The organism is Fulvimarina manganoxydans (genome assembly GCF_900176465.1).
GTDB classification, from domain to species: Bacteria; Pseudomonadota; Alphaproteobacteria; order Rhizobiales; family Rhizobiaceae; genus Fulvimarina; species Fulvimarina manganoxydans.
In genome coordinates this window covers 1-42982 of sequence record NZ_FWXR01000030.1, presented here as the reverse complement: position 1 = coordinate 42982, position 42982 = coordinate 1, and the positions used below count along the sequence as shown (strand labels likewise).

Genomic DNA, 42982 nt, shown 5'->3' with positions numbered 1-42982 from the left:
AGCATGGCCGCGTCTATGGGTCTTGAGCGGATGCGATGGCATCGTCTGCTTATTTGTATTCCCGTCTGAAAGCAGACCGACCGCTAACCACCCATGCGAGCCATTTCAACGCCCGGTTCCGACGCCCATTTTTCCGATCACGCGTCAATCTTTCACTTCCCGGTGATCCTTATCGGACCAGGCAAACCCCTTATCTCCATCGGACTTGTGACGGCAGTATCGCGACGAGAAGGCTGACCTCACCAGCCTCCTCTACTCGAAACCCGTATCAATTGGACGGCCCGTCGATCCGGCTCGGGGCGATCGGGTCGGAGGCTGGGAAGGTCTCTTCCAGGGCTTCGTCCAGTTCCTCTTCCGGCACATCGTCGCTTTCGCGGCGTTTGTCGTCCGTATCAGGCTTGCCGGCTTTCGGATCGCGTGGGTCTGGGTTCATGGCATCGTCGAAGGCATCATCGTCGGAGATAGGCATGGGGATCGTCTCATCGTTGCAGATTGTGAGATGGGCCAAAGGCGGCGGGCGAGTCGCTCGGGCGATGGGCGTTGACGGCCCCATTCGCCGCTCGCTCCGCCGCATTGTCGGCTGTCGGAAGAAAAATCCCGCGATGGGTCGTAAGTTCCGCTTGGCATCGCTTAGGCGGCAAACGCAGGCCGGGCCCGGCCGCCGTCCCCTGGCCGGTACCTTGCTTATCGGGGCTTTGGTTGTCGGAAGCCGTCGGCTCGGCTAGAGCGGTCGCCATCCAAGCCCGGCTTTTGCGAACCGAACGAGACCCCGATGCCCTCTTGTCCGACGCGTGCCGTCATGGCGGCACTTGCCACTCTTGTCCTCGTTGGCTTTGCGCCGATCACGGCCAAAGCCCAGACACCGATGTCGGGCACCTTTATCGCCGAGGCGCGCTGTCCCGCCCTTCAATCAATCCGCAGGAAGAGCAATCCCGGCACGGTGACGACGGAGCCTGGGGCGAGCTACGAGATCGTCGGGCGCAACACCGATCCGGCCACCCATTACTATCTCGTCTTTCCGGGCGCCGAGCCGGAAAGGCGCTGGATCGCCGTCGGTTGCGGACGGATCGCGACACCGGCAGACCTTTCCGCCGAAGCCAAGTCGCAAGAGCCGGCCTCGAACGATCCTCGAGGCAGCACGGCTCTCGGCGCAGCCCTGGCCAGAGCGACGGCAAGGACCGGCCGAGATCCCGCACAAACCGGGCAGGCGAGCGATTCCGGCCGTTCGCCCCAAGGGCGCTACGTGCTCGCGGCCAGCTGGCATGCGGCCTTCTGCGAAGGCCAACCGAGGCGCCGCGAATGCCGCTCGGGCGGGAAAGACGAAGCCTTCACCCTGCATGGCCTTTGGGTCGAGCCGAGAGACCGGGCCTATTGCGGCGTCGCGCCCGAAATCCAGCGGGCGGACGAGGCCGGCCGCTGGTCGGACCTGCCCGCCCCCGATCTGACGCCGGACACCGCACGGGCGCTCGATGCCGCCATGCCCGGCCGCATGGCCGCCCTCGACCGACATGAATGGGTCAAACATGGCAGCTGCTATGGCGCGGATGCCGAGGAGTATTTTCGCGAGTCGCTCGCCCTGTTGAGCGCACTCAACGCCTCTCCGGTTCGCGACCTTTTTCGGGATCGGCGCGGGAAGGAACTCGCCTCGGCGCAGATTCGCCGCGCCTTCGACGAGGCTTTTGGTCGCGGTTCGGGCGCGCGCGTTCTCACCGACTGCAAGGACGATGACGGGCGCCGGATCATCGCCGAATTGCGGATCCATCTTGAAGGAACGATCGCGCCGGACAGCGATCTCGGAGCGCTGATGCGCCAAGCCCCCAAGGCTGCGCCCGGATGCCGAGGCGGCATTGTCGATCCGAGCGGCGATCAATAGGCGATGGATCAGGCCTCGCCCACCTATCGCCGGATTAACCACTTGGCCTGACAGTGCCTTGTTTCGCTCTTCAACTTGGCGATATTGCTACTTAGAGAGTTGAAATCGTTAAATAAGGCTGAACGAATGTTGGAAAGACGAAATGCCTCACGACGCCGCGTCTGCCTTCATGGCGTGGCCAGCGCCGGCCTCAGCGGGACGCCCGTGCCGATTCGCGTTCGCTCGATTTCCGATGGCGGCGCCGAAGTCGTCGCGGATCGGGGCTGCCTGCCCGACAAGACGATCGGCCTGTCGATCGGCCGGGAAGACGGGCGCTTTCGCCTGGCCGAGGTCTGTTGGCGACGCGGAAACCGCTTCGGGGTGAAATTCGGCGAAACCGACCGTCCGTCGAATGATACGCTCCCTGGCTGGTTGAGCGAACTTCTCTCGGCCTGAGAGAGCGTGAACCAAGGCTGAGTTCCATCGGTCGGCGCAGGATCGGCGGGCAGGCCGCGACAGATCGATGACGAGGCGGACGGGAGCCTCTCTCATCCGCCTTCTTGCATTCGGCGCGGCGCCATGATGCAAGGCAGCCAATTCGACCTGCCTTCGACGAGCGCCACGCCCATGCCCGACCTTCTTCTCGAACTTCGATCCGAAGAGATACCAGCCCGCATGCAGCGGAAAGCGGCGGGCGACCTGAAAGCGCGGGTGACCAACGCCCTGGTCGAGGCGGGCCTGACCTATGAGGGCGCCAAGGAATATTGGACGCCGCGCCGGCTGACGCTCGACATTCGCGGCGTCGATGCCCGCTCGAAGGACGTGACCGAGGAGCGCAAGGGTCCGCGCACCGATGCGCCCGACAAGGCGATCCAGGGCTTCCTGCGAGGTGCGGGTCTTTCCTCGATCGAGGAGGCGAGCGTCCAGTCCGACCCCAAGAAGGGCGATTTCTACGTCGCGACGATTAAGAAGCCCGGCAGGCCGGCCGAAGATATCGTCGCCGAGGCGATGCCCGCGATCATTCGCGACTTTCCCTGGCCGAAATCCATGCGCTGGGGCCCGGCATCCGCCAAGCCCGGCAGCCTGCGCTGGGTGCGCCCGCTGCAATCGATCCTCTGCACCTTCGGACCCGAAACGGAAGAGCCGATCGTCGTCGACTTCGAGGTGGACGGCATCCGCGCCGGCAACATCACCGCCGGCCATCGCTTCCATGCGCCCGAGCCCTTCACGGTGCGCCGCTTCGACGATTACGCGCAGAAGCTGGAAGCCGCCTTCGTGGTTCTGGATCCAGAGCGGCGCAAGGAGATCATCCGCCACGACGCGGAGAATCTCGCTTTCGCCAAGGGGCTGGAAGTCGTGCCCGATGACGGCCTTCTGGAAGAGGTTTCGGGCCTCGTCGAATGGCCCGTCGCGCTAATGGGAACGTTCGAGGAGTCTTTCCTCCAGATCCCCCCGGAAGTCATCCAGCTGACCATCAAGGTCAATCAGAAATGCTTCGTCACCCGGCCGCAAGGCTCCGGCGAAAGCAAACTCTCCAACAACTTCATCCTCGTCTCCAATATCGAGGCGAGCGACGGCGGCGCCGAGATCGCGCGGGGCAACGGCAAGGTCGTCCGCGCCCGGCTCTCCGACGCGCTCTATTTCTGGGAGACCGATCAGGCCGACCTGCCCGATCTGGAGCCGCTCAAGGCCTCGGCGAAGAAATTCGGCCTCGACCTGTCAAAACCCCTCGACCAGCGCATGGCGAAGCTCGATGCGTTGGGCGTGACGTTCCAGGCGGCCCTCGGCACCCAGGGCGACCGGGTCGCCGACATTGCCGCGCTTGCAGAAAAGATCGCTGGCGAGATCGCGGCCCAAGTCTCGGCGGATGGCGAGAATGCCAGCCAATCGGACTTTGCGCGGGAGGAATTGACGCGCGTCGTCCGCCGCGCGGCCATGCTCTCCAAGGCCGATCTCCCGACCGAGGCAGTGGGCGAATTTCCCGAGCTTCAGGGACTCATGGGCCGTTACTATGCCGGATTGCAGGGCGAGCACCCATCCGTCCAGACGGCGATCGAAGAGCATTATAAGCCGCTTGGGCCGACAGATGCCGTTCCGCGCGATCCAGTCGCGATCTGCGTCGCGCTCGCCGACAAGCTCGACATGCTGGTAAGCTTCTGGGCGATCAACGAGAAACCAACGGGATCGAAAGACCCCTATGCGTTGCGGCGTGCGGCGCTCGGCTTCATCCGCATTATTTCCGACGATCAGCTGATCCTGCCGATCCAGCCGCTGATCGAGTGGCACGAGACGAACGTCCGAAGACGAATTACGAAGACGGAGCAAAGCAAGGCTGCGAAAGAGCCGGGCGCCAGCATGAGCGCAGACGCGCATGTCCAAGGCGCTCTCGCGGCAGACCTCCTCACCTTCTTCCACGACCGCCTGAAAGTGCAGCTGCGCGATGCCGGCGCTCGCCATGATCTGGTCGACGCGGTTCTATCGGGTCAGGCTGCGCGCAATGACGATCTGCTTGACGTCACCCGACGGGTCGAGGCGCTGGGTGCCTTTCTCGGAACGGAAGATGGCCAAAACCTCCTCGCCGGCTATCGCCGCGCCGCCAATATTCTCGCGGCCGAAGAGAAGAAGGGCACGCGGATCGGCGAACATGTCGATCTCGATCTCATCGCTGCCTCTGGCGAGCCGGAGGAAAAGCATCTGGCCGGCGCGATCGACCGGGCGGAGATCGAGGTGAGCGAGGCGGTGACCCGCCGCGACTATGGGGCGGCGATGGCCGGTCTCGCCAAGCTGCGCGCGCCTGTCGACGCCTTTTTCGACAAGGTGCTGGTCAATGCCGAGGACGAGGCCGTGCGCGCCAATCGCCTGGCGCTTCTCGACCGCGTTCGCGCGGCCTGTCTGACGGTCGCCGATTTCTCAAAGATCGCCGGCTGAGGACGGCAAGACGGCTCGACCAGCTTGTCTGCGCCAAGCTCTCGGCGCTAAATTTAAGAGGGGCCATCATCTGGCCCTTCTGGATGGATGCGAGCAAGCCCGATGCGACTGCCGAATCCGAAACCGATGACCCTTGAAGAGTTCTTCGTCTGGCAGGAGCGGCAGCCGGATCGCTACGAATTCGTCGAGGGCTGGCCGATCAAGATGATGACCGGAGCCCGCCAGGGCCACAATGTCGTTGTCAGCAATATCGTCATGACCCTCGGGCCTGAAGCAAAGACCCTCGGTTGCCGCACCACGTCGAGCGATACCGCGGTCAGAACCCAGAAAGGCATCCGCTATCCGGATGTGGTGATCGACTGCGCCCCGCCGGCGCCCGCCGCCTTCGAAGCAGGGTCGCCGCGTATGGTCGTCGAAGTCTCCTCGCCCGGCACCCTCGCGACGGATCTGACCGACAAGCTCGACGAATATCTCGCCCATGATGACCTGCGTATCATTATGCTGGTCGAGCCCGATGTCGTCTCCGTCAAACTCTACCGGCGCGATGCGGCCGATCGCTGGCAGGTCGAGCGCTATGATCGACTGGAAGAGACCATCGATCTACCGGAATTGTCGACCGCCCTCCCCTTGAGCGCGATCTATGACACGCTCCGTCCTGATACGCGGCCCTTTCCAAGAGCTGTCGACTGAACTGATCGGCAGGTTGAAGGGCATTCGCAGGCGCTGAAGCTGACCCAAAGCTGGACAGCCAATGAAAATCGGCTCCTTTGTAACATTTCGTGATCGCGACTGCCCGGAACCTGCCTGATTCAATGGGCAAAGAGGTCATCGAGCCACAGTGCTCGGGTCCACGCCGGGCATCATTGAGGATCAGGCGAGAGGGGGACCCGTTCACGATGCATATTCCGGGTTGGACCCGGCGGGAATTCGAGGGGAAACCACCGAATGACGACAACGCGCGCCGCTTTCGCGACGACCGTTCAACACGCCCTGTTTCTGGCTGTCGGTCTGATCGGCTTGAGTCTGCAGCCGGCCAGCGCCGCCTGGGAAGCCCCCTGGAAAGACGAAAGTCGGGCTCTCGTCATCGACGCCTATGAGTTCAATCCGATCGACTGGGAAACGCTCACGGACGACGAGCGCATCGCCGGTTTCATCAACAAAGCCTCGGATGGCATGCCGCCGGACTATCGCTGCGGCTCCAAGCGCGACGATGCCTGGAAGCTTTGCAAGAACCGCTGGTGGAAATACTCGGTCACCAAGGAACTCTTCATGACGCGTCGGCAGATGGCGAAGATGAAGGGCCTTCTCTGGGGCGCCTATCATCTGGCCCGCCCCGGCAATCCGCGTGCCCAAGCCGACCATTTCATCGATTTCGCCGAGCCGAGCGAGGACGATCTGATCGCTCTCGACATCGAGGATATCGGCCCGGAATGGATGAGCCTCGAAGACGCCGAGATCTTCGCCGATCAGGTCAAGATCCGCACCGGCCGCTATCCGGTCCTCTATACGAACGGCAATACGGCCAAGTTCATCGCCGACAATCGTGCCGATTATCCGCTACTGTCGCGCCTGCCGCTCTGGTATGCCCGCTATACCAAGGACATTAGCGGGAAATTCCCTGTCGAGACCTGGCCGCGCTATGCGCTCTGGCAGTTCTCGTCCATGCACAATTGCAATGCACGCTCCTGCCCTTATCGTGTCTCGGGCGCCAAGACCGATATCGACGTCAATGTCTCGACCTTCGACATTGCGGGGCTGAAAGAGGCCTGGCCCTTCGACGAGCTTGGCGACGAGCCGGTGGCGCCATCCGATCCCGCTCTGCTTGTGGCCGAGGCTGCCAAATCGATGGGTTCGCAAATCGCAGACGCCATGCCGCGCGCCAAGGATCACTTGGGAGAGGATGCGGAGACCACGACGCCGCTTCTGGCGGCCTATGGCCCGTCGAACCGAGCCCCGCGAAAGATCGATCCGCTCGCCATGCTCGAAGACGTTGCCGAAGGGCGTCCGCACGCCGCCGAGCGCGCCGAGATCCAGGGCGAGCGCGCCGAAGGAATTCCAATCCCCCGTTCCAATCCGCGCCGTGTCGCCGAAGCCGAAGCGACGCCGATCGAGCAAACGCCCGTCGCCGATAGGCCATCTGCCGGACCGCTGGCGATCGCCGAAGCCGCAAAGCCTGCCGTTGTGACCGAGGCCATGGCGAACGAACTCGCCGCCCATGTGGCCAATCTGCGCGTCCTCGTCGCTCAGTCCGTCGAGAACCTCCATCGCACCCTTCGCCCCTATGCGTTTGGCGAGCCGGACACCGCGCCGGCGATGGGTGAGACCTTGATGAAGGACGAGCGCCGAAGCGCGATCGATGGCCCGGCACGAGCGCTGGAATCGCGTCCCGAGCGCTCCATGGTTCTGCGCGCCATCGAAACCGCAATCGCCGCCCGCGACGGCCAGGCCATGACCATGCCGGCGCTCGCCTTGAGCCAGCATGCCCCCTCCCCGAAGGACGAGGCGTCGCTCCGCGAGGCCCGCGTCTTGAAAACGTCGGAAATGGCAGCGCTCGTCGATGCCGACAATCGCATCATCAACGCCTTCTCCCTGACGCAGTAATCCTGCCGCCCAGCTCGCCTTCGAAGGCTGTTGCTCTCGCCTCCCCCATGGGCCACATCGGAAGGGTGAGGAAGGCAGATGTCCAGGCGGAGGCGAGACGAGAATGCGTGTGATCCCCGCAGGGGCGCCGGAGAGCTTTGCGGAAGCCCTCGGACTTCTTCAGCGAGGCGAGGCGATCGCCGTCCCGACGGAGACGGTTTACGGCCTTGCCGCCGATGCCACCCATGGCGAGGCCATCGCCAAGATCTTCGCGGCCAAGGGCCGGCCGAGCTTCAACCCGCTGATCTGCCATGTGCCGGATCTGGCCATGGCCGAGCGGCTGGCCGTTCTCTCGCCGCTTGCTCGCCATCTTGCGGACGCCTTCTGGCCTGGGCCTCTGACGATCGTCTGCCCGCTGATCGAAGGGAGCCCGATCCATCCTTTGGCCACCGCAGGACTCGACACGGTCGGCCTGCGCGCCCCGCGCGGCGTTCTCGCAAAGCTTGCTACTGCGCTCGGCCAGCCGATCGCGGCCCCCAGCGCCAATGCCTCCGGGCGCGTTAGCCCGACCAATGCCGCCCGCGTCGCGACCGACCTTGGGGATCGGATTCCGCTGATCCTCGATGGCGGAGACGCGCCGGTGGGCGTCGAATCGACCATCATTCGCCCCTTCGAGGATCATATTCTCCTCCTGCGGCCGGGTGGAATCGCGCGCGAGGCGATCGAGAGCGTGAGCGGCCTGCCCGTCCGCTCGGTCGCGTCCGGGAGCGCGATCTCGGCGCCCGGGCAGCTCTCCTCCCATTATGCGCCGGCCGGGCGCGTGCGCCTCGATGCGCGCCATGTGGAGCCGGGCGAATGTCTGATCGCCTTCGGCAGCGCCCTGCCTGCGGGAGCCGATCGGGCCAAAGCCATTCGAACGCTCAGCGCATCCTGCGATCTTGAAGAGGCGGCGGCCAATCTCTTCGCCGCCCTGGCCGCCTTCGACCGGCCGGATATCGATCGCATCGCCGTCATGCCGATCCCCGAGGATGGCCTTGGCGAGGCGATCAATGACCGACTTCGGCGAGCTGCCGCTCCGCGCGGATAATCGGTCCACGCCATGCTGCGTCGACACAGCGCGTTTGGGGCAATATATCGGCTCCATGACCATGCCGACCGCCCCCCTCGACGCCGCCCTGATCGACCGTTTCACCGCGATCGTCGGACAATCCAATGCGCTTTCGCAAGACGAGGCCGGCGCGACCTATCTGACCGAGCCCCGCGATCTCTTTCCCGGCAAGTCAGCGCTGGTTCTTCGGCCCGGAAGCGTCGACGAAGTTTCGGCGATCGTCCGGCTCGCCTCCGAGACCCGCACGCCGATCGTGCCGCAAGGCGGCAATACCGGCCTTGTCGGCGGCCAGCAGCCGCGTTCCGAGGGCGAAGTCCTCGTCAATCTCTCGCGCCTCGATCAGATCCGCGAGATCGACCCTGTGGGGCGGACCATCACCGTCGATGCCGGCTGCGTCCTCCAGCGTGTGCAGGAAGCGGCGGACGAGGCCGGACTGTTCTTCCCCCTTTCGTTGGGGGCGCAAGGCTCCTGCCAGATCGGCGGCAATCTCTCCTCCAATGCCGGCGGCACGGGCGTTCTCGCCTATGGCAACAGCCGCGATTTGTGCCTTGGCATCGAAGCGGTGCTGCCGAGCGGCGAAATTATCCATGGGCTGCGCCGGCTGAAGAAAGACAATCGCGGCTACGACCTGCGCAATCTCCTGATTGGCGCGGAAGGCACGCTCGGCATCATCACCGGCGCCGTGCTCAAGCTCTTCCCCAAGCCTAAGGGCAAGGAGATCGCATTCGTCGGCCTCTCTTCGGTCGAGAACGCGCTGAAGCTCCTGTCGATTGCCGAGGGCCATGCGGGCGCCTCGCTCACCGCCTTCGAGTTTCTGCCGCTGATCGGCATGCGCTTCACGCTGAAACATACCGAAGGCGCACGCGATCCGATGGACGCCGAGTATCCTTGGTACGTCCTCGTCGAAATCTCTTCACAGCGCTCGGCGGAGGAAGCCGGCGCGACCCTCGAAGCGCTCCTGACCGAAGCCTTCGAAGCCGGTCTCGTCGAAGATGCGGCAATCGCCCAGTCCGAGGCGCAAGCGGCGAATTTCTGGCGGATGCGCGAAGAGATGAGCTGGGCGCAAAAACCCGAAGGTGGCTCGATCAAGCACGACGTTTCGGTGCCGGTCGCGAGCGTTCCCGAATTTCTGCGCCGGGCCGACGAGGCGGTTCTCGCAGCAATTCCCGACGCCCGCATCGTCGCCTTCGGCCATCTCGGCGATGGCAATGTCCATTACAACATTTCCCAGCCGGTCGGCGCCGACAAGGCCGCCTTCCTGGCGCGCTGGCACGAGATCGGCGCGATCGTCCATGGCATCGTCGCCGAAATGGAGGGAAGCTTTTCGGCTGAACACGGCATCGGCGTCCTGAAGGCCGAGGAGTTGCGGCGCAGCAAGGCCGGGCCGGAATATGAGGCGATGCGCGCCATCAAGACGAGCCTTGATCCTTTCGGAATTCTCAATCCCGGCAAGCTGATTCAGATTTGATTCAAGTTTTCCTTCTGCTAACCCTTTGCAAGGTCAGGAAGACTTAACTCCGTTTCTTAGCCCGCCTCTAACATCCGCCCCCTAATTTGGCTTCATCGAAAGGCCGGGAGACACCGGCCACGAAGGAGAAGCCGAAAAGGCTCTCAGGAGAGGCAGAGGCGTCATGAATACGATGGTTGCTCATCAGACCCAGGTTCCCGCGAAGCCCGATTGGGCCTCGGAGCCGGTCCGCCTGGATCCGGCCCTGACGGCCGGCCAGTCGATCGAGATCGTCGGAGCCGACGGCGAAGCGGTTCGTTACCAGATCCACCGGCGCGGCGCCGTTATCCGCCGCAAGCTCGACCGGTCGGGCCTTCCGATCTCCGTCGCCGTCGCGGCCCGCTGCTTTGCCGGCGTCGCGGCCAGGGCGATGGAAGATGCCGAGGGCAATGTCACGGTCACCCTGGAACTCTATCACCCCGATCCGGCGCTCTGCGTGCCGCTGCTCGTCGCCCGCGATCTCTATGACGTCGCCGCCGACTGGCGCTCCTGGTCGGACCTCTTCGGTCTGCCCATGATGATGATCGAGGCCGACGGCTCGGTCGTTCCGCTGGAAGACACGCTGACCGCCATGCGCTCGGACCTGTCGGCCATGCCGCGCCGCCGCTCGCCCAACCGGACCCGGCGCCCGCGCTTCCTGGCGCGTCGCAAGCCAGGTGGTCTCGGCATGCGCATGGTCGTCGAGGGCGAGGAAATCATCGCTCGGACCTGACGGCGGGATCGTCCCTTCTCAAGCCGATAATATTCGAAACATCGGGGGTGCGCATCCGAAAGGAAGCCCGCCCCCGGTTTCGTTTTACCGACCACGTCTGCCCGCCGGTTTTGCCGACCGTTCAGCCCGTTTCGGCCAACCGCGATCGGGCCAGATCCAGGAGGTTTAGCGTATCCACATCGAAGCTTGCGGCCTCGCCCATCTCCACCTCGACGAGCCGCTCGGGTTCGGCGGCAATGATCGGCGCAGCGCCGATATCGCCCTCGAGCGCGATGATGGCCGGCAACAGTTCTGTCGACAGAATGACCGGATTGCGCCTTCGGCCGCGATCGCAGGCGGCGACGATCGAGCCTTTGCCCTCGCTCACGAAGGCACCGATCAACAGATCGAGATGATCGGGCTGTAAAAAGGGCTGGTCGGCCAGCATGACGAGGACGCCATCGGCATCTTCGGAGGCCCGCACACCCGCCTTCAGCGAGGTGGACAGCCCTTCCGCGAAGTCCGGATTGTGGATCGTCTCGACCTTCAGGCCTTCCAGCGCGGTCTCGACGGCCTCGTGCATATGGCCGGTCACGACCCGCACGGCCCCCCTACGCTTTGCTCCCAGCGCCGTCTCGACGCTGCGTCTGACGAGCGGCATGCCGCCGAAATCGGCGAGAAGCTTGTTGCCGCCCTCCATCCGGCTCGACCGTCCCGCCGCCAGCACGACGATGTCGACGACCGCCTCACCGCCTGAACTCTCGCTTTCGCGCGGGCTCGGACGCGAGCCGATCTCTTCCAGAAGGCCACCGACACCCATTCCTCTGATCGTCTCCGGCCCGACAGGAAGTCCGGCGAGCAAGCGGTTGAGAACGAAGTCGAAGCCGTTCTCCTTGGGGCTGCGCGCACAACCCGGCGCCCCCAGGACGGGGCGGCCGTCGAGGGTCCCTAAGAGAAGGAGATTGCCTGGATCGACCGGCATGCCGAAGGACTCGATCCTGCCGCCGGCGCGCCGGATCGCATCGGGGATGACGTCGCCTTCGTCGATGACGGCCGAGGCCCCGAAGACGAGGATAAGATCGGCGTCGCCGGCCTCCCGCAATGCCGCCTCCAGCGCCTCGGCCGTATGAGGCGCACGACGCTCGCCGATGATCGTGGAATGGGAGGCTTCGAGCCGCGCCTCGCTGACCCGCCGCGTCTTGTTAAGCACCTTCTCCTTGACCGTCGGCAGCATGGTCTGGATGAGGCGCACGCGATGGGGCCGAAATGGCGCAAGCTTCAGAGCCTGTGACCGGCTTAAGATACTCAGCGCCTCGGCAAGCTTATTCCCATCGACGCTCAGCGGGATGATCTTGACGGTCGCGATCATCTGGCCCGCGCGCACGGGCGCAAATTCCGAAAGGGTCGCGAGCGTCATCGACGGATCGACGGCGTTCAGCCGATCGATCACGGCGCGGTCGGGGCAAAAGAGCCCGGCGGTCTTGGCAAAGAGATTGACGCGCCCGGTCGCCGCCGGTCCGACCCCCACATGCGGCGCATCGAGCGCGGCGCCGAGCCGGCCGGCCGCCTCGTCCTCGACCACGTCACCCGGCAGGAGCCGGGCCGCAACGACGCTTTCGACGCCGCTCTCGCGAAGCGCTTCGAGATCCTCTTGTGCGAGCCGCGTTCCTTTTTTCAGGCGCCGCTCTCCCGCATGGATCGCATGGGCGAGAACCGCACCTTCCGCATCGGCGAGCGGGGTCCTGCCGAAGATCATGCGGCGGCCTCTTCGCCGCGCCGTTCGGCGAACATCTTGCGCTTGCGGAAGGCTTCGATGACCGAGGCCATGATGGCAACGGCGATCTCGCCAGGGGTCGCCGCCCCGATATCGGCACCGATCGGAGCGTCGATCCTCTCGATGGCCGATTGCGCGATGCCGGCTTCGCGCAGCCGCTCCACGCGCCGCCCATGGGTCTTCCGGCTGCCAAGCGCACCGATATAGAAGCAACCGGTCCGCAAGGCTTCGATCAACGGACCATCATCGATCTTCGGGTCATGGGTGATGACGGCGAGCGCCGTATAGGGATCGAGCGGACGGGCTTTCAGGACGACGTCCGGCCATTCGGCGTGGAGGGCGACGCCCGGAAAGCGCTCCGGCGTCGCAAAGGCGGTGCGCGGATCGATGATCTGGATATCGTAGCCGGCGGCGCGGGCGATCGGAACAAGGGCCTGGCTGATATGGACGGCGCCGATCACAAGAAGCTTTGCGGGCGGCAGATAGACATTGATGAAGGCCTCGCCCTCGCCACTTTCGGCCATTCCCGACTTGCCGGAGCGGATCGCCTTTTCGATCGCCTCGGCCAGCGGATCGAGACCGATCTCGGCCTCGCGGACGAGACGCTGCTCGCCGGATTTGAGTTCGGTGACGGTGACGACGGCCCGGCGCGCCTTGCGCTCGGCGTTCAGACCCTTGAGCAGTTCGAGACGCATCAACCGAGCCTTTCCACATAGACGCGGATACGCCCGCCGCAGGACAAGCCCACCCGCCAGGCGGTCTCGTCGGCAACACCGAATTCCAGCAGCTTGGGCTCCCCCGCTTCGATGACGTCGATCGCTTCGGCGATCACCGCGCCTTCGACGCAACCGCCGGAGACCGAGCCCTCGAAATTCCCCTCCTCGTCGATGACGAGATGGCTGCCCGTCGGGCGCGGGGCCGAGCCCCAGGTTTCGACGACGGTGGCGAGGGCGAGCTTTCGTCCCGAGGCGGCCCAATCGGCGGCGGTCCCCAACACATCGAGCGCGGCCGCTTCGCCGGCGGCGTGCCGGGTCGTTTCAATCTCGCTCATGGGTGATCTCCCTTGAAAGCCGGCCGAAGACCGGCATCGATCAAGATAGGCATCGCGCGGGCGAAACGAAACGGCGGCCCCGAAGGCCGCCGCTTGGACTTTCGCTCAAGAAGACAGCAACGGGCCGCGCCGGGCTCAGCGCGGGACCCGGTACTGGCGCTCCATCAATTCGATCCGGTCTTCGAGATTTTCCTCCCGCACCATGCCGGGGATGAGGAAGAGGTCGATCAACTGACCGATGCCGAGGAGACCGAAGGTCAGGAGCCACAACAGCCCCGTCCAAGGCCGCCCGAGATAGAAGCGGTGTAGTCCGCATATCCCGCCGAGGCAGAGAAGCCAGAGGATATAGGAGGCAAGGGTCGACTTGTTGTTCATCTCTTCGTCTCGTCCTTCGGTTGGGGCCGCGAAACTCTCGGTCCTTCGCACCGGTCGCAGCGTACTCTCTTGCCCCTGAGATAGGGATCGGACGCGGCAATTTGGATGGGTCGGCTGCGAAATTGCATCGAGACCCGCCTTTCGCACGGGCGCGCGGAAGAGAAAGGGCTTGCGAATCAGATAAGTGTTCGCTTATATATTCCCATGACCTATGACGAGGTGTTCAAGGCGCTAGCCGACCCGACGCGACGCGCGATCTTCGAGAAGCTGGCCGTTCATGGCCGCAACGCAAAGCAGCTGCGCGAAGGGCTCGGCGTCAGCCAGCCCGCGGTCTCGCAGCATCTTGCGGCACTGCGCTCGGCCGGGCTCGTGCGCGAGCGAAAGGAAGGGCGCTTCGTCCATTACGAAGTGGACCCGGACGGCATCGGCTTTCTCGGCGCATGGCTTCAGAAATATCGTGCCTATTGGCCGGCCCGCATGGACGATCTCAACGCGCTTCTGAAGGATATGGATCAATGACCAAGGCGAACGAGACGATCGTTCAGGAATACGAGGTGGATGCCCCGCCGGACAAGCTCTGGCGGGCCGTCTCGATCACCGAGTATCGCGAGCAATGGCTCCCAAGCGGCGATCTCGATGGCGCCGAGCCGCTCTCCTTGGACGAAGGGCGCTCCGTCCGCTACGCCATGCAAGAGCCCGAGCCCCCGTTCCGCCGCAGCGAAGTCACCTTCGAGATCGAGCCGATCGGAGCCGGGCGAAGCCTCTTCCGCATTACCCATCGCCTGACCGCTGGCATCGAAATGCGAGCGGCCAATTCCAACACCCGGCCCGGCATCCGCATGGCGGCCTGACACCCTCCGCCGCCCCCCGCAAGACATTCAAAAATCTGGAGGTCGTCCGATGGGCGAAACGATGCAACTCGTCCCTATGGTGGTCGAACAGTCCAATCGCGGCGAGCGATCCTTCGACATCTTCTCACGGCTTCTGCGCGAGCGGATCATCTTCGTGAATGGCGAAGTGAACGACCAGATGGCCTCGCTGGTCTGCGCCCAGCTTCTCTTCCTGGAATCGGAAAGCCCGAAGAAGCCGATCCATCTTTATATCAACTCCTATGGCGGCGTGGTGACCGCCGGTCTTGCCATGTATGATACGATGCAATTCGTCGAATGCCCGGTCCATACGCTGTGCATGGGCACGGCCCGGTCGATGGGCTCGTTCCTTCTGATGGCGGGCGAGCCCGGCCACCGCGCGGCCCTCGCCAATGCCAGCCTCCACGTCCACCAGCCTCTCGGCGGCTATCAGGGCCAGGCCTCGGACATCATGATCCATGCCGAAGAGACCCAGAAGGTTAAGCATCGCATGACCCGGCTTTATGCCGAACATTGCGGGCGAAGCTATGAGGAGGTCGAACGCGCCCTCGACCGCGACAAGTTCTTGAATGCCGAAGAGGCGCGCGAATGGGGCCTTATCGACATCGTGACGACCAAACGCGCCGCTGCGGCGTGAATGGTCGCCAAAGTCTCTCTCAGCGCCCGCGCTTCAAGCTTCCCAAGATGCCGCGCACCACGGCGCGGGTGATGGTGGAGGCGGCGGTACGCCCGACCTGTTTTAGAATGGTCTCGGTCACCGACTGGCGCTGATAGCCCGAGGACCGGGCGCGGCGACGCGGCTTTCGGGTCGAGCGGGCATCCTCATCGGCATAGTCGGCCGCATCGTCGCGGCCGTCGCCGCCCAGGCCGAAATCGGGGAGTTGGAAGCCGGTGCGGGTGCGCCGGCCCTTTTTCTCCGCGGCGCGCTCTTCGGCTGCATCCTCTTCAGCCCTTCGACGGGCGGCCTCGGCCCGGCGCTCGGCCTCTTCGCGCTGACGCGCTTTGGCCTCCTCCGCCTCGCGCGCCCGCTCCTCCTCCTCGCGCTTCAGCTCGGCCTCGGCTCGGCCGATCAGAAGCTCATAGGCCGATTCCCGGTCGATGGCGTGGTCATATTGGCCGGCAACGGGGCTGCGACGCATGACGTCCGCCCGCTCGCCATCGTCGATAGGCCCGAGCTGGGCTGCGGGCGGGCGGATCAGCGTGCGTTCGACGATCGAGGGAACGCCCTTCGCGCCCAGCGTCGAGACAAGCGCCTCGCCGACGCCGAGGGTGGTGATCGTTTCATAGGCGTCGAATTCGGGATTGGGCCGAAAGGTGTCGGCGGCCGTCTTCACCGCCTTCTGTTCGCGCGGCGTATAGGCGCGCAGTGCGTGCTGGATGCGGTTTCCAAGCTGGGCAAGGACGCTGTCGGGCACATCGAGCGGATTCTGGGTGACGAAATAGACGCCGACGCCCTTGGAGCGGATCAGCTTCACCAGCTGCTCGACCCGATCGAGAAGGATTTTCGGCGCGTCGTCGAAAAGGAGATGGGCCTCGTCGAAGAAGAAGACGAGTTTCGGCTTCTCCGGATCGCCCACTTCGGGCAGCTCCTCGAAGAGTTCGGAGAGGAGCCAGAGCAGGAAAGTTGCGTAAAGACGCGGATTCATCATCAGCCGGTCGGCGGCCAGCACATTGACGATGCCGCGCCCGTCGCGATCGGTGCGCATGAGGTCGGCGATGGCGAGCGCCGGCTCGCCGAAAAAGGCGTCCGCGCCCTGCTGTTCGAGAACGAGAAGCTGACGCTGGATCGCGCCGACCGAGGCTTTGGCCACATTGCCGTAGATCTTCGAGACGTCAGAGGCGTTTTCGGTCAGATGCGCCAACATCGCCTGCAGATCTTTGAGATCGAGGAGCAGAAGCCCTTCGTCGTCGGCGATCTTGAAGGCGATGTTGAGGACGCCTTCCTGGGCTTCCGAGAGGTTCATCAGCCGGGCGAGCAGCAAGGGCCCCATCTCCGAGATCGTGGCCCGGACCGGATGGCCTCGCTCGCCGAAAATGTCCCAGAAGACGGTGGGGAAGACGTCGTTGTAATAGGGATCGAGGCCGATCTCATGGGCGCGATTGAGAGGAAAGTCCTTCTCTTCGCCGCGCATGGCGATGCCTGAGAGATCGCCTTTGATATCGGCGCAAAAGACCGGAACACCGGCCTCCGAAAAGCCTTCGGCGAGGATCTGCAGCGTCACCGTCTTACCGGTGCCGGTCGCCCCGGTCACGAGGCCGTGACGATTGGCGAGCCTCAAATCGAGATATTCGCCCTTCTTGGGCGCGTTGTCCGGGGTCCGGCTGGTGCCGAGATAGATCCTGCCCTCTTCCAGCATGGCCGTGTCTCCCCTTTAGCTCCAGTGCTTATCGCCGCTCCGGTCATGGGAGACAAGCTCGGGTCGCGGCCACGGGTTCCTCAAAATCCCCGATGCTGCGTGGGTAAAAGGACTGTGGCCGAAGGCGCACAGTTCCATTTTGCTCGCCCCGCAGCGCCTTGTCACAGCGCCGCACTTTCGTTCAAGTCATTGTCTGAAAAAGGAGAGGTTCGGTCGATCGAAGGGCGCTGGTCGATTGGCCGGAAAGGCGGGGAATGTCATCGATCCGCCTCTCTCTTGGGGCATCGGGCGCGATGCGACTTCGGCGAGATCGATGGCACGAGATCGTTATCGACGGCTGAGCGCCGAGCTTTACCGCGCCGCCCGTCGAGCGGACCGGGGCCAGACGCTCTTCGCGGCATGAAGCGTCGAAGAGCGGGACGGCTGGTAACGAAGCGAAGGCTCGCGAGAGCGGGTTTGGCGTGTACGAGGAAAGAGAGGGCGGAACGACGATCGGCTTCGCTCGTCCGTTTCTCCAATTGAGGCGGCGATGAGTGTGAATGTGGAGGCCGGTCAGACGCGCGGGGCGGGGCGGAAGCTTTTGAGCTTTCTGCCGGCGCGTTTGCGCAAGTCTCGGCTCGCCCATTTTCTGCGCCGACCGCCGCTGCTCTTCCATCTGGTCGTCTTCGCGCTGATCGTCCTCGTGCCGGCCCTGATGTTCTCGGCGGTTCTCATCGTCCAGTTCTCCAGCCAGCAGCAGCAGATCACAAGCGCGCAGGTCAACGATACGGCCGAGATTGTCTCCACCGCCTTCGACCGCGAAGTGGTGGGGCTTCTGGCGACGGCCCGCGTTCTGGCGAGTTCCGGCACGGTCAACGGCTCCGATTACGAGGCCTTCCGCCAGCGCAGCGCCCTTGCCCTCGGCAGTGCCCATGTGGTCGCCGATCTGATCACACCGGATGGCAGGATCGTCGCCTCGACCGCGCCGGATGCGGCCAGCCGATCGAGCCTTGCCGATCAGTCGATCCTGCAGACCACCTTCGCGACGGGTCGCTCCGGCGTGTCGGGTGTCTTCACCATCCAGCGCACCGGCCAGCGGGCCTTCTCCGTTCTCGTGCCGACCAGCCCCGGCCCGAACTCGCCTTATGTCCTTGCCTTGACCAAGCCGGTGGAGGCTCTCGACAGCGTGCTCGACGTGCGCAGCCTGCCGCGCGCATGGTCTTCGATCGTGACCGACGCCGATGGCAAGTGGATCTTCGCCGCGACGGCGTCGGAGGGACAGATGAAGCCGCAAGGCGGCATCTCCTACGATCATCCCTCCATCATCGAGGCCCTACCGGGCGGACGGGCCGACGACATGATCCAGGCCTCGTCGGTCTCGCCGATCACCGGCTGGACGACGACGGTCGCGGTGCCGAGCGCGGTCATCGATCGTCCGGTCATGCGCTCCTGGGTCTCGCTCATCGCCGTCGGCCTCGTCCTGTCGATCTTTTCCGTCGCCCTCGGCGTCACCTTCGGCCGGCGGCTGGCTCGCCCAATTCTCGAACTGTCCAAACAGGCGGAGGCGATCGGCCAGGGGCAGCCGACGAGCCCGATCCGAACCGACATCGCCGAGATCGGCGAAGTGTCAAAGGTCCTCAATCAGGCCTCGCGCGATCGCCGAGAGGCCGAGGAACAGACGCGCTTCCTGATGCGCGAGATGACCCATCGCGCCAAGAACCAATATGCGCTGATCGGGGCCCTTGCCCGCAGAGCCGCGCGTGAAAGCGCCAATACGGGCGAATTCCTGGATACACTGTCGGAAGCCTTGAACTCGCTCGCCCGCTCGGCCGAGCTTCTGTCCGGCAATGGTTGGGAAGCGGCCCGTCTCGATCAGCTCGTCGACAATCAGCTGAAACCCTTCGGCGCCGATGCCGGACGGATCGAGCGCTCGGGCCCAGACGTCAAGGTAAACGCCTCCGTCGCCCAGACGATCGGACTTGCCTTCCACGAGCTTGCGACCAATGCCGCGAAATACGGCTCCCTTTCCGTCGATACCGGCCGGATCGTCATCGACTGGTCGCTTGGCGAGACCTTCCGCATTCGCTGGCGCGAGATGGGCGGGCCCAAGGTCGTCAAGCCGACGCGATCCGGCTTCGGCACGCTCGTCACCCAGAAGATGACGGCGCGCGGCCTCGGTGGCACCGTCGACATGCGCTTCGAAGAGAGCGGCGTCGTCTGGATGCTGGAAGCCCCCCGCGACAGCGTCGAAGCGGCCTGACGCCAAGGGAGAGCCTCGCCGTCATGGCTCAGCCTTGCGGCGAAGGGCGAATTTCGCCAACCTTCGCTTGAGCCTATGGTCCCGGCGCAGCCATCCGGCCGAAGCGGGCTCGTCCGAGGCCTGGCTGCCGGATCTCGGCGCCTGCCGCTCGATCCTTGAGGCGACAGAAATCAACGCCATTGCATGGACAGGGAGGTCCACGCCCGTGAGTCTTGAAACGACATTCGATCGCCAGGACGAGAGCGATTGGCGCGAGGCGGTGGTCAAGGGCCTGAAGGGCAAGGCCTTCGAAAGCCTCGTGACTGAAGCCGAGGACGGCTTCACCTATGGCCCGCTCCACGGCCACGTCGGCGATGCGAAAGCGATCGCGCGCCGAGACGAGTCCCCCTGGCGTATTCTGCAGGCGATCGACGACATCGATCCTTCCCGCGCCAATATTCAGGCGCTCGCCGATCTCGAAGGCGGCGCTAACGGGCTCGCACTCGCCTTTGCCGGCGCGCCGGCCGCTCTCGGCTTCGGCCTGCCGGTCGCCGAGGATGCCCTTTCGCAAACTTTGACCGGCGTTATGACCGACATCGTCTCGCTGCGACTGGAGCCCCATCCGCGCACGCTCGATCTGGCATTGATGCTGGCCTCCCGTCTCGGCGCCCGCAGGCAAGACGCGCCACCGATCGATCTCGGCTATGACCCGATCGCGATCGGCGCGACCGCCGGCCGCTTTCCTCTCGAGGATCGCGACCCCCTCGACGCCCTATCGGCCGACCTCGGCCGGCTCATGGATCTTCGCCTTGCCGGTAGCATTGCCGAGGCCGACGGGCGGGTCTTTCACGATGCCGGCGCAAGCCCGGCCGAGGAAATCGGCGCCGTTCTCGCCATCACGCTTACCCATCTGAAGGCGTTCGATCGCCTCGGCATCGATCCAGCGGAGGCCAGTGAGCGGATCGGCCTGACTTTGGCGGCCGACCAACGCCAGTTCATCACCCTCGCCAAGTTCCGCGCCATGCGGCTGTGTCACGCCAAACTTCTTGAAGCGCTCGGCGCCGAAGCCCCGCCCCCGCCGCGCATTCATGGGACGAGTTCCTATCGGATGATGTCGGCGCTCGACCCCCATGCCAATCTCCTGCGTCTGACGATCGCCGCCTTCGCGGCCGCTTGCGGACGGGCCGATTCCCTGACCTTGCACCCCCATACGGCGCCGCTCGGGCTCACGAATGCTCATGCGCGGCGCCTTTCCCGCAATCTTCAACTGCTGCTCCAGGAGGAGACCGGGCTCGACCGTCCGATCGATCCGGCCGCCGGCTCCGGCGCGATCGAGCATCTGACGGACCATCTCGCGCAAGCCGGCTGGGAAGCCTTCCGCCGGATCGAGGCGGAGGGCGGCATCGTCGAAAGCCTCAAGACCGGCGCGCTTCAGAGCCGGATCGCGGCCTCGCACAAGGGGCGTCAGGAGGCGGTCGATAAAGGCGCCGAGCTGATCATCGGAGCGACGAAATATCCGATGGCGGCCGAGCGGGACCATGGACTTCTCGTTAAGCGATCGGCGCCCCTCACAAGCCGCGATGGCGACATCGCCTTCGAGCCCCTCGTCCCCGTTCGTCTGAGCGAAACCGTGGAGCAGAGCCGATGACCGACTTTCCAGATTTCGCGGCCGTCGAATGGACAAAGCCCGCCCATCTGAAGACGGCGGGCGCCGATGCCGGCACGTTCTCCAACCATGAGGGCCTGACGCTGCCGCGCGCATCCTGCGGCGCCGATATCGCCGATCTTTCCCATCTCGGCACGTGGCCTGGCCTGCCGCCCTTCCTGCGCGGGCCCTATCCGACCATGTATGTGGAGAAGCCCTGGACCATCCGCCAATATGCCGGCTTCTCGACGGCCGAGGAGTCCAATGCCTTCTATCGCCGCAATCTGGCGGCCGGCCAGAAGGGCCTGTCGGTCGCCTTCGATCTCGCCACCCATCGCGGCTATGATTCCGATCATCCGCGCGTGTCCGGCGATGTGGGCATGGCGGGCGTCGCGATCGATTCCATCATCGACATGCGCCAACTCTTCGACGGCATTCCGCTCGATGAGATGACCGTCTCGATGACCATGAACGGCGCCGTTCTGCCTGTTCTCGCCCTTTATGTGGTGGCGGCCGAAGAACAGGGCGTTTCCCAGAAGGATCTGGCGGGGACCATTCAGAACGACATTCTGAAGGAGTTCATGGTCCGCAACACCTATATCTATCCGCCCAAGCATTCGATGCGGATCATCTCGGACATCTTCGACTATACGTCCAAGAACATGCCGCGATACAATTCCATCTCGATCTCCGGCTATCACATGCAGGAAGCCGGAGCGACGGCAGACCTCGAACTTGCCTATACGATCGCCGACGGGATCGAATATGCGCGGGCGGGCGTTGCCGCCGGCATTCCGATCGACCGCTTCGCGCCGCGCCTCTCCTTCTTCTGGGCGATCGGCATGAATGTCTTCACCGAGATCGCGAAGCTGCGCGCGGCCCGCCTCGTCTGGGCCAAGCTGATGCAGGAGAATTTCGCGTCGAAGGACCCACGTTCGCTCTCCTTGCGCACCCATTCCCAGACATCCGGCTGGTCGCTCACCGCCCAGGACGTGATGAACAATGTCGGGCGCACCTGCATCGAGGCGATGGCGGCGACGCAAGGCCACACCCAGTCCCTCCACACCAATTCCTTCGACGAGGCCTTGGCGCTACCGACCGACTTTTCGGCCCGCATCGCCCGCAACACCCAGCTCGTTCTCGCCCATGAGAGCGGCACCGCGCGGATCATCGACCCCTGGGGCGGATCGGCCCATGTGGAGCGCCTGACCGACGAGCTGGCGCGGCTTGCCTTGAAGCATATCGAGGAGGTCGAGGAGCTTGGCGGCATGGCCAAGGCGATCGAGGACGGCCTGCCCAAGCTGAAGATCGAGGAAGCCGCCGCCAAGACGCAAGCCCGGATCGATTCCGGCGTTCAGACCCTTGTCGGCGTCAACAAATATCGCGCCGAGGCGGAAGAAGAGGTCGAGGTTCTGAAGGTCGACAATGCTGCCGTTCGCCGCCAGCAGATCGAGAAGCTTGAGCGCCTTCGCGCAGAGCGCGATCCGGCCGCGACCGAAGCCGCATTGAACGCGCTGACCGAGGCGGCCTCGCGCGGCGAGGGCAATCTCCTCGAACTCACCATCGCAGCAGCGCGCGCAAAGGCGAGCGTCGGGGAAATGGCCGGCGCCCTCGAGACGGTGTTCGGCCGCCATGTGGCGAAGACCCAGGTGATCGCAGGCGTCTATAAGCGGGAGGGCAGCGCCATGGCCGACAAGATCGAGCGCGTTCAGGCGCTGTCCGACGCCTTTGCCGAAGCCGAGGGGCGCCGGCCGCGCATCCTCGTCGCCAAGATGGGCCAGGACGGCCACGACCGCGGCCAGAAGGTGATCGCCTCGGCCTTTGCCGATCTCGGCTTCGACGTCGATATCGGACCGCTCTTCCAGACACCGCAGGAAGCCGCCCGCCAGGCCGTCGAGAACGACGTCCATATCGTCGGCGCGTCTTCGCTCGCCGGCGGCCATCTCAGCCTCGTGCCCGAATTGCGCGAGGCCCTGGCATCGGAGGGACGGGACGACATCATGATCGTCGTCGGCGGCGTCATCCCGCCTCAGGATGTGGATGTCCTGAAGCGCGCGGGTGCTTCGGCTGTCTTCCTGCCCGGCACGGTCGTCGCGGATGCGGCCGAGAAGCTCCTCGCCGAACTTTCCGAAAAACTCGGCCACGGGCGCCTGGCGGCCGAGTAAGGCGGTCGGCAAAGCCGACCACGCGAGGCAAGGCCCGATCGTCTTGCCACTGTCACAGTCTCAGCCTACGTTATAACAGACGTTAGACGAGACGGCAGAGGCGCGACAGCCATGAACACGGTCATCCGCAAGATCGGCAATTCCGAGGGTGTCATTATCCCGAAGGAGATTTTAGAGCAGGCCGGACTGAAATCCGGCGACAATCTCCAGATCGTTTCGGACGGTAGCGAGCTCCGTCTCGTCAAGGCGAAGGACGATTTCGAGAAGGAGATCGCCATCGCCCGCGAGTTCATGACCAGATATCACGACGCTCTGAGCAAGCTCGCCAAATGAGTTGGGCTTGGATCGGGCGCGCGACGGTCGAAGTCCTTCATGGCGAACAGATCGACCGCTTTGGCGGGGCGCGGGGAATTCGAGACGAAGGCATGCTCATGTCGGCGTTAGATCGCCCGCAGAACAAGGCGGCCTATGGCGAGCCCGACGTCTATGAGCTCGCGGCAGCCTATCTTTACGGTCTGGCGCGCAACCACCCCTTCATCGACGGCAACAAGCGGATTGCCATCGTGACGGCGGCCGTCTTTCTCGGAAAGCACGGCTATGCCATCACGGCGGATAACGGCATGCTCTACCAATTCGTCATGGACGTCGCCGCCGGCGCGGTCAGCGAAGAGAGCGCCGCACGCTGGTTTCAGGACTTCACGGAGCCCCATTCGTGATCCAGGCCTTCATTCCGCTCGAAAACCGCATGGCGCGGCGCTTGTCGCCGGCCGATGCCATTCCCGGCGAGGCCGCCTGGCTCGATCTCTCCAATCCGACGGCCCAAGAGATCGAGGCCGTGGAGACGCTTTGCGGGATCGACATTCCGACGCCCGAAGAGATGCGCGAGATCGAGGTCTCCTCGCGCCTTTATAGCGAAGACGGCGCCGACTTCATGACCGTCGCCGTGCTTTACGGGCTGGATGACGGCCGGCCGGCTTTTGCGCCGGTCACCTTCATGCTGACCCGCGAGCGGCTGATCACCCTGCGCTATTCGGAGCCCAAGAGCTTCATGATCTTCGCCGCGCGGCTCTGCCAGGATCCGTCGATCGCCGGCATCCTGAAGGAGAATGCCAAACCCCTGCCCGGCTCCGTCTCGGCCATGCCGGCGGCCGGAACCGAACGCCAGAACGGGCTGGCCGAACGGCTTCTCATCGGGCTTCTAGAAACGATCGTCGACCGGATGGCCGATCTTCTGGAGACGATCTCGGCCGATCTCGACAAGATCGCCGACGACATCTTCTCCTCCTCGGCCTCCAAGAAGCCGACAGGCACCGAGGATTTCAAGAAGCTTCTGCAGCGGATCGGCGCAGCCGGCGACCTGACATCGCGCGTGCGCGAGGCGCTTGCCACATTCGACCGGCTGATGCCGTTCCTGCAGCTTGCCCTAGACAGCCGCGGCAAGGGTATGAAGGACGCCCGCGCCCACATCAAGATCATGGCGCGGGACGTCCATTCCCTCAACGATTTCGTCGCCTTCCTGTCGAACAAGACGACCTTTCTTCTCGACACCACCGTCGGCATGATTTCGATCGAGCAGAACGGCATCATCAAGATTTTCTCGGTCGCCTCGGTCGCCTTTCTACCGCCGACCTTGATCGCGTCGATCTATGGCATGAACTTTCAATATATGCCGGAACTGTCCTGGAGTTTCGGCTATCCGATGGCGGTGTGTGCCATGGTTCTGTCGGCGGTTCTCCCGATGATGTTCTTTCGGATGAAGGGCTGGTTCTAAAGCATGATGTGATTAGGAAAGCTGCATGACTCTTCTGATCACATCATGCGGCAAAACAAAGCCTTAGAGAAACATAGCGGTATCGATTTATCGCATTGTGCTCTATCGCGAGACAAGTCCGCAGCCGGCCTGAACAGGCGAACACCGTCCGAGCCGTCCCAATACTCTCTTCGCTGTGCCGAACGGATATCGGCGTTTCTGCTCCATGAGCACAACCAGCATTCTTTCTTAATATCTTTCGCCCCAAGATTTTTGCCAAGTGCACGGCAAAGTCGCGGATAGAGCGAGATGGTATCACCATGAGAGGCTTGGGGACGACCAAAAGCGAGCTCGACGTCGTTCGTCAGCTCAACCGGGATCCGCTGACTTGGTTCGCAAGTTGCGTAACTCTCGCTTCCGTTTGCGTGGTTATGGCGCTGCGCGCGGCCGATCCGACTCTCTTGGCCGTGACAGCGTCAATTATCGTCGTGACAGGCCTTCGCGGTCTCGCAACGCTCCGATTCTACCGCATGGACAAGCTCCGCAAACTCGATCCGTCTTTTGAACGTCGCCTCTATTCAGTCCTCGGCGGGCTACACGCCGGATTGATCGGTGTCTGGGTCGCTCTCATGACGGATGTCGCGAGCGGGCCGTTGGATGGCATTTGCGCCGCACTGGCGGGGATCGGTTTTCTAATCGGCACGATCGGCCGCAATTACGCGAGCACCGAGACCACGCGCATTCAGGTCGCGGCGCTCTGCCTTCCCGTCATCGCGGGGCTTGTCTATCGCGGAAGCCCCGATCATCTTCTCGCCGCGAGCATTTTTGCGGTGGTCGCGGTCGTCGCCTTGATGAATGCCCGGCGCGTATCGGCAAATTATCAAACGGCATTGGCCGCCAAGCGTCTCAATGTGGAACTGGCATCGCGAGATCTCTTGACTCGTTTGCCGAACCGCGGCGCCGGTGAACGGGAGCTGTCGCGCCGGACCCAGGCGGGTGAAACGGCGCCCTTCGCCCTGCTCTTCGTCGATATCGACCGATTCCACCGCATCAATGACAAGCTGAGCCATGCCGTCGCGGACCGGCTTTTGAAATCACTCGCACGGACCATCCGCGCGACCGCCGGAAAGGAGAGCTTCGTCGCGCGCCATGCGGGCGACCAGTTCCTCATTCTCGCTCCCGTCGCCGGCAAAGACAGGGCTCTGTCTCTCGCCGCCTCGATCCAGAGCGCGATCGCTCGTCCGCAACGCTTCATCGCGCCCGCCTTCAACATCACGGCCTCGGTCGGCATTGCGGAATATACCCTCGATGGGACTGATAGCGAGGAATTGCTCCATGCCGCCGAGATCGCGCTCAACCGTGCCAAGGCGCTCGGCGGTGCTCGGACGGTCGTCTACAAGACGTGGATGGACGAGGAGCAGCGCGAGAACGACCAGTTGGAGAGCGATCTCGCAGAGGCGATCCGTCATCGCCAACTGACCATGGCCTATCAGCCGATCTTCGGCCTTGAGACCGGGCGGATCGTCGCCTGCGAAGCGCTGGTGCGCTGGAACCACCCCGAACGCGGCGCGATTTCGCCGGCACTTTTCGTCCCGCTCGCGGAAGCCAGTGGCCTCATCGACGGACTGACGGAACTGACGCTCGATCTTGCCACATCGAGCGCCGCGGCTTGGCCGGATGAAATCCTCGTCGCCGTGAATATCTCACCCAGCCAGCTGAAGCGGGGGAATTTCGATCGCATGCTCGCCAAAGCGCTGGCGCGCAACGGCCTGCCGGCACAACGTCTGGAAATCGAGATCACCGAGAACCTCTTCGTCGAGGAAGACGAGGACCTCGCCAAGGCGATCGAGGCGCTGCGGGCCCTGGGCGTGCGCTTCGCTATCGACGACTTCGGGACCGGCTATTCGAATATCGGCTATCTCAGCCACATGCCGATCGACAAGATCAAGATCGACCGAAAGTTCCTGACCGGCATTCATGAGGATCGCCGCCAGGCTGGGCTCCTACGCAGCTTTCTCGGCTTCGTGGATTCACTCGATATGGCGGTGGTGGTCGAAGGGGTGGAGACCCACGACCAGCTATCGTTTCTAGCTGATTGCGCGCCCTCGTCCCTGATCCAGGGCTTTCTTCTCTCCCGCCCGATTCCAGACGCCGAACTGGCCACGCTCTGGCCGAAAGAGGTCATGATGCCCTGGCCGGCTGTCGACTCGCGGCGCGTCCCGGCAACGGCCCTGTGATGAGGCCGCTCTGCGCTTGAACATGACCGAAAATCCGCAGTCCTAAATCGATCGAATGGATTTCGTATCAGGCAACGCCGATCCGTAGGAGGTCGTGGAGATGGACGATGCCGAGCGGCATGCTGTTCTCGGCCACCATCAGCGCAGTGATGTTCGAGGCGTTGATCGTCTCCAGAGCCGCCATGGCGAGGGTCTCGCGTGTGACCGTCTTGGGCGTCTCAGTCATGACCTCGTCGACCGTTTTGGCGAGGAGATCGGATGAGAGATGGCGGCGAAGATCGCCATCGGTGATGAGGCCGAGAAGCGCCCCGCCTTCGTCAACGACCGCGACGCAGCCGAATCCCTTACGCGACATGACGATAATCGCCTCGGCCATGGCCGTGCCGCTGGCAACCAGAGGCAGCTCGTCGCCGGTATGCATGATGTCGCCAACCTTGACGAGGCTCGCGCCGAGTTTGCCGCCCGGATGATAGACGCGGAAATCGCTCGGCGTGAATCGCCGACGCTCCAAAAGCGCGACGGCCAGCGCATCGCCCAGCGTCACCTGAAGCGTCGTCGAGGTGGTCGGCGCCAGGCCGTGGGGACAGGCCTCGGCCGCCCGGGGCAGAAGTAAGATGTCGTCCGCATTGCGCCCGAGCGCCGAGTCCTCGCGCGAGGTCATGGCAACGAGCGGAATGCGGAAGCGCCGGGCATAGTCGACGATCCCCTTGAGCTCCGCCGTTTCCCCCGACCAGGACAGCGCAAGCACCATGTCGTCCCGGCCGATCATGCCGAGATCGCCGTGATTGGCCTCGGCCGCATGGACGAAGAAGGCGGGCGTTCCGGTGGAGGCGAAGGTCGCGGCGATCTTGGCGCCGATATGCCCGCTCTTGCCGACACCGGTGACGATCAGCCGGCCGGTCATGGCAGCGATGCGCGCAACCACCCGCTCGAAAGCCTCGGCCCGTTCGCCCTCCAGCGCTTCGGCAAGCGCCTCAAGGCCGGCCGCTTCCGTCGCGATGGTGCGAAGGGCGGACAGAATCGACGGCGAAGACGAAGCGCTGTCGGTGCGAGGCGATGCGGAAATGGGCAGGGCTTGGGACACGGAACTTCGACTTTCCTCATTAGGCATGGGAGCGGCGGACGGCGTGCGCGCTTTCCGCCTCTCGGCGCTTCTTTCGGCCGCAAGGCCCTGGACTGCGATCGGCCGGCTCGATCACGCCAGCGTCAGCGCGAAATGCCCGTCAATGCGAGCCAAATTGCGACATGATCCCCGGCCGCACCTCCCCCGTCGCGAGGGGATCGAACGCCGATGCCTTCGGTCGACCGCGAAACTCTCGGCTCGCGCAGGCTCTGCCGCGCTTTCCAGCTCGATCGACCGACCACCGCGTCAAGCATTCCTTAACCATAGCTGTTTACCTTTTCGCAAGGTCGCGATCTCCGCGCGGCGACGTCCCTTTGCCTGAGATCAGCCAGACCCGATGCCTTTTCGCCCGACGCTTTCACTTCGCCCCCTCAGCGCGCTCCTCGGCGCAGGTGCGGTCGTCGTGATGAGTGCGACCTTCGCAAAGGCCCAGATCGCTGAAAGCGGCGTAGCGTCCAACACCACGCTGCGGCAGAGCCAAAGCGATTTCGCCACCGGCCTCGTCGATCCCGTCAGCCAGCGCGAGGCGATCGATCGCCAGCTGCGGGCCCTCGGCCGCTCACGCTCGGACCTTTCGCCCGAGGAACGGATTCAGCTGCGCAGGCTGGAAAATCAGAGCGCGGCGCTCGGCTCCACGAGCGAGGCCGGCTATTCGTCCCCCGATCCGACCGAGGCACCGGACGAGGCGGAAGACGAAACGACCGGCGGGCCCGGGCGCAGAAACGGCGGCTTCGATCTCTTTGCCGGCCCTGGCGGCGAGCCGCCTGCGAACGATCCCAGCGGCCGGGCTCGGCCGGTCGCGCCCTCGCGCTCCGCGCCCGGTGCCACCAACCCACTGGGGCGTGCCGCAAGCGATCGCCTGCCCCTTCTGCGCGGTGCGGCAACCGATCTTTCATCAGACAATCCGGCCGATCGCTACACCTTGCGTCGCGGCCCCTCGGAGCCGATTGATCCGATCGCGCGCGAACCGGAGCGCCAGCCGGCCGCCGGCGACGTCAATCCGCCGCTTCAGGCTGGTGTCGCCGGCGAAACGCTCGGCGCCGGCTCTTTGCTGCGCACCAACCGACCGGCCCTGGCCGTGGAGCGCATCCTGCGTCCGGAAGCCTCATCCGATTCGCCCTTCGCGGCGACCGGCATCCGGGCCGGAAATTTTGTTCTCTATCCCGAATTGTCCCAGCGCTTCGGCGCCTCCAGCAATCTGCAGGAAGAGCCGGGGGGCTCGTCCGGCGCCTTCAGCGAGACCGAACTCTCCCTGCGGCTTCTGTCGGACTGGAGCCGCCACGAGAGCGAAATCAATGGCCGGCTCACCTATCGGCGCAATTTCTCCGGCGAGCCCGTCGATCGGCCGGAAGCGGCGCTCGACGGGCGCCTGCGCCTCGACATCGATCGCCTGTCTTCGGCAACGCTGCGGGGCGCGCTGCGCTATCGCCGGGACGACAATGACAGGCCCGGCATCGCGTTCGATCCTGTGACGCAGGAGGATTCCGACGTCCTTTCGGCCTCCGTTGCGGCCGAATATACCCGAGAGATTGGCAGGCTGCGCCTGACGGGCACCGGCACCATCGCCCGCGAAGCCTATCTCACGCAAGGCACCGGCCTCCCCGACGAAAGCTACACCACGACGACCGCGACATTGCGAGCGGGCTACCAGGTCTCCCCGGCGTTTCAGCCCTTCGTCGAGGCGAGCGCCGGCCGCCGCTTCTTCGACGAAGCCCGTATCGGCCCCGACGGGATCGAGCGTGATACGGTCATTCCCTCACTGCGCGCGGGCGTCACCATCGATATCGAGGAAAAGCTGCGCGGCGAAGTGGCGCTCGGCTATGCCTGGAGCCTGCCGGATGACGGCCGGGCCAAGGATACGGCATCGCCCACACTCGACGCCAATCTGACCTGGTCGCCCCAGCGCGGCAGGGATGTGATCCTCTCGACACGAACCACCTTCCAGCCGGAAACCACCGGCCTGTCGGCGACCGCGACCTATGATGCGAGCCTCGGCTTTCTTCACGTTTTGAATTCGCAGGTCGATCTGAATGGCGCGCTTGTCGCAAAGCTCGAGGATTCGAGCCTTGCCAATGCCGACGAATGGGAGCTCGGCGGTGAATTCGGCTTCACCTATTGGCTTAACCGAACCCTCTCCTTCACCGGTCTCTATGCCTATCGCGATCATGGCGCGGACCAGGCGAGCGAGACCTGGGACGCCCATACCGTCAGCCTTGGCATTCGCCTGCGCCGCTGAGCGTTGCGCATGAGAAAAGGCCGCCTTCTCAGGACGGCCCTCCTCATCGGATCTACAGGCTGCTCAGGCGCCGTTTTGCGCCGGCTTCACCGTCTTCATCAGCCGCTGCATATTATCGATGACCTTCTCGCGAATGTCCGGCCGCCACAGAGCGAAAGCGACATTGGCCTCGACGAAGCCTTCCTTGGAGCCGCAATCGAAGGTGCGACCCTTGAAGGGGAAGGCAGCGAATTCCTGCTTGTCGGCAAGTTTCAGCATGCCATCCGTCAGCTGGATCTCGTTGCCCGCGCCCCGCTCCTGGGTCGCCAGAATGTCGAAGATCTCCGGCTGGAGAATGTAGCGACCCGAAATCGAGAAGTTCGAGGGGGCGTCCTCGGGCTTGGGCTTTTCCACCATGCCGGTGATCTTGAAGCCGTTGCCGATCGCCTCGCCCTTGCCGACGATGCCGTATTTGTGGGTCTCGGCCGGATCGCACTCCTCGACCGAAATGACGTTGCCGCCGGTCTTCTCATAAAGTTCGACCATTTCGGCGAGACACCCCTTCTCCGCCTGCATGATCATATCCGGCAGAAGGAGGGCAAAGGGTTCGTTGCCGACGAGGTCGCGGGCGCACCAGACCGCGTGGCCGAGACCGAGCGGAGCCTGCTGGCGGGTGAAGGAGGCGGTCCCCGGCTGCGGCTGAAGATCGTCGAGAAGCTTCAGCTCATTCGTCTTGCCGCGCTCGGCAAGCGTGTTGGAGAGCTCGACCTGAATGTCGAAATAATCTTCGATCACGCCTTTGGCGCGGCCAGTGACGAAGATCAAATGCTCGATCCCGGCCTCACGTGCCTCGTCCACCACATATTGGATCACCGGCCGATCGACCACGGTCAGCATCTCCTTGGGGATTGCTTTGGTGGCCGGCAGGAAGCGGGTGCCGAGCCCGGCGACGGGGAAGACGGCCTTGCGGACACGTTTCATGGACAGCGATCTCCAAGTCTGATGGCGGCGAACACATTCAAGTGAGACAAGAATAGGCCGGCTTTCAAAAAGGCAAAGACACGATGGGCGGGTCAAAGCCGCCGCGCTTCTGCCGAAAAATCCCCAAAAATGGATTGTAACGGAGGCTCACGAGGGAAAACGATCGCGTGATGGTAAAGGAAAGCTTTACGCAATCACGTCATGCTGTCGGCTCGCTCTGACCAAACCCTCGCACGCATCAGGGAGACGCTAGACGCCATGAATATTTCTTCGAGGATCGGCAAAGGCTTGCGCGTTCTCGGCGCGGCAGCGGCGCTGACGGCGGCAGCAAGCCTTTCGCTCGCATCGACCGCTTTTGCCGATGCCGGCTTCCAGCGCTGGATCCAGAATTTCGAGGCAACGGCCGTCAATAGCGGCATCAGCCGTCAGGTCTATCGCGCCGCCTTCGCGGGCGTCAGCGAGCCCGATGCCGAGGTCATCGAAAAGGCCCGCTACCAACCCGAATTCCGTGACGATGTCTGGGACTATATCGACAACCGTGTGAACAGCGAGCAGGTCGCCAAGGGCCAAGCCGAGCGCCAGCGCTACAGCCGCTGGCTCGATGCCATCGAGAGCCGCTATGGCGTCGACCGGGACATTCTCCTCGCCATCTGGTCGATGGAGACCAATTTTGGCGCCGCGCTTCAACAGCATGATCGCCTACACCATCTACCGCGTGCGCTCGCCACCCTCGCCTATCTCGACAAGCGGCGGGCCGGCTTTGCCCGCCAACAGCTGATCGCGGCCCTAAAGATCGTTCAGGATGGGCATGTGCGGGTCGACAAGCTCACCGGCTCCTGGGCCGGCGCCATGGGCCACACCCAATTCATCCCGACGAGCTACCGGACCTGGGCGGTCGATATTGACGGCGACAACCATCCCAATGTCTGGGAATCGGTACCGGACGCCCTGGCGAGCGCCGCCAATCTCCTGAAGAAGAATGGCTGGCAGACCGGCAAGACCTGGGGCTTCGAGGTGGCCGTCCCGGCCCAATATCGCGGCAAGCTCGAACGCGACAATCGCACCATTGCCCAATGGGCGTCCCTCGGCTTTCGCCGCGCCAATGGCCAGCCGCTTCCCAATGTCGGCGACCGGGCGAACCTCATCCGCCCCGCCGGCGACAATGGCCCGGCCTTTCTCATGATGAAGAACTTCTTCGTCCTGAAAAGCTATAACAATGCCGACAAATACGCCCTCGCCGTCGGCCTCTTGGGCGATCTCATCGGCGGTTATAGTGGTCTCGTCAAAGACTGGCCGCGGGGCTATACTCCGCTTTCGACCGAGGAGCGTTACGAATTGCAGCAGCGCCTCGCCGGTCGGGGTTTCTATGACGGCAAGATCGACGGCAAGATCGGCTCGGGATCGAAAGCGGCGATCATGGCGTTCCAGGGACGGGCGGGAATTCCGGCCGACGGCAACCCCTCGCGGGAGCTATTGACGATCCTGCGGGGTAACTGACCGGTCACAACACGCGTTCCCCGAAGGCTGTTCGGGTGCCGGGTGATCGCAGGTCTGCTCAGTAAGACGCCAAGAAGTTGATCGACTTTTTGAATCACGGCTTACGAAAAACAAGAAGTTAGATTCAACACGCGACCCAACTCGGTCGCGTTTCATGCTAAGGACGGAGGCGGGCGCTTGCTCGCCTCTTCACTTATCTCCAGCGGAATGCCCATTCGAGCAGACAGAAGACGAAGACGAGGTGCCGTATGGCCGAAGGACGCGAGATGACGACGCAAAGGCGTCCCGCCGGGCGAGCGCCTTTCTTGCGCCTTTTCGCCGTTTTGTCCGCCGCGATCCTCGCATTGTCCGCACTTCTTCCGATCGAGGCGGCCAAGGCTCAGCAGCGTCCCCGCACGATCGTCGAAATGCTGTTCGGCGGCGGCAACCGGATGAACGACGCGCCGAGCCAGCAGCCGGTCAAAAAACGCGTCATTCGCCGACAGGGCGCGTCGAACCGGAGTAAGCCGGCGCGAACGCGCTCGACCTCGCGCTCGACACCGCAGCGTTCGAGCACGCCGAGCCCCGCCATCGCCGCCGCTTCGGATACGGTCGACAAGGACGAGAATGCCAAGACCGTTCTCGTCGTCGGTGATTTTCTCGCCGACGGCCTCGCCGACGGTCTGGAGGAGACCTATTCCGATAACAGCATGATCACGGTCACAGCGCGCACGAACGGCTCCTCGGGTCTGGTGCGCGAGGATTTCTACGATTGGAGCGAGAAGCTCGGACCGATCCTCGACGAGGTCGATCCGGCGGCTGTCGTCATGATGATCGGCTCCAATGATCGCCAGCCCATGACCGTCTCGGGCACCACTTTGTCGGTCCGTTCGAATGGCTGGACCGCAGAATACGAGAAGCGGGCGACCGACATCGCCAATATCGCCAAGGCAAAGAACACGCCGATCGTCTGGGTCGGCATGCCCTCCTTCAAATATGACTCGATGAATGAGGACATGGTCTTCTTCAACGATATCTATCGACGGGCCGTCGAGCGCGTCTCCGGCGAATATGTCGACATCTGGGACGGGTTTGTCGATGAGAAGGGCGACTTCGCCTATTCTGGCCCCGACGTGAACGGGCAGACGACGCGCCTGCGCGGCTCTGATGGGCTGCGGATGACCGATGCGGGCAAGGAGAAGCTCGCCTTCTTCACCGAAAAGGCGCTGACCCGCGTTCTCGGCAATGTCACGCCACAGGTCACCCTCGGCGACGAGGCCTTGCCGAAGATGCAATTACCCCCGCTCGCCAATGCCGCGAGCGCGCGGACCGCCCCACCTGTCTCGATGAACGATCCGAAATTCGACGGCGGCGACAATCTCCTTGGCACCGGCTCGGCGGCGAGCTTCGCTCTCGACCTCTCGCCGCGCGACCGGCTCGTGCTTCAGGGCGATGTTTCCGGTGAGCGCGAGGGCCGCGCCGACAATTTCGCCTGGAACGAGAAGACTGCGGCGGTGCGCGCGGAAGCGCCGATCGCTTATCGCGGCACGCTCGATCTCGGACGGGTCAAGGCCGACAGCGGCATCAAGCCGCCGGCCGAAATGCCGTCGATCATCGACGCGATCATCGAGGACTGGGCGAAGTCCGATGCGGCTGAGAACGGCTCGCCGGACGGGTCGGACGGCGATTCAACCGCAAGCGGGCCGAGCCCCGCCCAATAAGACGACGACATGCCCTCGGCGATGAGCGATGGGCGCCCGGCATCGGCGCTGCGCTCTTAGGACCGGCGGACATATGAAAGCATCGCTTTCGAATGTCCGCTGGCAGCCCGAGCGGCGTCTGAGCCCCTCGCCGGACGAATGAATTGACCCCAAGGGTCAATTCATTCGTCCGGTGGTTCTCTACATGAGGCTGCTGCGTCAAGTCATTTCTTCGATCTTTCGCGGTCCGTCCATTCCGGACTGCAAGCTCACCATGGTTCTCTTCGACATCCGGTGCGAGGATCGTGTCCGGTGTCATCATCCTGGGCTCAGCTTGTCCGCCGAGGAGACTGCGCAGGTAAGCACCAGCAACAAAGCATCAAGGCATCAAGGCATCAAGGCTCGTTGTGCGGCGCGCCCACTTCGGCAGGATCGCGGAGGTGAAGGCAACGCGTTCGCCGCCGTCACCATTGTCGGCACCACGATCGCGAACCTTCGCCCGCTTGATCAAGCGCCTACCCTCGGCGGGCCGAGCGATCCGCGCTCGACGATCCTGGTTTCGATGCAGACCGTCGCCTGCGGCGTCTCGCCCTCGATGAGCGCTAAGAGAGCGGCGGCCGCGCCTGCGCCCATGCGCTCGTGGGGCACATGGACCGTGGTGAGGCCGGGCTCCACATGGGCGGCGATGTCGATATCGTCGAAACCAGTGATGGAAATGTCTTCGGGAACCCGCAGCCCACGCCGCTTGGCTGCCGAGATCGCGCCGACACCGAGAACGTCATTGCCGCAGATGATCGCCGTCGGCGGAACCTCCCGCACCATCAGCCTTTCGAAGGCTTTGCCTGCTGCATCGAAAGCATAATGGACCTCTTCCACCGAGAGCCGATCCGGATCGAGGCCGCCTTGGACAAGGGCCGCGCGCACACCCTCGACACGGCTCGCCGCCCGGTCATTCATGGCGGTGATACCGGAAATCATTGCGATATCCCGATGCCCGAGCGCCAGAACGCGTTCCGCCATCGCCTTGGCGGCCCCCATATTGTCGAAGCCGACGCAGGGTGACTCCCTGTCTGATAGCGCCCAGGCGATCACATAAGGCGTCTTCGAACGCGCCAGGAATTCATAGGCTTTCGCAAGGCGCGCGGTGCCGATCAAAAGGACGCCTTCGGCCCCGCGCATGACGAGAACGCGAATCTGATCGGCTTCCTGTTCCGCATCATAGCCCGAGCTCGATACGAGGAGCGTGACACCGGCGGCCGCGAGCGCCTCCTGAAAGGCCTGAAGGCCACGCGCGAAAATGGCATTGTCCATCGTGGGGATCACGGCGCCGACGGTGCGCGTCTTGCGGGAGGCGAGCGCCTTTGCGCCGAAATGCGGGGTGTAGCCCAGTGCGTCGACCGCATTCATCACCCGCTCGCGGGTCTTGTTTGTCACCTTGCCCGGTTCGTTCAGGCAGCGCGAGACCGTGGCGGTCGAAACCCCGGCCATTTTCGCGACGTCTTCGAGTTTGCTTCTGAGCGACACGTCCCCGTTTCATTCCCCGTTTTCAAGGCGGCGCTGGATGATCGGCCTGATTTTGGTCCGCTATAAGTCATAGCGCTGTCGATCCTGCAATGAAATCGCTTGCAGTCCAAATTGTAAGCGCTTACAATTGGGGTGTAGTGAGGCTTGGGAGGGCCAAACTCGTGAAGATGCCACTGATTTGGTTGATCGGCGCACTCGTCGTCTTTCTGGTCTTTCTCGCCAATGTCGCCGTTGGCGCGGCCGATGGTGCCGGCTTCGTCGCTCGCACAGGCGAACTCCTGCTCATCATCGCCACCAGCATCCTGTTCGTCGTCGGAACGCTTTTGTGCGAGGCCAGGGCCAAATCGCGCCACCAATCCCAAAAGTCTCGGGAGGAGACCCTATGACCGCCAATGACAAATCCGAGCTCGAGAACCACGCGCGCCGCAACTTCATGAAGCTGACGGCTGCCGGCAGCTTCACCGCCGCTCTCGTTGCCGGCGCGGCCGGAACGCTGTGGTCGGACGAAGCGGCGGCCCAGAGCGCCAATGAAGAGCGCGAGCGCGAGGCAGCCGCCGAGCAGACGATGACCATCGGAACGGCCTATGTGCTGGGTGCCTCGCGCAGCTATCCGATCATGCAGCTGGATCTGAAGGAAAACATTCAGAACCTGTCGGGTGGCCGCATCTATGTGAAGCTCGCGCCCGGCGGGCAGCTCGGTGCCGGCGGCGCGCTCGTTCAGAAGGTCCAGAGCAACACGATCCAGGCCGCGCAGCATTCGATCTCGAATTTCGCGCCCTTCGCCCCTGCCGTCGACCTGATCAACCTTCCCTATTTCTGCGGATCGAACCAGCGCTTCGTCAATCTCGTCAAATCGGACGCCTGGCGAAGCGAAGTTCATCCCAAGATCGAGGAACGCGGCTTCAAGCCCCTCTTCTATGTGGTCATCGATCCGCGCGTCGTCGCGCTGCGTCAGGGAGAGGACAAGCCGGTTCTGTCCCCGGGCGATTTGCAGGGCATCAAGTTCCGCGTGCCCGGCTCGGAAATGCTCCAGCAGTATTATCGCATGGTCGGCGCCAATCCGACGCCGGTCGCCTGGGGCGAGACCCCATCGGCCATCAAGCAGGGCGTCGCCGATGCGCTCGATCCGGCGGTCGGCGCGCTTTATGTGTTCGGCTTCAAGGACATCCTGTCCCACGTCACCTTCACCCAGGCCGTCCCGGACGCGCAGATCTATTCCTGCAATCTCGAATGGTTCAACGGGCTTTCCGACGATCTGAAGCAAGCGATCGAGATGGCCTCCGAGATCACCTCGGTCCAGAATCTCGCCAAGGTTCCGGCGGCCCGCGCCTATGCGATGTACGAGATGCAGCGCGCCGGCGTCGAGTTCCACACGCTCGATGACGCCCAGCTCGCCGAATGGAAAGAGGCGGGCGGCTACCAGCGCAGCGAATGGGATGGCTACAAGGCCGATCTCGCCGGTTCGATGGACGCCTTCGCAAAGCTCGACGAAGCCGCGGGCACGCAAGGAAAATACGCCGTCAACGACGCCTGATCCTCAGTGAGACGGGCCGTCTCGCCATGATGCGAGCCGGTCCGCCTTCGATGCGTCGATAAAACCGATGCGACGATCCACACCGTTGCCGCCCGTTATGCGTCCCATGAGACGCACAGCGCGCTCGGAGGTGACATGCGCTCCATACTGAATAGTCTCGACCGCAATCTCGAACGCTGGGCGCTGCTCGTCTTCTATACGATGCTTGTTCTCGTCATGGCCGTCGAGGTCGTGCGCCGCGAAGTCTTCGCCTATTCCTCCATCTGGGGAGAGGAAGTCGTTCGCTATTCCTTCATCTATCTCTCGTGGATCGGCGTTGCGGCGGCGGTCAAGGAGCGGGCGCATATCCGCATCGACATCCTCACCCATCTCCTGCCGGAGACGGGCAAGACGATCATCTACATCCTCGGCGATCTGGTCATGCTCGCGGTCGCCTTCATCGCCCTTTACTGGTCCTATGAGACGGTCGCGGTGTCGTGGAAATTCGGCTCCGTCAGCCACGGTCTCCGGCTGCCCATGGTCTGGTTCCTGGCCGCCGTTCCGATCGGCTTCGCGCTCGTCGTCATCCGCCTCCTCCAATCCATCGTCCGGGACATCGGCTCCCTGCGGGCGGGTACCCCCGTCTATGAGGGCGAACGTCTGTTCGACTGAGGTGAACTCATGCTCTGGCAACAACTCCAGGAACAGACGGTCGAACTCGGCTGGTCGTTCTACGGTCCCGTCATCGCCTTCGTTCTTCTGTGCGGCCTGGCCGTACCCGTCTGGGCCGCGATCGGCGTCGCCGCCTGCCTGATGCTCTATATTTCGGGCGTCCTACCCCTGTCGCTCGTGGGCGAAGCCTTGTTCGATGGAATCGATGCCTTCGCGCTGACGGCGATCCCGCTCTTCATTCTGACCGGCGATGTCCTCGTGCGCACCGGCCTCAGCCGCAAATTCCTCGATGTGGCCGACGCGCTCACCTCCTGGGCGCGCAGCGGTTTCGGCTCGGCGACCGTTCTGGTCTGCGGCATGTTCTCGGCGATTTCCGGCTCGGATGCGGCGGGCGCGGCGGCCGTCGGCCGCATGACGATCGACCGCCTGACGGAGGCGGGCTATCCGAGGCCCTATGCCTGCGCGCTCGTGGCGGCGGGCGCCTGTACCGGCATCCTGATCCCGCCCTCGATCGCCTATATTGTCATTGGCCTCGTTCTCGGCATCTCGGCCTCCACGCTCTTCGAGGCGGCGCTGATCCCCGGCCTTCTCATCCTCCTCTCCATTCTCGTCACCAATTCGGTCGTCAATCGGATGAAGGCCTTCGAGAACAACGAGGCAATCTCCTTAGCCGAATGGGGTGCCAATGTCGCCGCGTCCCTGAAGCGCGGATGGTACGCCTTTCTCGTGCCGGGGATCATTTTCTACGGCATCTTTTCGGGCCGCCTGACGCCGACCGAGGCCGGCGCCGTCGCGGTCGTCGTCACCATCGTCATGGGCTTCGTCCTTCGCACCTTGCGCTTTGCGGACTTCCCCTCGATGCTCGTCTCCTCGGCTAAGGTGAATGGCGTCATCCTGCCGATCATCGCCTTCTCGCTGCCGCTTGCCCAGGCGCTTGCCGCGCTCAACGTGCCTCAAGGCTTCGTCTATTCGATCACCGAAATCACCAGCGAGCCGGTCTTCATCATCGCCTTGATGATCGTCGTCCTGATCGCTGCCGGCTGCGTCATGGAGACGACGCCCAACATCGTCATTCTGGCGCCGATCCTCAAACCGCTCGCCGACGAGATCGGCATGGGCGAGCTCCAGTTCTGCGTGATGATGATCACGGCGCTGGGCGTCGGCTTCATCACTCCGCCGCTCGGGCTGAACCTCTTCGTGACGGCGGGGCTGACGGGCGAGCCGATCCTCAAGATCGCCTATTGGGCCATCCCCTTCGTCCTCTTCATGCTGATGGTGGTCCTTCTCATCGCCTATGTCCCGGTGCTTTCGGTCCCGATCTTCTGATGCCGGGACCCTGCCAAGCCGATTGTTTCTTCGACCGATACGACTACGAAAGAGGTGTCTCATGAGCCGCGAATATCTCAAGAAAGCCGATGAGGTTCCGGCATCGAGCGCGCAGGATGTCCGCCAGACCGTGCTGTCGATCCTCGACGATATCGAGCAGGGGCGGGAAGAGGCGGCGCTGCGCTATGCTTCGAAATTCGACCGCTATGAAGGGCCGACCGTCGTCACGAAGGATGCGATCGCGGAGGCTGCGTCCAAGGTTTCCCAGAAGCTGAAGGACGACATCCGCTTTGCCCACGACAATGTGCGGCGCTTTGCCGAACGTCAGCTCGCGACCCTGGGCGATGTGGAATACGAGATCGTGCCGGGCTTCGTCGCGGGTCAGAAAAGCATTCCGGTGCGCGCCGCCGGGGCCTATGTGCCGGGCGGGCGTTATAGCCATGTCGCTTCCGCGATCATGACGGTGACGACGGCCAAGGTCGCCGGCTGCGAGCACATCACCGTCTGTTCGCCGCCCCGGCCGGATGCCGGCGTCAACCCGGCCATCCTCTATACCGCCGATCTGTGCGGCGCCGACACGATCCTCGCCATGGGCGGCGTCCAGGGCGTCGCCGCCATGGCCTTTGGCTTGTTCGGAACCCCGCCCGCCGACATTCTGGTCGGACCCGGCAATCAGTTCGTCGCCGAAGCCAAACGCGCGCTCTTCGGCCGGGTCGGTATCGACATGTTCGCCGGCCCGACCGACAGCCTGATCCTCGCCGATGCGAGCGCCGACGCGGATGTCGTCGCGGCCGATCTCGTTGGCCAGGCCGAGCATGGCTACAACTCCCCCGTCTGGCTCGTCACCGACGACCGCAGGCTTGCGGAAACGGTCATGGACCTCGTGCCCAAGATGATCGCGGACCTTCCCGAGCCGAACCGCGACAGCGCGACAAAAGCCTGGGAAACCTTGGGCGAAATCATTCTTTGTTCCGACCGCGAGGCGATGGCGGCCACCTCCGACGAGTATGCGCCGGAGCATCTGACGGTTCAGGCCGGCGATCTCGACTGGTGGCTGAACCGGCTGAAATGCTACGGCTCGCTGTTTCTCGGCGAGGAGACGACGGTTGCCTATGGCGACAAGGCCTCCGGCACCAATCACGTCCTTCCGACCTCGGGCGCGGCGAAATATACGGGCGGCCTCTCGGTCCACAAATATATGAAGATCGTCACCTGGCAGCGGGCAACGCGCGAGGGCTCAAGGCCAGTGGCCGAGGCGACGGCCCGGATCTCGCGCCTCGAAGGCATGGAGGGCCACGCCCGCACCGCCGATATCCGGCTGCGCAAATATTTCCCGAAAGACAATTTCGATCTTTCGGCGGCGGAGTAAAGCGAAGCCATGACAAGCCCATCCTCGCTCTTCGATCTCAAGGGCCGGGTCGCCTGCGTGACCGGCGCGAGCAGCGGCCTTGGCCGCGCCGCCGCCTCCATGCTGGCCGAGGCCGGCGCCAAGGTGGTCGGTGTCGCGCGCCGGGCCGAACGCCTGCGCGAATGGGAGGCGGAAGTGGAGGGTGAGACCGCCAGTATCGCCGCCGATCTCGGATCCCGAGACGCGCTGCCCTCCATCGCGGAACGCGTCGCGGAGCCCTTCGGCCCGCTGGACATTCTGATCAACGCGGCCGGGATCAACACGCGGCAAGCCGCCGACGATGTGACGTCGGAGGGATGGGACCGCACGATCCATCTCAATCTCACCGTGCCCTTCCTTCTGGCCCAGGCGCTGGCCCCGGCCATGAAACGGCGCGGCTGGGGCCGCATTGTCAACTTCGCCTCGCTGCAGTCGCGCCGCGCCTTTCCCTGCGGCATCGCCTATGGCGCCTCGAAAGGCGGCGTCGAACAATTGACCCGCGCCATGGCCGAGGCCTGGTCGAGCGACGGGATCAATGCCAACGCCTTGGCCCCAGGGTTCTTCCCGACCGAACTCACCGGCCCGGTCTTTTCCGATCCCGAGCTTGCCGAGCGCAACGCCCGCCAGACCTGCATCGGCCGCAATGGCGAAATGGCGGATCTGCGCGGCCCCTTGCTCTTCCTGGCCTCGGACGCATCGGCCTATGTGACCGGCCAGCTTCTCTTCGTCGATGGAGGATTCACCGCCCGATGAAAGCGCTCGTCTATACCGGTCCCAAAGCCCTCGACTATCGCGACGCGCCTGACCCCGAACCGCGCGACGGCGAAGCGATCGTCAAGGTCGAGGCCGTCGGGATTTGTGGCTCGGACATGCATGCCTTTCTCGGCCATGACGAGAGACGGCCCGCGCCGCTCATTCTGGGCCATGAGGCGGCGGGCACCGTCGAGACCGGCAACCTTGCCGGCAAGCGCGTCACCGTCAATCCGCTGGTGACCTGCGGCACCTGCGAGGCCTGCCGAAAGGGGCGCGACAATCTCTGCCCGAACCGCCAGATCATCTCCATGGCGCCGAGGCCCGGCGCCTTCGCAGAGTATCTCGCGATCCCCGAGACCAATCTCGTCGAAATTCCCGAGGGTGTCAGCGTCGAGAAAGCCTGTCTAGCCGAGCCGATCGCCTGTGGCTGGCATGCGGTCCGAGTGGCCTTGAGTCACGATCCGGACGCCTTGAAGCGGGGGACATGCCTCGTCATCGGCGGCGGCGCGATCGGCCTCGGGGCGGCGCTGTCCCTTCATGCGGCGGGCGCCAGCCGGATCGTCATCGCCGAGACCAATTCGAGACGTCACGGCGCGCTGAAAGGCGCCGGTCCCTTCGAGATCGTCGATCCGACGTCTGACCCGATAAGCATCGCGGCCGATGTGGTGATTGACGGGGTCGGCTTTTCCGCCACCCGCAAACTGGCGAGCCGCATCGCCAAGCCCGGCGGCATTATCGTCCATATCGGGCTCGGCGAGAGCGAAGGCGGCCTCGATATCCGCCGCATGACGCTTCAGGAGATCGCCTTCGTCGGCACCTATACCTACACCCCAGAGGACTTCCGCCAGACCGCCGCCGCCATCTTCGACGGCCGCCTTGGCACCCTCGACTGGCCGCAAATGCGCGCCTTGAGCGAAGGCGCGGCCGCCTTTGGCGAGATCCTGAATGGATCGATCGCCGCCCCGAAGATCGTTCTTGCGCCCTAAAAGCGAATGAACGAAGCGGCCGTGCTTTCCGAAAGCTTTTGTTTCCCGGAAGGATAAGGACCATGGACCTGGCACGTCCTGAAACTCCTGGTGGCAGGCGCGAATTGCCAATACGGAGCACGTCTCTTATCCGGCTCGATAAAGCGGTGCTCTGAGGCCTGTCTACGATCCCGCCTCGACCTATTCGGCTGCGATAAAATGTCGGACGAGGGGACCGGA

The 42982-nt window shown here is 64.0% G+C and carries 37 protein-coding genes; 28 read left to right on the top strand and 9 right to left on the bottom strand.

Annotated elements, in window-relative coordinates; all coding sequences use genetic code 11:
• Positions 1-268 precede the first annotated feature (268 nt).
• Positions 269-469 carry a hypothetical protein gene (locus tag B9A15_RS20985; RefSeq protein ID WP_139798527.1) on the bottom strand — a complete coding sequence of 67 codons (201 nt, stop codon included), beginning with the start codon at positions 467-469 and terminating at the stop codon, positions 269-271.
• 303 nt (positions 470-772) lie between these two features.
• Here B9A15_RS20985 and B9A15_RS20980 point away from each other — a divergent pair, with 303 nt between their 5' ends.
• The 8 genes from B9A15_RS20980 to B9A15_RS20945 all read left to right on the top strand — a co-directional run bounded on the left by B9A15_RS20980 (position 773) and on the right by B9A15_RS20945 (position 10687).
• Entirely contained in the window at positions 773-1873 is a 1101-nt protein-coding gene (locus B9A15_RS20980; protein ID WP_139798526.1) for a ribonuclease T2 family protein, read from the top strand.
• A 126-nt stretch (positions 1874-1999) separates the two neighbouring features.
• Entirely contained in the window at positions 2000-2308 is a 309-nt protein-coding gene (locus B9A15_RS20975; protein ID WP_084412723.1) for a PilZ domain-containing protein, read from the top strand.
• Between the two features lie 171 nt (positions 2309-2479).
• On the top strand, positions 2480-4780 hold the full coding sequence (gene glyS, locus B9A15_RS20970; RefSeq protein ID WP_084412721.1) for a glycine--tRNA ligase subunit beta: 2301 nt from the start codon (positions 2480-2482) through the stop codon (positions 4778-4780).
• Positions 4781-4882: 102 nt separating this feature from the next.
• Positions 4883-5470: a Uma2 family endonuclease gene (locus B9A15_RS20965; RefSeq protein WP_170923393.1), complete on the top strand. Its 588-nt coding sequence runs from the start codon at positions 4883-4885 to the stop codon at positions 5468-5470.
• Between the two features lie 255 nt (positions 5471-5725).
• Positions 5726-7381 carry a glycoside hydrolase family 25 protein gene (locus B9A15_RS23910; RefSeq protein ID WP_084412717.1) on the top strand — a complete coding sequence of 552 codons (1656 nt, stop codon included), beginning with the start codon at positions 5726-5728 and terminating at the stop codon, positions 7379-7381.
• Between the two features lie 103 nt (positions 7382-7484).
• On the top strand, positions 7485-8447 hold the full coding sequence (locus tag B9A15_RS20955; RefSeq protein ID WP_084412715.1) for an L-threonylcarbamoyladenylate synthase: 963 nt from the start codon (positions 7485-7487) through the stop codon (positions 8445-8447).
• Positions 8448-8502: 55 nt separating this feature from the next.
• Complete coding sequence (locus B9A15_RS20950) at positions 8503-9936, top strand: FAD-binding oxidoreductase (RefSeq protein WP_139798529.1); 1434 nt, start codon at positions 8503-8505, stop codon at positions 9934-9936.
• A gap of 163 nt (positions 9937-10099) precedes the next feature.
• Positions 10100-10687, top strand: a complete 588-nt coding sequence (locus tag B9A15_RS20945; RefSeq protein ID WP_084412713.1) for a DUF6101 family protein — start codon at positions 10100-10102, stop codon at positions 10685-10687.
• A 121-nt stretch (positions 10688-10808) separates the two neighbouring features.
• Here B9A15_RS20945 and B9A15_RS20940 read toward each other — a convergent pair whose 3' ends face one another.
• The 4 genes from B9A15_RS20940 to B9A15_RS20925 form a co-directional block, all read right to left on the bottom strand.
• Positions 10809-12422, bottom strand: coding sequence for an NTP transferase domain-containing protein (locus B9A15_RS20940; RefSeq protein WP_084412711.1), 1614 nt, complete (start codon positions 12420-12422; stop codon positions 10809-10811).
• Complete coding sequence (locus B9A15_RS20935) at positions 12419-13135, bottom strand: XdhC family protein (protein ID WP_084412708.1); 717 nt, start codon at positions 13133-13135, stop codon at positions 12419-12421. The genes B9A15_RS20940 and B9A15_RS20935 overlap by 4 nt, the downstream gene beginning before the upstream one ends.
• Positions 13135-13491: an XdhC family protein gene (locus tag B9A15_RS20930; RefSeq protein ID WP_084412706.1), complete on the bottom strand. Its 357-nt coding sequence runs from the start codon at positions 13489-13491 to the stop codon at positions 13135-13137. The genes B9A15_RS20935 and B9A15_RS20930 overlap by 1 nt, the downstream gene beginning before the upstream one ends.
• Positions 13492-13626: 135 nt before the next feature.
• Complete coding sequence (locus tag B9A15_RS20925; protein ID WP_084412704.1) at positions 13627-13866, bottom strand: NINE protein; 240 nt, start codon at positions 13864-13866, stop codon at positions 13627-13629.
• Between the two features lie 204 nt (positions 13867-14070).
• Here B9A15_RS20925 and B9A15_RS20920 point away from each other — a divergent pair, with 204 nt between their 5' ends.
• The 3 genes from B9A15_RS20920 to B9A15_RS20910 are packed head-to-tail and all read left to right on the top strand — an operon-like array spanning position 14071 to position 15372.
• Entirely contained in the window at positions 14071-14385 is a 315-nt protein-coding gene (locus B9A15_RS20920; protein WP_084412733.1) for an ArsR/SmtB family transcription factor, read from the top strand.
• On the top strand, positions 14382-14717 hold the full coding sequence (locus B9A15_RS20915; RefSeq protein WP_084412702.1) for an SRPBCC family protein: 336 nt from the start codon (positions 14382-14384) through the stop codon (positions 14715-14717). The genes B9A15_RS20920 and B9A15_RS20915 overlap by 4 nt, the downstream gene beginning before the upstream one ends.
• 49 nt (positions 14718-14766) lie before the next feature.
• Positions 14767-15372, top strand: a complete 606-nt coding sequence (locus tag B9A15_RS20910) for an ATP-dependent Clp protease proteolytic subunit (RefSeq protein ID WP_084412700.1) — start codon at positions 14767-14769, stop codon at positions 15370-15372.
• Between the two features lie 19 nt (positions 15373-15391).
• Here the strand turns inward: B9A15_RS20910 and B9A15_RS20905 are convergent, their stop codons facing one another.
• The gene (locus tag B9A15_RS20905; protein WP_084412698.1) at positions 15392-17092 is read right to left on the bottom strand and encodes a helicase HerA-like domain-containing protein; all 1701 of its coding nucleotides are present in this window, start codon (positions 17090-17092) and stop codon (positions 15392-15394) included.
• 529 nt (positions 17093-17621) lie between these two features.
• On the opposite strand from B9A15_RS20905, the gene B9A15_RS20900 reads away from it, so the two are divergent.
• The 7 genes from B9A15_RS20900 (at position 17622) to B9A15_RS20870 (ending at position 27107) form a co-directional block, all read left to right on the top strand.
• Positions 17622-19331, top strand: coding sequence for an HWE histidine kinase domain-containing protein (locus B9A15_RS20900; protein ID WP_084412696.1), 1710 nt, complete (start codon positions 17622-17624; stop codon positions 19329-19331).
• A gap of 205 nt (positions 19332-19536) precedes the next feature.
• A complete protein-coding gene (locus B9A15_RS20895) occupies positions 19537-20958 on the top strand; it encodes a methylmalonyl-CoA mutase family protein (protein ID WP_170923392.1) in 1422 nt (473 codons plus the stop codon).
• Positions 20955-23120: a methylmalonyl-CoA mutase gene (gene scpA / locus B9A15_RS20890; RefSeq protein WP_084412691.1), complete on the top strand. Its 2166-nt coding sequence runs from the start codon at positions 20955-20957 to the stop codon at positions 23118-23120. The genes B9A15_RS20895 and scpA overlap by 4 nt, the downstream gene beginning before the upstream one ends.
• 111 nt (positions 23121-23231) lie before the next feature.
• Complete coding sequence (locus B9A15_RS20885) at positions 23232-23453, top strand: AbrB/MazE/SpoVT family DNA-binding domain-containing protein (protein ID WP_084412689.1); 222 nt, start codon at positions 23232-23234, stop codon at positions 23451-23453.
• On the top strand, positions 23450-23836 hold the full coding sequence (locus tag B9A15_RS20880; protein ID WP_084412687.1) for a type II toxin-antitoxin system death-on-curing family toxin: 387 nt from the start codon (positions 23450-23452) through the stop codon (positions 23834-23836). Before B9A15_RS20885 ends, B9A15_RS20880 begins: the two co-directional genes overlap by 4 nt.
• Positions 23833-24891 (top strand): magnesium transporter CorA family protein, encoded by a 1059-nt coding sequence (locus B9A15_RS20875; protein ID WP_084412685.1) that lies wholly within the window; start codon positions 23833-23835, stop codon positions 24889-24891. Before B9A15_RS20880 ends, B9A15_RS20875 begins: the two co-directional genes overlap by 4 nt.
• Before the next feature lie 446 nt (positions 24892-25337).
• A complete protein-coding gene (locus B9A15_RS20870) occupies positions 25338-27107 on the top strand; it encodes a putative bifunctional diguanylate cyclase/phosphodiesterase (protein ID WP_170923391.1) in 1770 nt (589 codons plus the stop codon).
• Between the two features lie 67 nt (positions 27108-27174).
• Here B9A15_RS20870 and B9A15_RS20865 read toward each other — a convergent pair whose 3' ends face one another.
• Entirely contained in the window at positions 27175-28191 is a 1017-nt protein-coding gene (locus tag B9A15_RS20865; protein WP_425292975.1) for a KpsF/GutQ family sugar-phosphate isomerase, read from the bottom strand.
• A 445-nt stretch (positions 28192-28636) separates the two neighbouring features.
• Between B9A15_RS20865 and B9A15_RS20860 the strand changes: the two genes are divergently transcribed.
• On the top strand, positions 28637-30466 hold the full coding sequence (locus tag B9A15_RS20860; RefSeq protein WP_170923390.1) for an outer membrane beta-barrel protein: 1830 nt from the start codon (positions 28637-28639) through the stop codon (positions 30464-30466).
• Positions 30467-30529: 63 nt separating this feature from the next.
• On the opposite strand, the gene galU is transcribed toward B9A15_RS20860, so the two are convergent.
• Positions 30530-31426 (bottom strand): UTP--glucose-1-phosphate uridylyltransferase GalU, encoded by an 897-nt coding sequence (galU, locus tag B9A15_RS20855; RefSeq protein WP_084412677.1) that lies wholly within the window; start codon positions 31424-31426, stop codon positions 30530-30532.
• A gap of 258 nt (positions 31427-31684) precedes the next feature.
• On the opposite strand from galU, the gene B9A15_RS20850 reads away from it, so the two are divergent.
• Together B9A15_RS20850 and B9A15_RS20845 are read left to right on the top strand one after the other, a co-directional pair.
• On the top strand, positions 31685-32923 hold the full coding sequence (locus tag B9A15_RS20850) for a lytic murein transglycosylase (RefSeq protein ID WP_084412675.1): 1239 nt from the start codon (positions 31685-31687) through the stop codon (positions 32921-32923).
• 266 nt (positions 32924-33189) lie between these two features.
• The gene (locus B9A15_RS20845; RefSeq protein ID WP_084412731.1) at positions 33190-34623 is read left to right on the top strand and encodes an SGNH/GDSL hydrolase family protein; all 1434 of its coding nucleotides are present in this window, start codon (positions 33190-33192) and stop codon (positions 34621-34623) included.
• 486 nt (positions 34624-35109) lie between these two features.
• Here B9A15_RS20845 and B9A15_RS20840 read toward each other — a convergent pair whose 3' ends face one another.
• Positions 35110-36126 (bottom strand): LacI family DNA-binding transcriptional regulator, encoded by a 1017-nt coding sequence (locus tag B9A15_RS20840; protein WP_139798525.1) that lies wholly within the window; start codon positions 36124-36126, stop codon positions 35110-35112.
• Between the two features lie 161 nt (positions 36127-36287).
• Between B9A15_RS20840 and B9A15_RS20835 the strand changes: the two genes are divergently transcribed.
• The 7 genes from B9A15_RS20835 (at position 36288) to B9A15_RS20805 (ending at position 42763) form a co-directional block, all read left to right on the top strand.
• Complete coding sequence (locus B9A15_RS20835; protein ID WP_139798524.1) at positions 36288-36512, top strand: hypothetical protein; 225 nt, start codon at positions 36288-36290, stop codon at positions 36510-36512.
• Positions 36509-37660, top strand: a complete 1152-nt coding sequence (locus tag B9A15_RS20830) for a TRAP transporter substrate-binding protein (protein ID WP_084412671.1) — start codon at positions 36509-36511, stop codon at positions 37658-37660. The genes B9A15_RS20835 and B9A15_RS20830 overlap by 4 nt, the downstream gene beginning before the upstream one ends.
• Positions 37661-37795: 135 nt before the next feature.
• Complete coding sequence (locus B9A15_RS20825; RefSeq protein ID WP_084412669.1) at positions 37796-38311, top strand: TRAP transporter small permease; 516 nt, start codon at positions 37796-37798, stop codon at positions 38309-38311.
• Positions 38312-38320: 9 nt separating this feature from the next.
• Positions 38321-39637 carry a TRAP transporter large permease gene (locus B9A15_RS20820; RefSeq protein ID WP_084412667.1) on the top strand — a complete coding sequence of 439 codons (1317 nt, stop codon included), beginning with the start codon at positions 38321-38323 and terminating at the stop codon, positions 39635-39637.
• A gap of 61 nt (positions 39638-39698) precedes the next feature.
• Positions 39699-41006 carry a histidinol dehydrogenase gene (hisD, locus tag B9A15_RS20815; RefSeq protein ID WP_084412664.1) on the top strand — a complete coding sequence of 436 codons (1308 nt, stop codon included), beginning with the start codon at positions 39699-39701 and terminating at the stop codon, positions 41004-41006.
• A 9-nt stretch (positions 41007-41015) separates the two neighbouring features.
• Positions 41016-41777, top strand: a complete 762-nt coding sequence (locus B9A15_RS20810) for an SDR family NAD(P)-dependent oxidoreductase (protein WP_084412662.1) — start codon at positions 41016-41018, stop codon at positions 41775-41777.
• Entirely contained in the window at positions 41774-42763 is a 990-nt protein-coding gene (locus B9A15_RS20805) for an alcohol dehydrogenase catalytic domain-containing protein (protein ID WP_084412660.1), read from the top strand. Before B9A15_RS20810 ends, B9A15_RS20805 begins: the two co-directional genes overlap by 4 nt.
• The last annotated feature ends 219 nt before the right edge of the window (positions 42764-42982 follow it).

Bases quoted from the DNA above. Each gene is read 5' to 3' on its own strand.
- glyS (WP_084412721.1), top strand. From the start codon at position 2,480: ATGCCCGACCTTCTTCTCGAACTTCGATCCGAAGAGATACCAGCCCGC.
- B9A15_RS20910 (WP_084412700.1), top strand. From the start codon at position 14,767: ATGGGCGAAACGATGCAACTCGTCCCTATGGTGGTCGAACAGTCCAAT.
- B9A15_RS20935 (WP_084412708.1), bottom strand. From the start codon at position 13,135: ATGCGTCTCGAACTGCTCAAGGGTCTGAACGCCGAGCGCAAGGCGCGC.
- B9A15_RS20915 (WP_084412702.1), top strand. From the start codon at position 14,382: ATGACCAAGGCGAACGAGACGATCGTTCAGGAATACGAGGTGGATGCC.
- B9A15_RS20950 (WP_139798529.1), top strand. From the start codon at position 8,503: ATGACCATGCCGACCGCCCCCCTCGACGCCGCCCTGATCGACCGTTTC.
- B9A15_RS20845 (WP_084412731.1), top strand. From the start codon at position 33,190: ATGACGACGCAAAGGCGTCCCGCCGGGCGAGCGCCTTTCTTGCGCCTT.
- B9A15_RS20925 (WP_084412704.1), bottom strand. From the start codon at position 13,866: ATGAACAACAAGTCGACCCTTGCCTCCTATATCCTCTGGCTTCTCTGC.
- B9A15_RS20940 (WP_084412711.1), bottom strand. From the start codon at position 12,422: ATGATCTTCGGCAGGACCCCGCTCGCCGATGCGGAAGGTGCGGTTCTC.
- B9A15_RS20905 (WP_084412698.1), bottom strand. From the start codon at position 17,092: ATGCTGGAAGAGGGCAGGATCTATCTCGGCACCAGCCGGACCCCGGAC.
- B9A15_RS20945 (WP_084412713.1), top strand. From the start codon at position 10,100: ATGAATACGATGGTTGCTCATCAGACCCAGGTTCCCGCGAAGCCCGAT.
- B9A15_RS20965 (WP_170923393.1), top strand. From the start codon at position 4,883: ATGCGACTGCCGAATCCGAAACCGATGACCCTTGAAGAGTTCTTCGTC.
- B9A15_RS20885 (WP_084412689.1), top strand. From the start codon at position 23,232: ATGAACACGGTCATCCGCAAGATCGGCAATTCCGAGGGTGTCATTATC.
- B9A15_RS20975 (WP_084412723.1), top strand. From the start codon at position 2,000: ATGTTGGAAAGACGAAATGCCTCACGACGCCGCGTCTGCCTTCATGGC.
- B9A15_RS20860 (WP_170923390.1), top strand. From the start codon at position 28,637: ATGAGTGCGACCTTCGCAAAGGCCCAGATCGCTGAAAGCGGCGTAGCG.
- B9A15_RS23910 (WP_084412717.1), top strand. From the start codon at position 5,726: ATGACGACAACGCGCGCCGCTTTCGCGACGACCGTTCAACACGCCCTG.
- B9A15_RS20850 (WP_084412675.1), top strand. From the start codon at position 31,685: ATGAATATTTCTTCGAGGATCGGCAAAGGCTTGCGCGTTCTCGGCGCG.
- B9A15_RS20930 (WP_084412706.1), bottom strand. From the start codon at position 13,491: ATGAGCGAGATTGAAACGACCCGGCACGCCGCCGGCGAAGCGGCCGCG.
- B9A15_RS20955 (WP_084412715.1), top strand. From the start codon at position 7,485: ATGCGTGTGATCCCCGCAGGGGCGCCGGAGAGCTTTGCGGAAGCCCTC.
- B9A15_RS20920 (WP_084412733.1), top strand. From the start codon at position 14,071: ATGACCTATGACGAGGTGTTCAAGGCGCTAGCCGACCCGACGCGACGC.
- B9A15_RS20805 (WP_084412660.1), top strand. From the start codon at position 41,774: ATGAAAGCGCTCGTCTATACCGGTCCCAAAGCCCTCGACTATCGCGAC.
- B9A15_RS20825 (WP_084412669.1), top strand. From the start codon at position 37,796: ATGCGCTCCATACTGAATAGTCTCGACCGCAATCTCGAACGCTGGGCG.
- B9A15_RS20820 (WP_084412667.1), top strand. From the start codon at position 38,321: ATGCTCTGGCAACAACTCCAGGAACAGACGGTCGAACTCGGCTGGTCG.
- scpA (WP_084412691.1), top strand. From the start codon at position 20,955: ATGACCGACTTTCCAGATTTCGCGGCCGTCGAATGGACAAAGCCCGCC.
- B9A15_RS20880 (WP_084412687.1), top strand. From the start codon at position 23,450: ATGAGTTGGGCTTGGATCGGGCGCGCGACGGTCGAAGTCCTTCATGGC.
- B9A15_RS20985 (WP_139798527.1), bottom strand. From the start codon at position 469: ATGCCTATCTCCGACGATGATGCCTTCGACGATGCCATGAACCCAGAC.
- B9A15_RS20980 (WP_139798526.1), top strand. From the start codon at position 773: ATGCCCTCTTGTCCGACGCGTGCCGTCATGGCGGCACTTGCCACTCTT.
- B9A15_RS20810 (WP_084412662.1), top strand. From the start codon at position 41,016: ATGACAAGCCCATCCTCGCTCTTCGATCTCAAGGGCCGGGTCGCCTGC.
- galU (WP_084412677.1), bottom strand. From the start codon at position 31,426: ATGAAACGTGTCCGCAAGGCCGTCTTCCCCGTCGCCGGGCTCGGCACC.
- B9A15_RS20900 (WP_084412696.1), top strand. From the start codon at position 17,622: ATGAGTGTGAATGTGGAGGCCGGTCAGACGCGCGGGGCGGGGCGGAAG.
- B9A15_RS20830 (WP_084412671.1), top strand. From the start codon at position 36,509: ATGACCGCCAATGACAAATCCGAGCTCGAGAACCACGCGCGCCGCAAC.
- hisD (WP_084412664.1), top strand. From the start codon at position 39,699: ATGAGCCGCGAATATCTCAAGAAAGCCGATGAGGTTCCGGCATCGAGC.